We start from the raw sequence: 57,671 nt of genomic DNA, 5'->3' as shown, positions 1-57,671 counted from the left end.
AAAAGACATAATTGATCTTGTTTTTGTCATCCTTAACTTTACTAATGGCTCGAATCCCATAATTGTAAATCCCAAAGGCAGCGAGTGGAATGACAAAGCTCGCCCAGGTATTGGCAGTGTTGAAGTAACCGTAATTGGATTTACTAAGAATCCGCGTTAGATAGGGATTAGTAATCAGGGGAAAAACGATGTTTAAAATATTGACCAGCAAGCTAGCCAAAGCGTTAACTTTTATATTTTTCATGAAACTTTCTTTCTTATATTCTAAAATAGATACTAGTATTATATCACATTCCAACGCCATTCTTTTGATAAAATCTGTGAAATCTTGTATAATAGATAGAACTGAAAGTATGAGGTTACGAACTATGAAAATGAAACAAATCAGTGATACGACATTAAAGATCACCATGTCTTTAGAGGATTTGATGGATCGAGGGATGGAAATCGCAGACTTTCTCGTTCCACAAGAGAAAACAGAAGAATTTTTCTACGCCATTTTGGATGAACTAGAAATGCCAGACAGTTTCTTGGACACAGGCATGCTTAGCTTCCGAGTTACTCCAAAGCCTGACAAGGTGGATGTCTTTGTAACTAAGTCAAAGATTGACCAAAATTTGAACTTTGAAGATTTGGCAGACCTTCCAGATATGGATGAATTAGCCAAAATGTCTCCAGATGAGTTTTTGAAAACCTTGGAGAAAACAATGGCAGAAAAAACCAAAGATGATATTGAAGCTATTCAATCTTTAGAGCAGGTTGAAAAGGAAGAAGAAGCAGCACTTGATGAAGCCCTCGAAGTAGAAGAAGGAAAAAGAGAGCCTTATATCTACTACATCCTACGTTTTGACGATTTATCTAGTTTGGTTTCTTTTGCCAAAACGGTTGACTACCAAATGGAGACTTCAGAACTCTACAAGATGAATGACCAGTACTATCTGACAGTCTTAGTTGATGTAGAAGATCAACCTAGCCTTTATCCAGCTTGGTTGTTGGCACGTATGCGAGAATTTGCGGATGATAGTGATATCAGTCGTTCTGTCCTACAAGAATATGGGCAACTACTCATCAATCATGATGCTGTCCAAGGACTCCAAAAAGTTTAATCTAGAAAAAGAGGTTGGGACAAAAGATCCCGACCTCACTTTTTATTAGCAATCAAACTTTGACGCGGTAGTTGATTGAACTTTCTGTTCGTCTTTTATACTCTTCGAAAATCAAATTCAAACCACGTCAGCGTCGCCTTGCCGTACTCAAGTACAGCCTGCGGCTAGCTTCCTAGTTTGCTCTTTGATTTTCATTGAGTATTAGACTCCAAAAAGCTCCTAATCATCCTCGCGGGGCTGGGACTACGAAATCTAGACTTTGTCTATCGATTTCTGTCCCACCGCCTTTTGTTATCTTCTCTGTAAAATCTATTTTTAAAAAATTGGATACAGTTTGTATTCAAAAAATTGCTATATTATAATTTGATAGTAGAATTAAAATTTTAGCATAATTTCATGAAAGTTTTCTGAATGATCAAAGGTTAGTACAAAGTAGAAAAAAAGTCCAAAAAATAAGGTAAAGTAGTAGCTTAAAAGTAAGAAATGGGGTAGAATGATAGAAGTTGCTTTTCGGTAGTTTATAATCGAATCAATTGACAAATCTTTTAGGTGTAAATGTTGTTAAATCAACTATTTTACTAAACTATTATATTTTTTTTGTTTTCAAGATGACATTTTATGTTGTCTTGGGAAGTGAAAGAGATTAGAATCAGTTTTTGAAAAGAGCCCTCATATAGTTTTTGAATCCTAGCAAATGGTATTCCTATGTCTTCCAATCTTGCTAAAATTGATGAAAAACGATATGATAGAATGAAAAAAGCGAGGTGAAATATGGACCAAAGACGGATTCAAATAGAAACACAGCAGATTCTTGAAGATGTACTAGACAAGGCTTCTTTACAGGAGGGAGCACTATTTGTCTTGGGTTTGTCTTCGAGTGAAGTGCTGGGAGGACACATCGGAAAAGATTCGAGTCAGGAAATCGGTGAACTTATTGTCAAGACTATGTTGGAACTATTGACGGCTAAGGGAATTCATCTGGCTGTTCAAGGTTGTGAACATGTCAATCGGGCTTTAGTTGTTGAACGAGAAGTAGCTATAAAACATCAGTTGGAGATTGTGAGTGTACTCCCGACCTTACATGCAGGAGGTTCTGGTCAATTGGCCGCCTTTCGCTATATGAAGGATCCCGTGGAGGTCGAATTTATCAGGGCAGATGCTGGTCTAGACATTGGTGATACAGCTATCGGTATGCATATCAAACATGTTCAGGTACCCATTCGACCAGTCTTAAGAGAGATTGGTCTGGCTCATGTGACAGCACTTGCTAGTCGACCAAAACTCATTGGAGGGGCGCGTGCTCAATATCCAATAGATCACATTAGAAAGATTTAAAATGAAAAACAGAAAAATGCAGTTTGATAAAGTTATTAAATACTCTATTCGAAAGTTCTCAGTTGGTGTAGGTTCTGCAGTTATCGGGACATTTCTTTTGGGAGCAAACAACTTTTTAGTTGAAACTGTTGCAGCTAACGAAGTGGCAGCACCAAACCAAGTTCATTACCGTTATTTGGCTGAACAAGAATTGACAGAAGCAGAAAAGGCTTTGATCCATCACGAACTCCCTTCAGATTTAAAGCAAGATGATGTTGTCTATCTTGTTTACAGAAAAAAGGAAGTGAATTCTCAACAATTGCCGAACACTGGAAGCAAGGAGTTGGCCCTAGCAACTCTTGGTTTTGCAACAGCGTCTTTGGTTGTCGTTGTGATGTCTAAAAAACACCGCAATAAAATGTTGGGTCTTCTCTTTATTGGAGCGCTAGGAAGTAGTTACTTTATCCCTCAGTCAGCTCAAGCCTTTGAGAATAAAATCTTGGTGTCCTACAACCAAACGATTGCTGGAAGTAGTCAAGAGGACTTAGCCAAAGGTGTCATTCAGATCGAAGGATACGAATACGTAGGTTACTTTAAAGCATCAGATTTCCAAGAACAACCAGAACAAATTGCTACTGCTAAGGGAACGCAAGAATCAGGCCATGAAGGTGAATCTCTGGTTCAACCAGAATTGCCAGCCTACACCGGTGAGATTAGTGCCAAAGGAACGCAAGAATCAGGTCATGAAGGTGAATCTCTGGTTCAACCAGAAGCTCCAGCCTACACAGGTGAGATTAGTGCCAAAGGAACGCAAGAATCAGGCCACGAAGGTGAGTCCTTAGTTCAACCAGAAGCTCCAGCTTACACAGGTGAGATTAGTGCCAAAGGAACGCAAGAATCAGGCCACGAAGGTGAGTCCTTAGTTCAACCAGAAGCTCCAGCCTACACAGGTGAGATTAGCACTAAAGGAACGCAAGAATCAGGCCATGAAGGTGAATCTCTGGTTCAACCAGAATTGCCAGCCTACACAGGTGAGATTAGTGCTAAAGGAACTCAAGAAAAAGGTCACGAAGGTGAGTCTTTAGTTCAGCCAGAAAACCCAGCTTATACAGGTGAGATCAGTGCTAAAGGCACGCAAGAAGAGGGTCACCAAGGCGAAGCTTTAGTTCAACCAGAAGAACCATCCTACACAGGCGAAATTACAGCAAAAGGAACTCAAGAAGCAGGTCACGAAGGTGAGTCCTTAGTTCAGCCAGAGTTGCCAGCCTACACAGGTGAGATTAGCGCTAAAGGAACTCAAGAAGAGGGCCACGAAGGTGAATCTCTAGTTCAGCCAGAAGAACCAGCTTATAAACCTGAAGAAAGTGCTAAAGGCACGCAAGAAGAGGGCCACCAAGGCGAAGCTTTAGTTCAGCCAGAAAACCCCGCCTACACAGGCCAAATCACAGCAAAAGGAACTCAAGAAGCAGGTCACGAAGGTGAGTCCCTAGTTCAGCCAGAATTACCAGAGTATACAGTAGCTGAAGCAACTGTCACAGAAACTGAAACTGTAGAAGTCCCATACACAACAGAGTATGTAACTGACGATACTCGCTACACTGATGAAGAAACAGTGATTCAAAACGGTCAAGCAGGAAGTCAGCTGATTCATCGTGTTTATAAGACAGTCGATGGCCAAAAAGTTGGGGATCCAATCAGCACAAGTACTGAAACTGTTAAGGCGCCAGTAAATGAAAAAATTAGTCGTGGTACCAAGGCTATTGAAGGTCAAGTTGAAGAAGTTTCATTTGAAGAAATTCCTTTCGAGACAAGAACAGAAGTAGACAGCACTCTTCCGAAGGGAACAGAAGTTGTTGCTCAAGCTGGTCAAAACGGTAAGAAAAAGATTACTAAAGTCTATAAGACTCTTAAGGGCGTGAAAACTTCGGATGCTCCAACTATCTCAGAGGAAGTTGCCGAAGTTGCGCAAGATCGTCTCATTAAGAAAGGTGATCAAGTTCTCGCTGCGCCAACGTTGACACTCACTCAAATTGATAAAGAAGAATTAGAGCGTAGTGCCAAGGTTCGTTACCAATTGGTCAAATCAACAGGTGTAACCATTAAATCTCTTGAAGTTGTCTTGAAAGACGGAGACACTAGCCTTCAAACAGTCAATATGTCTGAGGGAGATTTGGCTGCTAATCTTACAGACTTGAAATACTACAAGGACTACAAGATTGCGACCAAGATGGTTTACGACCGAGGAAATGGGAATGAAGAAGTTGTTCTCACGGAAGAACCACTGCGACTTGATCTCAAAAAAGTCGAAGTCAAAAACATTAAGGAAACCAGCCTTATCAGTGTTGATGACCAAGGTGTAGAGACTGATAATAGTCTACTGTCAGCTAAACCATCAGATGTTAAACCTTATTACTTGAAAGTGACAACTCATGATAACAAGGTGACAAAACTTGCTGTTGATAAGATTGAAGAAGTCACAGTTGATGGTAAAGCATTGTTCAAAGTCACTGCTAAAGCACCAGACCTAGTCCAACGTAACGCAGATAATCAGTTTACAGAGGAATATGTCCATTACTTTGCTAAACCAAAAGCCCATGAAGGTGACGTTTACTACGATTTCAATGACCTTGTAAAAGCAATGCAGGACAATCCTACTGGTACCTTTAAGCTTGGTAGCAGTATGAATGCAAGTAACGTGAACCCCGCTGGCAAGTCTTATGTAACCAATGCCTTCAAGGGAACATTGGAAAGTACAGAAGGTAATAAATTTGCCATCCATAACATTACGAGACCATTGTTTGGTAACATTGAAGGTGGTACTGTCAAGAATCTCTTGCTTGAAAATGTCAACATTGACATGCCTGGATTTGATCGAGTAGCACCAATCGCAAATGTCATCAAAAATAATGCGACTGTCGAAAATGTTAAAGTAACAGGTAATGTTGTCGGGGGCAACGATGTAGCTGGTATTATCAATAAAATTGATGGTAGTGGTAAGGTAAGTAATGTTGCCTTCATCGGTAAGATTCACGCTGCTGGAAACAAAGGTTGGTACTTAGCAGGTGTTCTAGGTGAAAACTGGAAAGGTATCGTAGAAAAAGCCTACGTTGATGCTGAAATTACTGGTAACAAGGCAAAAGCTGCAGGATTAGTTTATTCTTCTCAAAATGGTGGAGATAACAATACACTAGGAAGAGAAGGTGTCCTCAGAAATTCAGTTGCTAAAGGTTCGATTGAGCTGAAGGAAGCTGTTCAATCTGGTGGATTACTTGGTACTAACTGGGCCTTGGGTGCTATTGAAGACAACATCACCATGATGAAAGTCAAAACAGGTGAGATGGTCTTTGGTCACTCTGATATTGATGCTGATGATTACTTCACCTATTCAAGAACAAAACGTAACTTTAGTGTTGAGGGTGTAAGTGAGGGTAATAAATCTTATAAGAATTCTCGTAAGATTCCTAGCATCTCACAAGAAGAAGCTGACAAGAAGATTGAAGCAATGGGAATCACTGCTGATAAATTTGAAAGCACCAAACCTGTTGAAGACAAACTCAATAACATTGTCAACAAAGCCGATCAATACAAAACAATCAATGGCTACGACGCTTCTCGTGAACTTGCCTACCGTAATATCGAAAAATTACAACCATTCTACAATAAAGAGTGGATCGTAGACCAAGGAAATAAATTAGCTGCTGATAGTCATCTGATGACCAAGGAAGTCCTATCAGTTACTGCTATGAAGGGAAATGCCTTTGTAACAGAATTGGCTGATGCTGACCACATTTTGGTGCACTATGCTGATAAGACCAAAGACATCTTTACTGTTTCGCTGAAAGAATCTAAGGTCAAACAAGTGAAAGAGTACAGCATTGCTGAACTTGGAGAAGTTGTTTACACACCGAACATGGTTGACAAAGACCGTAGTGATCTTATCAATGCTATCGTTGAAAAATTAAGCCCAGTAGAATTGCAATCAGATCCTATCTACACACACCTAGGTAGAACAGGACCAAATAAAGTTAACGCTATAAAAGATCTTTACCTAGAAGAAAGCTTCAAAGAAGTCAAGGATAATCTGGCTAAATTTGTGAAACAGTTGGTTGAAAATGAGGATCATCAATTAAACACAGATGAGGCTGCTAAACGTGCCTTGATCAAGAAGATTGATGACAACAAGGCTGCTGTTCTTCTTGGTTTGTCTTACCTCAATCGTTATTATGGAGTTAAGTTTGATAACTTTAATATCAAGCAACTTATGTTGTTCAAACCAGACTTCTACGGTAAAAATGTAAGTGTGTTAGACTTCTTGATTCAGATTGGTTCTAAAGAAAGTAACATTAAAGGTGATAGAACTTTAGAAGCTTATCGCGAAGCTATCGGTGGAGTTATCGGTATCAGCGAGTTAAATAGTTTCTTAGACTATAATATGCGTCTATTCACAAATGATACAAACTTGAACGATTGGTTTATCAAAGCTACCAAAGACAATGTTTATATCGTTGAACCAGCAACAACAACTCCTGAGTTTGCCGATAAGAAACACAGAGCCTACGAAGGTTTAAACAACGATGTGCATGGTAAGATGATCTTGCCACTCTTGAACTTGAAAGATGCCCATATGTTCTTGATTTCAACTTACAATACAATGGCTTATAGTTCATTTGAAAAATATGGTAAGTATACTGAAGCAGAACGTAATGCCTTTAAAGCTGAAATCGATAAGGTTGCAAAAGGTCAACAGAATTATTTAGACTTCTGGTCACGTCTATCAATCGATAAAGTTCGTAATCAACTTTTGAAGAGCAACAACATGGTTCCAACACCTGTTTTGGATAACCAAAACTATAAAGATATTAGTACTGATAAATACGGTCACACTAATAGTGGTAAAGATGTGGCGCCTATCCGTGAATTATACGGACCTACAGGACGTTATCATGCGACTGACTGGCGTATGGGAGCTGTGGCTCGCGTTTATCAGAATCCATATAAAGATGATTCTGTCTTCTTCATGGTTACGGATATGATTAGTGACTTTGGGGTTTCTGCCTTTACCCACGAAACAACTCACGTAAATGACCGTATGGTATACTTGGGTGGCTCAAGACACCGTGAAGGTACTGATTTGGAAGCATTTGCACAAGGAATGTTGCAAACTCCATCAGTATCAAATCCAAATGGTGAATACAAAGCCCTAGGTCTCAACATGGCTTATGAACGTCCAAACGATGGCAATCAATGGTATAACACCAATCCAAATGATCTGAAGTCACGTGACGAAATTGATCGTTACATGAAGGGCTACAACGACACTCTTATGCTTCTGGATTATCTTGAAGGAGAGGCTGTCCTCGATAAAGCAAATCAAGATTTAAACAATGCTTGGTTCAAGAAGGTTGATAAGCAATACCGAGGAAATAACACCAAGAACCAATTCGACAAGGTTCGACCTTTAAGTGATGAGGAAAAAGCTATTCCTTTACGCACAGTAGATGACTTAATTACGAACAACTTCATGACTAACCGCGGTCCAGGTAACAGAGTTTATAATCCTACTGACTTTGATTCTGCTTATGTGAATGTTCCAATGATGACTGGTATCTATGGTGGTAATACAAGTGAAGGTGCTCCAGGAGCGATGTCATTTAAACACAATACTTTCAGAATCTGGGGTTACTATGGCTATGAAAAAGGCTTCCTAAACTATGCTTCTAACATGCTAAAAGCTGAATCTAAAAAAGCTGGTAAAGATACTTTAGGTGATGATTTCATCATTAACAAGATTTCTGAAGGAAAATTCAACAATCTTGAAGATTGGAAGAAAGCATACTTCAATGAAGTTGTAACAAGCGCTAAAAAAGGAATTCAATCTATTGAAATTGATGGTAAAACATACAATAGCTATGAAGACTTGAAACGTGCATTTGCTGAAGCAGTTGATAAAGATAAGGCTACTCTAAGTAAGGGATCTGTCAAATTTGACAACACCGTTTCACTTAAAGAAAAACTTTTTAAGAAACTTCTTCAACAAACAGATAGCTTTAAAACTTCTATCTTTAAATAATCCAAAACTCTCATCTGCTTAGCAGGTGGGAGTTTTTTGTAATCAAGAAGCTTAATGATTTTCCAAACAGATTCTAAGTATTTTTAGCAAGGTAGGTATATAATAGAACTATAAAGCAAATATCTATATTCATATGATAACGAGGAAGGTGATGAAGATGAAAACATGGCAAGCAACTGTATTGGTCTGCGCGAGTCTGGTCTGTCTATCGGCTTGTAACAATCAGATGGAGAACCAAGCTGATAAGCAAAATGGAGACAAAAATGCACAAGTTAGCTCTCAAATGGCAAAACAAGGAGAAGAAGTTCCAGACTTTTCACTGACGGGAGTTGATGGTAAAACCTATCGCCTATCAGATTATAAGGGCAAAAAGGTCTATCTCAAATTTTGGGCATCTTGGTGCTCTATTTGTCTAGCTAGTTTACCTGATACCGATGAGCTGGCAAAAGAAGCAAGTGATGACTATGTCATCTTGACAGTGGTTTCTCCTGGTCAAAAAGGAGAGCAAGCAGAAGAAGCCTTTAAAAAATGGTATCAAGGATTGGACTATAAAAATCTCCCTGTCCTTCTAGACCCTTCGGGACAACTCTTAGCAAGTTACGGAGTCCGTTCTTATCCGACCCAGGCCTTTATTGATAAAGAAGGAAAACTAGTTAAGATCCAGCCAGGTTTTATGGATAAGGCAAGTATTGTAGAGAGTTTGAAAAGCATAGATTAGAGGTTACTCATGAATGATAAGTTAAAAACAATTGTATTCATAGGAATCATCATTTGTATTATTATTGGACTTTTATTTTTTTGGGAAAAAAGAAGCACAAGCTACACTGATACTTCTCAAATTGAGAAGGCAGCTGTTAGCCAAGGTCAAGGTGTTAAGAAAAAAACTGTGCCAGATAAAAATGCTGACCTACATGAAATCTATCTAGCGGGAGGCTGTTTCTGGGGAGTTGAAGAGTATTTTTCAAGAGTAGCAGGTGTGACAGATGCTGTTTCTGGCTATGCGAATGGCAGAGGAGAAACAACCCAGTATGAATTGATCGGCCAAACAGGCCATGCTGAGACTGTTCATGTGACCTACGATGCCAATCAAATTTCTCTAAAAGAAATCTTGCTCCATTATTTCCGCATTATCAATCCAACTAGTAAAAATAAGCAGGGCAATGATGTGGGGACTCAGTACAGAACGGGAGTCTACTATAAGGACGAGCAGGACCTAGAAGTCATCAATCAAGTTTTTGAACAAGTTTCTAAGAAATACGAGCAACCTCTCGCGGTTGAAAAGGAAGCCTTATCTAATTTTATCGTGGCTGAGGACTATCACCAAGATTATCTCCAGAAAAATCCAAATGGATATTGCCATATCAATGTCAATCAAGCATCCTATCCTGTTATTGATGCGAGTAAATATCCAAAACCGAGTGACGATGAATTGAAAAAACTCCTCTCTCCTGAGGAATATGCAGTGACTCAAAATAGTCAAACAGAACGGGCCTTTTCAAATCGTTACTGGGATAAATTTGAAGCAGGTATTTATGTGGATGTAGCAACTGGTGAACCACTCTTTTCTTCGAAAGATAAATTTGAATCGGGTTGTGGTTGGCCAAGTTTTACCCAGCCTATCAGTCCAGATGTTGCGACCTACAAGGAAGACAAGTCCTACAATATGGTCAGAACAGAAGTCAGAAGTAGAACTGGTGATTCCCATCTAGGGCATGTCTTTACAGACGGACCTCAGGACAAGGGAGGGCTACGCTATTGTATCAATAGTCTATCCATCCGTTTTATTCCTAAGGATCAAATGGAAGAAAAGGGTTATGGTTATTTGTTAGATTATGTTGAGTGATCTTGAGATTATTAAAAAGTGTTTACTAGAAATATATTTTAATTCATAAGAAGTGTAGAATTTGGATTTTAGAAGCGGTTGGGCAATTTAATCGAACGTGTTGGAATCACTCCTGAAAATTTTTGATTTTGAAAACAAGTAAGGTGAAAGCTATCAGGGTGAATATGGCGCTCTCGGGCTCAACATGGCTTATATGCGACCAAATGATGGGGACCAATGGTACAATCCAGATCCAACCAAGTTGCAAACACGCCAGCAGATTGACCACTACATGAAAGGTTATAATGAGGCCTTGATGCTTCTAGATTATCTGGAAGGGGAACGAGTTCTCGCTAAGAATGATCTGGCTTTGAAGAAGGCTTGGTTCAGCAAGATGACCAAGCAAATGCGCTATCAGGACCAGGATAATAAACTCCTTGCTCCAAACCAGTGGGACTATGTCCGTCCATTGACAGATGAGGAAGCCAAGACTCAGCTAAATTCTGTGGATGATTTAATCAAACATAACATCATCACCAATAGGCATTATCAGGGAACTTACCGACCAGAAGAACTCAAGACAGCTTATGTCAATGTCAAGATGGTGGATGCTATCTATGGTGGAAATACAAGTCAGGGAGCTCCAGGAGCCATCTCCTTCAAGCATAATGCCTTCCGTATGTGGGGTTATTATGGCTACGAAAATGGTTTCCTAGGCTATGCTTCTAATAAATACAAAGATGAAGCCTTAAGCGAGGGACGTGACACCCTTGGGGATGATTTCATTATCCAGAAGGTTTCGAAAGGCAAGTTCCAGAACTTGGAAGAATGGAAGAAGGCTTGGTTTGACGCTATTATTGCTAAGGCAAAACGAGGAATCCATAGTTTTGAAATTGATGGTCAGCAAATTGATTCTTATGAGAAATTGCAAGACTTGTTTGACCAAGCAGTAGAAACGGATTACCGAAACTTTAAGTATGGTGGTTCAGTTGCCAACTATACAGTAGCCCTGAAGAAAAAAGTCTTCCAGAAACTATTGCAGGTTACAGATGCCTTTTCATCTGAACTCTTTCCCAAAGGATAGATAAAAGAGAGTGTGTTTTTAGATTTGCTAAGGAAGTGAAATCTACTTTATCATTCTCAAAGAATAAAATTGCCAGATCTCCTGTTTGGGGTCTGGCTTTTATGGTATACTTAGGATATGCATAGAAAAACAGTGATTGATTTCAGGGCTTTGGGCGAGCGATACACCTTTACCCAGCCTATCAAAGAATTAAAAACCAGAGATTTAGCAGAAGTAACAGACTTGTTAGCTCAAGTGGAAAGCTACCAAGAACAGGACTATTATGTGGTGGGTTATGTTAGTTATGAAGCAGCGCCAGCTTTTGAGGAGAAGTTGGCGGTTCACTCAGGTCCCTTGTTAGGAGAGTATCTCCTCTATTTCACTATTCATGACAGCGTTGAAAAATCTAGCATTCCTCTGACTTATGAGGAGGTGGCTTTGCCATCAAACTGGCAGGAAGTAACATCTGCAGAGGACTATGAAAAGGCGATTGCTCAGATTCACCATCATTTACGACAGGGCGATACTTATCAGGTCAATTATACGGTTCAACTCAAGCAGGAGTTGTCTGCTAATCCTTTTGCTATCTACAATCGTATGGTGGTGGAGCAGGAGGCAGGCTACAATGCCTACGTAGAGCATGATGACATGGCAGTGATTTCCATGAGTCCAGAACTCTTTTTTGAACAAAATGATCGTGAATTGACAACTCGTCCTATGAAGGGGACGACTAAACGTGGTCTGACTGATGCTGAAGATTTGAAAGAAGCAGCTTGGTTGGAGCAGGATCCCAAAAATCGTTCAGAAAATATGATGATAGTTGACCTCTTGCGTAATGACATGAATCGTCTGTCTGAGGTGGGAAGTGAGCATGTGGAACGTTTATGTCAGGTGGAACAGTATTCAACGGTTTGGCAGATGACTTCGACCATCAAGAGTCAGTTACGACCAGATATTGACCTAGTAGAAATCTTCCGTTCACTCTTTCCATGTGGTTCTATCACAGGAGCTCCCAAGATAGCGACTATGGAAATTATCAAGAATTTGGAACCACAAGCTAGAGGAGTTTACTGTGGAACTGTTGGACTCTTACTTCCCAATGGTAGACGGATTTTCAACGTAGCTATTCGAACCATTCAACTGCATCGAGATCGAGCCATCTATGGAGTCGGCGGTGGCATCACTTGGGATAGTACTTGGGAGTCAGAATACCGTGAAGTCCAGCAAAAGGCAGCTGTTCTTTACCGAAAACAGCCTCGTTTTCAATTAATAACGACAGGGAAAATCAGTCAGAAGAAATTACTCTTTGAAAATCAACATCTGGAAAGACTGCAAAAGGCTAGTCGTTATTTTGCCTTTACATTTGATGAAGATAGTTTGAGACAAAAGATAGAGGAAGAGTGTCAAGTTTGTGACCTCCATCAAGACTACCGTTTGCGAATCAGTCTCAATAAGTCTGGAGAAATAGACATTGATCGCCAAGTATTGACACCGATTAGTTCTAGCTTCTGTCAGGCTAAACTTTGTCGGCAAGAAGCTGATTTGCAGCAGGCCTTTACCTACTTTAAGACGACACACCGACCGCATTTGACAGTGGGAGAGAATGAAATTATTTATCATACTGCTGATGGAAAATTGCTTGAAACCTCTATTGGCAATCTGGTTTTGAAAATGGATGGCAAACTCTATACACCGCCAAGTCAACTAGGTATTTTACCAGGGATTTATCGTCAACACTTGCTTGAAAGCGAACAAGTAAAAGAGAAGGTCTTAACCATAGAAGATTTGAAGCGAGCAGAAACTGTATACGGATGCAATGCAGTCAGGGGCTTGTATGAGTTATCATTACAGGAGAACTAAATGAAACTTATATTTTTACATGGCCTAGGTCAGTCAGCAGATAGTTGGAAAGAAGTTCAGGATTTACTGGCAGATTATCCTTCTGAAGCCATAGAGTTATTTCCTACTGGAGTTGGGACTTATCAAGAAGCCAAAGAGCGCATTTATCAGCACTTATCAGAGGAGACAGAACCTTTTGTCTTAATCGGTTTGTCTTTAGGGGCTGCACTTGCATTGGAGCTTTCAAGTTATGATCTACCATATCTTCAGGCCTTGGTTTTGTCAGGATGTCCACTGAAATTAGCAGGTAACATTCCTTTTTACATACAGTTGCTGATATTTAAATTGCTTCCTAAGAGGATATATGAGAAGCAGGGGGCAGATAAGGCTCTTATGGTTGGAGTTTCCGAAGAATTAAAAACACTTGATTTAAGAGAGATTGCACGGAATTGTCCCTATCCAAGCTTGTTAATTTGTGGTAGTCAGGATAAGCCTAATCTCAGTTCAATGAAAGCTATTCAAGAACTGATGCCAGATTCTCAGTTTGAGATCATCCCTGACGGCCCTCATGTCTTGAATAAGGCAAAACCAAAAGAGTTTGCAGAATTAACCAGAAGTTTTCTTGAATTGCTGAAACAAGTTTGATAAAATAATAAAGAAGTGATAAATCATAAAGGAGATAAAAATGAGTCAAAAGATTATTGGGATTGACCTTGGTGGAACTTCTATCAAGTTCGCTATTTTAACACAAGAAGGAGAAATCCAAGAAAAATGGTCTATCAAGACTAACATTTTGGATGAAGGAAGCCATATCGTAGACGACATGATTGAAACTATTCAACATCGTTTGGGCTTGCTTGGATTGTCTGCTGAAGATTTCCGTGGAATTGGTATGGGATCACCTGGTGTGGTTGACCGTGAAAAAGGGACTGTTATCGGTGCCTATAACCTCAACTGGAAAACTCTTCAACCAATCAAAGAAAAAATGGAAAAAGCCTTGGGTATTCCATTCTTCATCGACAATGACGCCAACGTGGCAGCTCTTGGTGAGCGCTGGATGGGTGCTGGTGAAAACCAACCAGACGTTGTCTTTATGACACTTGGTACAGGTGTTGGTGGCGGTATCGTAGCAGAAGGCAAATTACTCCACGGTGTTGCTGGTGCTGCAGGTGAACTTGGACACATAACAGTTGACTTTGATCAACCAATCGCATGTACGTGTGGTAAAAAAGGCTGTCTTGAGACAGTAGCTTCAGCGACAGGTATTGTTAACTTGACTCGTCGTTATGCAGATGAATACGAAGGCGATGCAGCCTTAAAACGCTTGATTGATGACGGAGAAGAAGTAACAGCTAAAACTGTCTTTGATTTGGCAAAAGAAGGAGACGACCTTGCCTTGATCGTTTACCGTAACTTCTCACGTTACTTGGGTATTGCATGTGCCAACATCGGTTCAATTCTAAACCCATCAACAATCGTTATCGGTGGTGGTGTATCAGCTGCAGGAGACTTCCTTCTCCAAGGTGTACAAAAGGTTTATGATGAAAATACCTTCCCACAAGTTCGTACAACTACTAAATTGGCTCTTGCAACTCTAGGAAATGACGCTGGAGTTATCGGAGCTGCGTCACTTGTCTTGCAATAAATATAAACATAAAAAGGAGAAAATTGCTTTCCGTAAGCGAGTGATTTTCCTCCTTTCTTTTTTATGCTATACTAGTTAAGAAATAAAAGTTGAGGTAGGGGTAAATGACAAAAGCAGATATGATTTTTAAAGAAAATATCGAGCGAATCTTGAATGAGGGTGTGTTTTCCGAGCAAGCACGTCCCAAGTATAAGGATGGAACAGTAGCTAACTCCAAGTACATCACAGGTGCTTTTGCGGAGTATGACTTGGCCAAGGGGGAATTTCCCATCACAACCTTGCGACCAATCGCAATCAAATCAGCTATCAAGGAAGTTCTTTGGATTTATCAAGACCAGACCAATAGCTTAGAAGTTCTCAATGACAAGTACAATGTTCACTACTGGAATGATTGGGAAGTGGGAGACACAGGTACTATTGGGGAGCGTTATGGGGCTGTTGTTAAGAAGCACGATATCATCAATAAAATTCTCAAACAGTTAGAAGCTAATCCTTGGAATCGTCGTAATATCATTTCACTTTGGGATTATCAGGCCTTTGAGGAGACAGATGGTCTTCTTCCATGTGCCTTTCAGACTATGTTTGATGTTCGTCGTGTAGACGGGGACATCTATCTAGACGCGACCTTGACGCAGCGTTCTAACGATATGCTGGTAGCTCACCACATCAACGCCATGCAGTATGTGGCACTTCAAATGATGATTGCTAAACATTTTGGTTGGAAAGTTGGGAAATTCTTCTACTTTATCAATAACCTTCACATTTATGACAATCAATTTGAACAAGCTCAGGAATTGCTTCGTCGTGAGCCTTCAAACTGCCAACCACGTTTGGTCTTGAATGTACCAGACAAGACAAATTTCTTTGATATTAAAGCAGAGGATTTTGAGCTGGTTGACTACGATCCAGTGAAACCGCAGTTGAAGTTTGACTTGGCCATTTAATACTCTCTGAAAATCTCTTCAAATCACGCTAGATTCCTAGTTTGCTCTTTGATTTTCATTGAGTATAAAAGAATAGAAAAAAAGAAGTTGAGAAAAATCCCAACTTCTTTTATTTTTTAACGTGATACGCGACGACGCGCTGCTTTCTTACGGTTTTCTTCGATGAAAGCTGCTTTTTGTTCTTCTGGTTCGATCACTTTCTTTTTAACTGCGTATACTGCACCTGCAACTGCAGCGACAGTTCCTGCAATACCTGTTACAAGACCTTTAGCGAATCCTTTAGCCATGAGTATTCCTCCTTTAACTTATAAATCAGCCAGCTACCTCAAGAGGTCGCATTTTTCTGACTGACCTTTTTGTGATATAATAATAGTAACGAAAAAATGGGAATTTTTCAAGGAAAAAAGATGAAAACAAAAATAATTGTGATTGTTGGACCAACTGCAGTTGGAAAGACAGCTCTAGCCATTGAAGTTGCTAAGCATTTTAATGGTGAAGTAGTTAGTGGAGATAGCCAACAAGTCTATCGAGGACTAGATATTGGGACAGCCAAGGCTAGTCCGGAGGAGCAGGCAAGTGTTCCTCATCACTTGATTGATGTTAGAGAGGTAACCGAGTCTTACTCGGCTTTTGATTTTGTTTCAGAGGCCAAGACAGCTATTGAGGATATTCAAAGTCGAGGTAAGCTCGCTATTATAGCTGGTGGGACAGGACTTTATATCCAGAGTCTGCTAGAAGGATATCATTTAGGTGGGGAGACACCTCATGAGGACATTTTAGCTTATCGTGCTAGTTTAGAGCCTTTTTCAGATGAGGAGTTAGCCCAACTCATAGAGCAAGCAGGTCTTGAAGTTCCCCAGTTTAATCGTCGCCGTGCCATGCGAGCCTTAGAAATTGCTCATTTTGGTCAAGACTTGGAAAATCAAGAGACCTTGTATGAACCTCTGATTATTTGCTTGGATGATGAGCGTAGTCAATTGTATGAACGGATTAACCACCGTGTAGATTTGATGTTTGAAGCTGGATTATTGGATGAAGCTAAGTGGTTGTTTGACCATTATCCAGATGTGCAGGCTGCTAAAGGGATTGGCTACAAGGAACTCTTTCCTTATTTCCGTGGAGAGCAGACCTTGGAAGAAGCTAGTGAGAGTCTTAAACAGGCGACCCGTCGTTTTGCTAAGCGTCAGTTGACCTGGTTCCGTAATCGCATGCAGGTGACCTTTTATCAGATTGGAGAGTCTGGTGTAAAAGATCGCATTTTAAGCCAGATAGAGGAGTTTTTAGATGATTGAAACGGAGAAAAAAGAGGAGCGAGTCCTGCTGATTGGTGTGGAATTGCAGGACATGGACAATTTTGACCTCTCCATGGAAGAGTTGGCCAGTCTAGCCAAGACAGCTGGTGCAGTCGTTGTAGATAGCTACAGACAAAAACGTGAAAAGTATGACTCTAAGACCTTCGTCGGCTCTGGTAAGTTAGAAGAAATTGCGCTCATGGTGGATGCAGAAGAAATCACCACTGTCATTGTCAACAACCGCTTGACTCCAAGGCAAAATGTCAATTTAGAAGAAGTTCTAGGGGTCAAGGTCATTGACCGCATGCAGTTGATTTTGGATATCTTTGCCATGCGGGCTCGAAGCCATGAAGGGAAGCTCCAAGTTCATCTAGCTCAGCTCAAATACCTCTTGCCTCGTTTGGTTGGTCAGGGGATTATGCTCAGCCGTCAGGCAGGGGGAATTGGTTCCCGTGGTCCAGGTGAAAGTCAGCTGGAGCTTAATCGTCGTAGTGTTCGCAACCAGATTACAGATATCGAGCGCCAGCTCAAGGTGGTTGAGAAAAATCGGGCGACAGTTCGAGAAAAACGTTTGGAGTCAAGTACTTTTAAGATTGGCTTGATTGGCTATACCAATGCTGGTAAGTCAACTATCATGAACACCTTGACTAGCAAGACCCAGTATGAGGCAGATGAGCTCTTTGCGACTTTGGATGCGACGACTAAAAGCATCCATATTGGTGGGAATCTACAGGTGACTTTAACTGATACTGTTGGGTTTATTCAAGATTTGCCGACAGAGTTGGTGTCTAGTTTCAAGTCGACCTTGGAAGAAAGCAAGCATGTGGATCTTCTGGTTCATGTTATTGATGCCAGCAATCCTTACCATGAGGAACATGAAAAAACGGTCCTGTCTATCATGAAAGACTTGGACATGGAGGATATTCCTCGCCTAACCCTTTATAATAAAGCGGATTTGGTGGAGGATTTCACGCCTACCCAAACGCCGTATGCACTGATTTCTGCCAAATCTGAGGATAGTCGAGAACAGTTGCAGGCTTTATTGCTAGATAAGATCAAGGAAATTTTTGAACCCTTTACTTTGCGCGTGACTTTTTCTAAGTCTTACAAGATTCATGATTTAGAAAGTGTTGCTATCCTAGAAGAACGTGACTACCAAGATGATGGCGAAGTCATCAGAGGCTACATTTCTGAGAAAAATAAATGGAGATTAGAAGAATTTTATGACTGATATCAAATCATTAGCTCTCAAATATGGTGGCTATACAAGTCTAGACAAGGTATATTTGGACCAGCTTCTAGCTGGTAGGTCTGAAGAAGAGCAACTAGCTCTCATCACCCCTCCACCCAGCGTAGTGAATGCCTACTTTGCAGAACTCTACCAGAAAAAGAGTCCTCAAGCTGCGACAGATTATTTTGCAGAAGTCAGCCAGGAACTGAACCTCTACAATGCTGAACCTAGTTTCACTCTAGAAAATAAGCCTTTTATTCGACTTAATCTGTCTGGTAAATCCTTTGGTTTTTGTTATGAGATTGAGGGACTGGGTCGAATTTTCTCTGAGAATGAAGAGAAGATTTCAGATGACTTGCTCTTTGAGATTGCGCAAATTTTTCCACATCAGCTGGTTTTTGAGGAGTCTGGAAAAATTTACATGAATGCTGTCGGAGACGAGGAAGTTGTTAGCGTGGAAAATCTTACAGCTTTGACAGATTTGGAAAGCTTGGCAGATGGTCGCAAGCGTCTCAAAGGCTATAGTCAAGAGGATTTGCTACAAGAAGCTAAATCTTTCTCTGGCAAGTTTTATTATCGCTCGGAAAACCGCACTGCTATGTTATATATTGATTAATTAGAAAGTAACGAATGGATATTCAATTTTTAGGAACGGGGGCTGGTCAGCCCTCCAAAGCCCGCAATGTTTCAAGTCTCGCCCTGAAACTCTTGGATGAGATTAACGAAGTCTGGCTTTTTGACTGTGGCGAAGGAACGCAAAATCGCATTCTGGAAACCACGATTCGACCACGAAAAATCAGCAAAATCTTTATCACCCACTTACACGGAGACCATATCTTTGGCTTGCCAGGTTTCCTCTCCAGTCGTGCTTTTCAAGCAAATGAAGAGCAGACAGATTTGGAAATCTATGGACCTCAAGGTATCAAGTCTTTTGTTTTGACTAGTTTGCGTGTCTCTGGTTCTCGTCTACCCTATAAGATTCATTTCCATGAATTTGACCAAGATTCTCTTGGGAAAATCCTTGAAACAGATAAATTCATGGTGTATGCAGAAGAGTTGGATCACACTATTTTCTGTGTCGGCTATCGTATCATGCAAAAGGATTTAGAAGGGACCTTGGATGCTGAAAAACTCAAGGCTGCTGGTGTTCCATTCGGCCCTCTTTTTGGAAAAATTAAAAACGGTCAGGATGTCGTCTTAGAAGACGGCACCGAGATCAAGGCAGCAGATTATATTTCAGCACCGCGACCTGGTAAGATTATTACCATTTTGGGAGATACTCGAAAAACAGATGCCAGTGTGCGTCTTGGTGTCAATGCAGATGTTCTTGTCCATGAGTCGACTTATGGCAAGGGAGACGAAAAGATTGCCCGCAACCACGGTCACTCAACTAATATGCAAGCTGCTCAGGTGGCGGCAGAAGCAGGAGCCAAACGACTTTTGCTCAACCATATCAGTGCACGCTTCCTTTCAAAAGACATTAGCCAGCTCAAGAAAGATGCGGCAACAATTTTTGAAAATGTCCATGTGGTTAAAGACCTAGAAGAAGTGGAAATCTAGAAGATTGAGAAAGGATAAGTATGTTTACTATTCTCATTACGGGTGCTAGTGGTGGTCTAGCCCAAGAAATGGTCAAACTCTTACCCGATGATCAATTGATTTTGCTGGGTAGAAATAGAGAAAAATTAGCTCAACTATACGGAAATCATCCACAGGCTGAATTGGTCGAGATTGATATTACCGATGAGCAAGCCTTAGAAGGATTGGTAGCTGACCTCTATCTCCGTTATGGCAAGATTGATGTTTTGATTAACAACGCTGGCTACGGGATTTTTGAGGATTTTGACAAGATTTCTAATCAAGATATTCATCAAATGTTTGAGGTTAACACCTTTGCTTTAATGAATCTGTCTCGGTTGGTTGCAGCTCGTATGAAGGAGATCCGAAAAGGCCATATCATCAATATCGTCAGCATGGCAGGTTTGATAGCTACTGGCAAGTCCAGTCTTTACTCAGCAACCAAGTTTGCGGCTATTGGTTTTTCAAATGCTTTGCGTCTTGAACTCATGCCCTATGGTGTCTATGTGACAACGGTCAATCCAGGACCAATCCGTACAGGATTTTTTGACCAAGCTGACCCAGATGGGACCTATCTTAAGTCGGTTGACCGTTTCCTACTCGAGCCAGATGTAGTAGCTAGAAAGATTGTCAAAACCATAGGAAAAAACAAGCGGGAACTCAATCTTCCAGTATTGCTCCATTTAGCTCATAAATTTTATACTCTTTTCCCTAAGCTAGCAGATAAGTTGGCTGTAGAAACCTTTAATTATAAGTGATAAAGCTGTTCCCTTGTGGAATGGCTTTTTACTTTAATTAGGAGGAGTTGTTCATCAAAAATAATCCCTGAAAATACTGGTAGTTTATCTCTATTTGATTGTTTTGGAGTATAATTGAGATAAAAAAGCAGATTAAAGAGAGAATAAACTCCGAGTCTAACATAACTAAAAGTATATCTATAGCCGAAGCTTATGAAGTCAAGATAAAATAGGATTAAAAGAACTTGACCTTTGTCAGATTGACTAGGCTGTAAATCGGAGTTAGGAATATTCTTAGAATAGATGAAGAAAATAAAAAAGCCTAATAATGTTAAAATATCTTGACATTTCATCGATTTAGAGTATAATAAAAAATGTAAAGAGCTCTTGACATTGTTTTGACGGATTGGAGGAACAGGACTATGAGAAAAATGGATGAAATGGACAGAGCGATTCAGCTACGTTCTGAGGAATGGGGTTATAAAACGGCTCTATTTGGTTTATGTGGATGGACAGTATTTAATATCTATCAATCTATTACAAAAGGCATTAAACTTGAAATGTTACCATGTCTGATTTTATGTTTATCTATTTCTGTTCAAGGATTTACACAACTTGCCATAAAACAGAAAATGATTGACGGTGATGAAGAGTTTAAAGAACCAAATAAACTTGTTCAAGGAGTAATTTTGATGGTTGTTATCCTTATCGTAGTTTTGGCGTTTGGCATTTATTGTTTTCAGAAAGACTAATGCTGTATGAAAAATAATATCAAACAGTTAAGAAAGTCTGAAGGACTACGTCAGGAAGATATGGCAAAAATATTAGGCGTTAGTCGACAAACCATAATTGCTATCGAGAATGACAAGTACAATCCTACACTTGAACTAGCAATGAAAATTGCAAGGTTGCTACAACTACATGTTGAAGAAATTTTCATTTTAGAGGATTAAAGATATCAGATAGCATTTATTCTAATCATCTGATTCGTAATGATGGAGAGTTTTCCGGTTCATGGAAACTCTCTTTTTAAAGCTCATAAAGAGTCTACTCAATTTTACCCTTGTCCGTCTATATATAGTTGGTTGAATCTAGAATAGTACACTATGGATTCTAAAAAAACTTCTAGAAATTTAGTTGGCTTTCCCAATCTCTTTGTTCACACCTTAATTCAATCTATTATATCTATCGTAAAACTGGTATAAAAATTGCAAATCGAATCTTTAAATAGTATACTAGAACTAGCAATTATGAAAACGTTTGCGTTTTTGTTAATTATAGGAGACAAGACATGGAATTAACAGCCATTTATCATAGACCAGAATCAGAGTATGCTTATCTATACAAAGAAGGTCAGCTACATATCCGAATTAGAAGCAAGAAGGATGATGTCCAGAAGGTCATTTTACACTATGGTGATCCCTTTATTTTTATTGAGGATAAGTATGAAGCCAAGAAAGAAATGACCAAAGTAACCTCAGATGCCCTATTTGACTATTGGCAGGTTACGGTCTCTGTTGATTTTGCACGGATTCAGTATCTTTTTGAACTCCTTGATAAGGAAGGTCAGGGTGTCTACTATGGCGATAAGGGTTGTGTAGAACATACTCAAGAAAACTTGGATGCTGAAGGTAATGGTTTCAAGCTTCCTTATATTCACGAAATTGACGGTTGCCAAGTTCCTAACTGGGTTTCAAATACCGTTTGGTATCAGATTTTTCCAGAACGCTTTGCTAATGGAAATCCTAATTTGACTCCTGATGGAGCTCGAGAGTGGGATGCTGCCATTGCACCTAATAGTGATGATTTTTTTGGTGGAGATTTGCAAGGGATTATCGACCATCTGGACTATCTCAAAGGCCTAGGAATCACTGGGCTCTATCTCTGTCCGATTTTTGAAGCTACAACCAATCACAAATATGATACCACGGATTATTTTGAAATTGACCGTCACTTTGGAGACAAGGAAGTCTTTCGTAATCTAGTAGAGGAAGCCCATAGACGGGGCATCAAAATCATGTTAGATGCAGTGTTTAACCATATCGGAGATCAGTCAGCCCAATGGCAGGATGTTCTAAGGAATGGAGAAAATTCCCCTTATAAAGATTGGTTCCATATTCAAGAATTTCCAGTTACTGAGGATAAACTTAAGAATCCAAGAGAATTGCCATACCATACCTTTGCTTTTGCCAGCTATATGCCTAAGTTAAATACAGCTAACCCTGAAGTCAAAGACTATCTTTTGAGGGTTGCAACCTACTGGATTGAAAATTTTGATATCGATGCTTGGCGTTTGGACGTTGCAAATGAAATTGACCACCAGTTCTGGAGAGATTTCAGAAAGGCAGTTCTTGCTAAAAAGCCTGATTTGTACATCTTAGGTGAAATCTGGCATACCTCACAACCTTGGCTACAAGGAGACGAGTTCCATGCTGTTATGAACTATCCACTCTCTGAAAGTATCAAGGATTATTTCTTGCGTCAGCATAAAAAGACAGAGCAGTTTATTTCAGAAATCAATAGCCAGTCTATGTACTACAAGCAACAAATCTCAGAAGTGATGTTTAACCTTCTGGATTCTCACGATACGGAGCGTATCCTCACAACTGCTAATGGAAATATCCAACATGACAAGGCAGCCCTAACTTTCCTCTGTCTTCAAAAAGGGACCCCTTGTATCTATTACGGAACAGAGCTGGCACTTAAAGGGGGACCAGACCCTGACTGCCGTCGTGTCATGCCTTGGGACCGTGTTTCTGAGGACAATGATATGCTGAATTTCATGAAGAAATTAATTAAGGTCCGTAAGGAAGTGGCAAGCATGATCCAGCATGGCTCATATAACTTGCAAGAAGTGAAACCAGATGTTCTTGCTCTGAAATGGAACTATGAAGGGAAAGAAGTTCAAGCCATCTTTAACCAGTCTTCTGAGAGTTTTGTTTTAGATAGAGATTTAGTTGATTTAGCTAGTCATTGCCAGCTTGAAGATGGACATCAAGTCATCTTACCTGATGGATTTGTAGTTACTGTTTCTGAGTAAAAAGGATTAAAATAATGGCACTCAAGGAAGTTTATGATTATTTTCGTCACTATGATAAGGAAACTTATCAGGTTGTCGCCTGCATGGGCAATGAACCATCGGAAGAAGAAGTTCAGGATTTTGAAAATCAATACGGCATTCGTCTGCCAGAAGATTTCAGGGAATTCACCATGTCATCTCTTGGAGGTCTCTTTATGGAAGTCAGGGAAGAGCTATGGCCAATAGCCAAGGCTTACGATGTAGCACCATTTTGGACCTTCTGTCGAGGTATTAAGGTCTTGGGAATTGCAAATGGCATCCCAGACTTTCTAGACATTCGTCTTCAAACAAAGGAATTACACGCTCTGGGCTTTGTGGATTATATTCCATTTCTGTCTATCATCGGTGATGGAGATGTCATGTTTTGCTTTGATAAAGACAATCATATAGTAGCTCTAGATTGGTATAATAGTGGCGAAACTGAAGAGCTTGAATGTGATTTTTCAGAGCTTTTGCTTCAGCAAATTGCCGAGCTTGAAGAACGAAAAAATGAGATGGTCAAGCTATTGGAAAAGGGGAAATCTAGTCAATAATCTAATAGGAAATATCAGTTTGATAGTCCGTAAAAGAGGTTGGGACAAAAGATCCCGACCTCACTTTTTATTAGCAATCAAACTTTGACGCGGTAGCTGATTGAACTTTCTGTTCGTCTTTTATACTCTTCGAAAATCTCTTCAAACCACGTCAGCGTCGCCTAGTCGTAGGTATGTTACTGACTTCGTCAGTTCTATCAACAACCTCAAAACAGTGTTTTGAGCTGACTTCGTCAGTTCTATCTACAACCTCAAAGCAGTGCTTTGAGCAGCCTGCGGCTAGCTTCCTAGTTTGCTCTTTGATTTTCATTGAGTATTAGACTCCAAAAAGATCCTAATCATCCTCGCGAGGCTGGGACTACGAAATCGAGACTTTGTCTATCGATTTCTGTCTCACCACCTTTTTTAGTAAAATCATTCACTAAATGTACATTCAGATTTTCAAAGTTTTCTACTAATTATAGAAAAAAGAATCAAAAGTATGATTTTTATGCTGCCAGTATTGAAATTTCTTATATTATTTTATAAAATAGAAGCAAAATACTACTGAAAAAGTAGAGCGCTTACATAAAATTGGAAGCGGTTACGAATATAAGGAGGATCTTATGAGAAAAGATCATTGGAATCGAAAAAGAGTGTATAGTATCCGAAAATTTACCGTTGGAACTTGCTCTGTAGTCATCGGTACTTGCTCAGTCTTATTTGGAGCAAGTGTAGCTGGTGCAAACCCAGTTTCAGCTGATGAAACTCCAATTGCAGTTGCTACAGAAAAAGTAGAGGACGAATCTAAAAAAGAGAACCTTGTTGAAACGGCCAATTCAGTTGCTGATGAAGCAGTTGCTCCAAGCCATGAAGCTGAAAAAGCACAGGACGATCAAACTCTACAATCAGACTCTGACAAAAAAGAGGATTCCATGCTAGATAAGAAACCTCAAGTAATTACTCAAGACCAATCTTCTCAAACGGAAAAACCGGACCTAAAACCGGCTACCAGCGAGGAGGTAAATCAATTGGTTGAGGACCGTAAAGTAGAATTTAACCAAAACTGGCATTTTAAACTCAATGCTAATGCCAAAGACGCCATCAGACCAGATGCCGATGTATCAAGCTGGAAGAAATTAGACCTTCCTCATGACTGGAGTATCTATAACGACTTCGACCATCAGTCTCCTGCCCAAAATGAGGGTGGACAACTGAATGGTGGGGATGCTTGGTATCGCAAGACCTTTAAACTTGATGAAAAAGACCTTAATAAGAATGTTCGTCTGGTCTTTGATGGAGTTTATATGGATTCGCAAGTCTACGTAAACGGTCAGCTAGTTGGTCACTATCCAAATGGTTACAACCAATTCTCATATGACATCACTGACTATCTCAATAAAGACGGTCGTGAGAATGTCGTAGCTGTACATGCGGTCAATAAACAACCAAGTAGCCGTTGGTATTCAGGAAGTGGTATTTACCGCGATGTTACCCTTCAAGTCACAGATAAGGTTCATGCTGAGAAAAATGGAACAACTATCTTAACACCAGACCTTGAAAAACAACAAAATGGTAAGGTTGATACTCATGTAACAAGTAAGATTGTCAATACAGATGACAAAGATCATGAAATTGTTGCTGAATACCAAATTATTGAAAGAAATGGTCAGGCTGTAACGGACGTGGTTCGTACAGATAGCCAAGTCTTGAAAGCTCATCAATCAACTAGCCTAAATGCTATTTTGCAAGTTGAGAAGCCAAAACTCTGGACAGTCCTTAATGATAAACCAGCTCTTTATGAATTAGTGACTCGTGTTTATCGTGATGGTCAATTGGTCGATGCTAAGAAGGACTTGTTTGGTTACCGTTACTATAACTGGACACCAAATGAAGGATTCTCTTTGAATGGTGAACGCATCAAATTCCATGGGGTTTCTCTTCACCACGACCACGGAGCTCTAGGGGCTGAAGAAAACTATAAGGCAGAATACCGTCGTCTGAAACAGATGAAGGATATGGGTGTGAACTCTATCCGTACAACCCACAACCCAGCTAGTGAGCAGACCTTGCAGATCGCTGCAGAACTAGGTTTGTTGGTGCAAGAAGAAGCCTTCGATACTTGGTACGGTGGGAAGAAACAGTATGACTACGGACGTTTCTTTGACAAAGACGCCACTCACCCAGATGCTAAAAAAGGTGAAAAATGGTCTGATTTTGACCTACGTACAATGGTCGAGAGAGGCAAGAATAACCCTGCTATCGTCATGTGGTCTATCGGTAATGAAATCGGTGAAGCAGACGGTAAGGCTCGTTCTCTAGCGACTGTTAAACGCTTGGTCCAAGTTATTAAAGCAGTTGATAAGACACGCTATGTTACTATGGGAGCAGATAAGTTCCGCTTTGGTGATGGTAGTGGTGATCATGAAAAGATTGCCAACGAACTTGATGCGGTTGGATTTAACTACTCAGAGGACAACTACAAGAAGCTTCGTGCGAAACATCCGAATTGGTTGATTTACGGTTCAGAAACTTCTTCTGCAACTCGTACTCGTGGTAGCTATTTCCGTCCAGAAAGTGAGCTAGTTCATAGCAACCAAGCTTACCGTCATTATGAGCAATCAGACTATGGTAATGACCGTGTTGGTTGGGGTAAAACAGCCACTGCATCGTGGACTTTTGACCGTGACAATGCTGGTTATGCTGGTCAGTTTATCTGGACAGGTACCGACTATATCGGTGAGCCTACTCCATGGCACAACCAAAACAACACACCAGTTAAGAGTTCTTACTTTGGTATCGTAGATACAGCTGGCATTCCTAAGAATGACTACTACTTGTACCAAAGCCAATGGGTTTCTGCTCAGAAGAAACCAATGGTTCACCTCCTTCCTCATTGGAACTGGGAAGATCCTACTCTGAAAGCAAATGTAGCTGACGCAGATGGTAAGATTCCTGTTCGTGCATTTTCAAATGCTGCCAGTGTGGAACTATTCTTGAATGGTGAGTCCCTAGGTAAGAAAACCTTTAACAAGAAACAAACAAGCGATGGCCGTACTTACCAAGAAGGTGCCAATGCAAAGGAACTTTACCTTGAGTGGAAGGTTGCTTATCAACCTGGAACCTTGGAAGCAGTAGCTCGCGATGAGGCTGGTAATGAAATTGCTCGTGATAAGGTTACGACTGCTGGTGAACCTGCAGGTGTTCGCCTAGTCAAAGAAGAAAATGCTATCGCAGCAGACGGAAAAGATCTTACTTATATCTACTACGAAATCGTTGATAGCGCTGGTAATGTAGTTCCAACTGCCAATAACCTTGTTCGCTTCCAGTTGCACGGCCAAGGTCAGATTGTCGGTGTGGATAACGGTGAACAAGCAAGCCGTGAACGTTACAAAGAGCAAGCTGACGGTTCATGGGTTCGTAAAGCTTTCAATGGTAAGGGTGTTGTCATTGTCAAATCAACTGAGCAAGCTGGTAAATTTACCTTGACTGCTCATTCTGATCTCTTGAAATCTGATCAAACTACTATCTTCACAGGTAAGAAAGACCAAGCTGAAAAAACAGTTTTGGGTACAGAAGTTGCTAAAGTCCGTACTGTTATCGGTCAAGCACCGAAAATGCCTAAGAAGGTTGCATTTATCTACAGTGATGGTAGCCGTACAAAACTTCCAGTAGAATGGTCAGCAGTTGATGTCAATGAACCAGGAATTGTGACTGTTAAAGGTGTAGCAGATGGACGAAACGTCGAAGCGCGTGTTGAAGTCTTGGCTCTCGAAGCAGAATTACCTGTAGTCAAGAGAATCGCTCCAAATACAGACCTAAGTTCAGTTGACAAATCTGTTTCCTACGTATTGTCAGATGGTACTGTAGCAAGCTATGATGTTAATAAGTGGGAAATTGCAGCTGAAGACCAAGCTAAACTAGCAATCCCAGGCTCTCGCATCCCAGCAAAAGGTATTTTAGAAGATGAAGAAATCGCTGCGACCTTGGTAGTTGCAGAAGGGGAAGCTGCTAATCCAGTAGTTCCAAGTGTAACTGTAGCAGATCAAGCGGTTGAAGGTCTTTCAACAGACCAACCTGTAAAATATTACAAGCTTGCTTATGGAGCAGCCTTGCCAGAGGTCAAAGCTACAGCTGAAAATGCTCAAGTGACAGTTATTCAAGCTAATGAAGCAAATGGTATGCGTGCAAGCATCCATGTTCAACCAAACGATGGTGGCCCACTACAAACCTATGCTATCCAATTCCTACAAGAAGCTCCACAAATTGAACGTTTGAGCCTAGAAGTTGAAAATGCAGCTACTTTGAAAGAAGACCAAACTGTCGGTATCAAGGTCTTGGCTCACTATCAAGACGGTACACAAGCAGTCTTGAAAGCTGATAAGGTTACCTTCTCCACTGCAGGTGAAGGAGATGTAGCTGTTCGTAAAGGTATGCTTGAATTGCATAAACCTGGTCAAGTAACTCTGAAAGCTCAATTTGAAGGAGCAGAAGGTCAGATTGACTTGAACATTCAAGCAAATACTGAAAGCAAAGTTGTCCAAGCCATCCGTCCAGTTAGTGTCGTGACAGGTTTGAACCAAGAACCAAGTCTACCTGCTACTGTAACTGTAGAGTATGACAAAGGATTTCCGAAGGTTCACAAGGTGACTTGGCAAGCAGTTGCTAAGGAAGATCTTGCTAAATACCATAGTTTTGAAGTCCTAGGTAAAGTTGAAGGAATTGAGAAAGAAGCACATGCTAAGGTATCTGTAGAAGGTATTATTGCTGTCGAAGAAGTGAGCGTAACAACTCCAGTTGCAGAAGCTCCTCAACTACCAGAGAGCGTTCGTACTTACCACTCAAATGGCCAAGTCTCTTCAGCTAAAGTAACTTGGGACGCAATTGAACCAAGCCAATACGCACAAGAAGGCAAGTTTACTGTGACAGGACATGTCGAAGGTACTCAACTACCAACTAAACTTCATGTTCGTGTGTCTGCTCAGACAGAAACTGGTGCAAATATTTCTGACCAGTGGACTGGTTCAGAATTGCCACTTGCCTTTGCATCAGACTCAAATCCAAGTGACCCAGTAGCCAATGTCAATGACAAACTAATTTCATATAACAACCAACCAGCAAACCGCTGGACAAACTGGAACCGTACAAGTGAAGCATCCGTAGGGATTCTCTTTGGTGACTCTGGTATCATGTCTAAACGTTCAGTGGATAACCTCAATGTCGCCTTCCACGAAGACCACGGTGTTGGTGCACCTAAATCCTATGTCATCGAATACTATGTTGGTTCAGCAACTCCAACAGTTCCTAAGAATCCAAGCTTCGTAGCACGTGAAGACCATGTCTTTAATGACGATAAAAACTGGAAAGAAGTAACAAATCTCAAGGCTCCTGATCAAGTAAGAGCTGGAGAAATGACCCACTTTAGCTTTGATAAAGTCAACACTTACGCAGTTCGTATACGCATGGTTCGACCAGATGGTAAATGGGGTACTTCTATTACAGAAATGCAAATCTTCTCTAAACAAGTAGCTGCAGCTAAGAATGCTCAAGCAAAAATCCAAGTAGATGGAAAAGATTTGCCAAACTTTAACCCAGGCTTGACTGACTACTATCTAGAAGCAAGCCAAGGAAAAGCTCCAGCTGTTACAGCAAGTGTCACTGAAAATGGTATTGCAACAGTTGTACCAAGCGTAGGTGAAGGAGATCCAGTTCGTGTTGTTGTCAAGGCTGAAAACGGAGATATCCTAGGTGAATACCGCCTACACTTCACAAATGATAAAGATTTGCTCGCAAGTAAACCTGTTGCTGTTGCCAAATCCTCTCGCTTGGTTGCTAAAGGACAAGCCTTAGAATTACCAGCCAAAGTTCCTGTTTACTTTACAGGAAAAGATGGCTATGAAGTCAAGGACTTGGCTGTTGACTGGGAAGCAGTTCCAGCAGAAAATCTAACAAAAGCAGGTGAATTTACAGTTCATGGTCGCGTTTTGGGTACTGATTTAACTGCTGAAGTAGCTGTTCGTGTAACAGACAAACTCGGAGAAAATCTTTCAGACAACCCAGACTTCGATGACGATAGCAACCGTTCATTTGCCTCAGCAACTAACGATATTGATCCAAACTCTCATGACCGTGTAGATTATGTTAACGATGGTTCAGATGATGAAAGCCGTCGTTGGACCAACTGGTCTCCAACTCCATCTTCTAATCCAGAAGTTTCAGTAGGGGTTATCTTTAGAGAAGCTGGTAAGATTGTTGAGCGTTCAGTAGCAGAAGGAAAAATTCGATTCTTTGCAGATGGTGGAACAGACGCCCCTTCTAAACTAGTATTAGAACGCTATGTTGGACCAGAATTTGATTCACCAGAATATTACTCTAACTACCAACCATACGATCCTGATCACCCATTCAACACTCCTTCTAACTGGGAGAAAGTTGAATACCGTGCGGATCAAGAGATTCAAGCAGGAACTGACATCCATGTAACCTTTGCACCAGTCAAAGCTAAAGCTATGAGATGGCGCATGGACAGAAAAGCAGACAAGAAGGGTGTGGCTATCACTGAAATGGCCTTTATCGCACCAAGTGAAGCACCTAAGGACAATACAGCTTCTAAACTTCTTGTGGATGGTAGAGAGCTTGCTGACTTCTCTGAAGCTCGTGTGGATTACCAAGTAACCTATAGTGGAAACCGTCCTAAAGTGACCGTTGAAGCTGGTGAAAACGTAGCGGCAACAGTTGTCGATAGTGGTGACGATAAACTTCCAGTCTTGGTACGTCTCGTTTCAGAAAGTGGTAAACACGTCAAGGAATACCGTATCCAATTGACCAAAGAAAAGGTTGAAACTGGAAAAGTTGCCCCAGCTGTTCAGGAAGAGCTTCCTAGCCTAGAAGTGGTAGAAGAAGCTCTCAGCTTCAAGACAGTGAAGAAAGAAGATCCAACTCTAGCAGAAGGTGAAACTCGTGTAACTCAAGCAGGTCGTGAAGGTAAAGAACGTATCCTGACTGAAGTAGCACTAGATGGAAGCCGTACTGAAAAACTTCGTGAAACTATTGAAGCACCGCAAGATGAGATTGTCTTAGTCGGAACTAAGAAAGAAGTATCTGGTAAAACAGATCCAGCTATCCATGAGGTTCCAGAATTTACTGGTGGAGTAAATGGTGTCGAAGCAGCTGTTCATGAAGTTCCAGAATACACAGGAGCTATTGGCACAGTAGGTGATGAAGCAGCACCAGTAGTAGAAGTCCCAGAATTCAAGGGTGGCGTTAACGCAGTCGAAGCAGCTGTTCATGAAGCTCCAGAATACACTGAAGCTATTGGCACAGCAGGCGATGAAGCAGCACCAGTAGTGGAAATCCCAGAATACACAGGCAGTGTGAATGGAGCAGAAGCAGCTGTTCATGAAGTTCCAGAATACACTGAAGCTATTGGTACAGCAGGTGATGAAGCAGCACCAGTAGTAGAAGTCCCAGAATTCAAGGGTGGCGTTAACGCAGTCGAAGCAGCTGTTCATGAAATCCCAGAATACACAGGAGCTATTGGTACAGCAGGTGAAGAAGTAGCTGTTCAGGAAGTAAGCCCAGAATTCACAGGCAGTGTCAATGGAGCAGAAGCAGCTATCCATGAAGTCCCAGAATTTACTGGTGGTGTGAATGGTGAAGCAGCAGCTGTTCAAGAAGTAGGTCCAGAATTCACAGGTGGTGTCAATGGATCAGAAGGAGCTATCCATGAACTTCCAGAATTCAAAGATGAGCAGTCACAAATAGCTCTTGCTATGTCACAAGATAAGACCTACCAAGCACCTGCAAGTCATCAATACAAACTCCCAGAGACAGGCACTAAAGAAAATGCTGGCCTTGCAGCCGTAGGTGTTGTAGGAGCACTTCTTGGTATGTTTGCAATGGGCAAGAAAAGAGACGACGAATAAGATGATGTAAAAGCATCCAAGTCATAGAGATTGGATCAAGAGACTAATCTCGACAATAAAAAGCGGACAAAACTAGTTTTCTGATAAACAGAAGCTGGTCTTGTTCGCTTTTTTATCTAAACAATTAATTGCAAAAGAAGACCAGAGATGATATTCGACAAAAAACTAAAATAACAAACTAGAGGAATTGCCTCAGAAACATGGTGAGTAAGGCATGGCTATACTGACTTGAATTCAGCTCATCTGAGGACTTTGAAAATCTCTCTAAAGTCTACAGGGATAAGCTTTCTTTCTCTCCTCAAAAGAGTTATAATAAAGATGAAAATAGGAGAAGAGGAGGAGATAGGATGGCTTATATTGAAATGAAAAACAGCTATAAGAGGTATCATACTGGTGATACAGAAATCGTAGCCAATCGAGATGTCAACTTCGAGATTGAAAAGGGAGAACTAGTCATTGTCCTTGGGTCATCTGGTGCAGGGAAGTCAACCGTTTTAAATATTCTAGGTGGTATGGATACAAACGATGAAGGGCAAGTCTGGATTGATGGAACTAATATCTCGAATTTCACTTCTCATCAGAGAACTAACTATCGTAGAGATGACGTTGGCTTTGTCTTTCAATTTTACAACTTGGTTTCTAACTTGACTGCCAAGGAAAATGTTGAGCTTGCTTCAGAAATTGTTGCCGATGCCTTGGATCCTGAGCAGGTTCTCAAGGATGTAGGTTTAGGACACCGTCTAAATAACTTTCCAGCTCAGCTGTCAGGCGGTGAGCAACAACGAGTATCCATTGCTCGAGCGGTGGCAAAAAATCCTAAAATTCTCCTTTGTGATGAACCAACGGGAGCTTTGGACTACCAGACGGGTAAGCAGGTTCTAAAGATTCTTCAAGATATGTCACGTAAGAAGGGGGCTACCGTTATCATTGTGACCCATAATGCCTCCCTAGCTCCAATAGCTGATCGGGTGATTCAGATGCATGATGCCAGTGTCAAGAGTGTTGTCCTCAATCCTCAACCACAGGATATTGATGATTTGGAGTACTAAGATGAAAAGAAAGACATATTGGAAAGACCTGCTCCAGTCTTTCACAGGTTCAAAGGGACGGTTTTTATCCATCCTAACTCTGATGATGTTAGGTTCTTTAGCCGTGGTTGGTCTCAAGGTTGCTAGTCCTAATATGGAGCGAACAGCTTGGGCTTATCTGAAAGAAACTAATGCGGCAGATGTGACCGTCATAGCAGATTATGGTCTAGATCAGGCAGACCAGGAAGAATTGCAAACTCTATCAGGAGCAGATGTCGAATTTGGTTATATGACAGATTTGACTCTGGCAAACAGTGAAGATGCCATACGGATCTTTTCAAATACTGAAAAGATTTCAAAATTTCAAGTAACGGAAGGTCGTTTGCCTGAAAAAGAAGATGAATTGGCTTTGGCGGACTTTTGGAAAGATCGTTATCAGATTGGTCAAGTCATTCAGTTGAGTCAAAAGAAGGGCAGTAATTCTCAGTTGAAGCGGGATAGTTATACCATTACAGGCTTCGTCCACTCTCCAGATATTTTCTCAAAAACGGATATGGGGAGTTCAGCCAGTGGTAATGGGAATCTAGCAGCCTATGGTGTCGTAACTGAAGCAAATTTTAAGAGCTCTGTTTACACGATTGCCCGTCTGCGTTTTGCTAGTTTAACAGATGTCAATCCTTTCTCCAGTGATTACGAAAAGAAGCTAGAGGAAGAAGAAGCAACTCTAAAGAACTTAGTTGCTGATAATGGTCAAGCGCGGCTAGAAAAAATGAAAAAGGACGCTCAAGAGTCCCTTGATGAGGGCAAGAAACAGCTAGACGAGGCTGAAAGCAACTTGACAGCGGGCAAGAAACGCCTGCAGGAAGTCGAAACGCGTTTACAAGCTCAAGAAAATCAAGTGAGCCAACTACCAGAACCACAAAAAAGTCAAGCATCTAGTCAGTTAGAAGAAGCAAAAGAACAACTAAAGCAAGAAAAGGAAAAGCTGAGTCAAGCCGAAACAGATCTGGCGAGTGAAAAGGCTAAGTGGCAGACCAGTCAGGATGAGGTCAATGCTCTGACAGCGCCAACCTATCATGTCTACAATCGCAAGAGTTCTCCTACTGGCCAAGGTTACCTTATGTATAGTAACTCGGCTATGAGTATTCGTGCCGTAGGGAATATCTTTCCAGTTGTTCTCTATGCCGTTGCAGCCATGGTTACCTTTACCACCATGACACGATTTGTAGACGAGGAAAGGACCAATGCTGGTATCTTTAAGGCTTTAGGCTACCATAGCAAGGATATCATTGCTAAGTTTGTGATTTACGGTCTGGTTGCTGGAACTCTTGGAACCCTTCTAGGAATTTTGCTTGGTCACTACATCCTAGCACCTACTATTTCGCATATCATTACTGAGCGAATGATTGTTGGTGAGAGTCAGCAGTATTTCTACTGGACCTATAGTTGTTTAGCTCTGGCTCTAAGCTTAGTGGCTAGTGTCCTACCTGCCTACCTTGTATCTCGCAGAGAATTGCATGAAGAAGCAGCGCAATTATTACTACCTAAGCCACCAGTCAAGGGTTCTAAAATTCTCTTGGAGCGGATAACCTTTATCTGGTCACGCTTGAGTTTTACTCAGAAAGTGACAGCCCGCAACATTTTCCGTTATAAGCAGCGTATGCTGATGACCATTTTTGGAGTTGCTGGTTCAGTAGCCCTCCTCTTTGCAGGGCTTGGGATTCAATCCTCTGTGGTTGGCGTGGCAGACAGGCAGTTTAAGGATCTGCAACAATACCAGATGGTTCTCTCTGTCAATTCTCGAGCTTCTGATTCTGACAAGGCCAAGCTAGAGGAAAAACTGAAAAGTGATGAAGTTGAAAACTATCGTTTAATTTCTTCCAAACAGATTGAAGAAAAGTATGCTGGCAAGGCAGGTGTTCAAACCGTGACCATGATGGTAACGGATCAAGATGACCTGGCTCCCTTTGTCCTCTTGGAAAAAAATGGGGAAAAACTGAGCTTATCTAACGGAGTTGTCTTGACAGAAAAATTGGCCCAGTTGGCAGGAGTTTCTGTTGGTGACAACTTTACAATAGATGGAAAAACCTTTAAGGTTGGAGCCATTACCGAACACTACGTAGGCCATTTTGTTTATATAAGTCAAGCGACCTATGAGGAGATATACGGTCAAGCACCCAAGATGAATACTTATTTGGTCCAACTCAAGGATAAAAGTGAAGTCAATACCGAAAGAGTCGCAGGAGAATTTATGGACCAGGCGGCTGTCAGTGGCCTCGTTCAAAACGCCTCCACCATTCAGCTCTTTGAAAGTTTTGCCAATTCTTTGAATCATACCATGGCGATTTTGGTGCTGGTATCGGTGCTACTAGCCATTGTGATTCTCTATAATTTGACCAATATCAATGTTGCTGAACGGATTCGGGAACTCTCAACCATCAAGGTTCTTGGTTTTCATAACAAAGAAGTGACCCTTTACATCTATCGGGAGACCATCATATTGTCACTAATTGGAATGATTGTAGGATTGGTATCAGGCTTTTATCTCCATCAATTTCTCATTCAGATGATTGCACCTGGAACCTTCCGTTTTCAACCCAAGGTCGGCTGGGAAGTGTATCTCATCCCAATTCTAGCTGTTAGTGTCATCTTGACTATCCTAGGCTTTTTTGTCAATCATTATCTCCGAAAGGTAGATATGCTTGAAGCCCTCAAGTCTGTAGAATAGTTGATCGAGGACAAAAACAAATAAGAAAGCCCTTTGTGGCTTTTTTATTTTCATAAAAATGGTAAAATAGTAAGAGTAGAAATGGAGTTCTAGATATGAAACGAATTGATCAATTTGAAAATAAGAAAGTATTAGTCCTAGGTTTGGCCAAATCTGGTGAATCTGCAGCTCGTCTTTTGGACAAGCTAGGTGCCATTGTGACAGTGAATGATGGCAAGCCTTTTGAGGAAAATCCAGCTGCGCAAAGTCTCTTGGAAGAGGGTATCAAGGTTGTCACTGGTGGACATCCTTTGGAATTGTTGGATGAAGATTTTGCCCTCATGGTAAAGAATCCAGGGATTCCTTATAGCAATCCTATGATTGAAAAAGCTCTAGAAAAAGGCATTCCGGTTTTGACTGAGGTTGAGTTGGCCTACTTGATCTCAGAAGCACCAATCGTAGGTATTACAGGTTCAAATGGTAAGACAACGACCACCACTATGATTGGAGAAGTTCTGACTGCTGCAGGGCAAAATGGACTTTTATCAGGGAACATCGGTTATCCTGCTAGTCAAGTGGCTCAAACTGCGACAGATAAGGATACTCTTGTCATGGAGCTATCCTCTTTCCAACTAATGGGAATCCAGGAATTCCATCCTGAAATTGCTGTTATCACCAACCTGATGCCAACCCATATCGACTATCACGGTTCTTTTGAAGCCTACGTCGAAGCTAAGTGGAATATTCAGAAGAATATGACGGCCTCAGACTATCTAGTTTTGAACTTTAATCAAGAATTAGCCAAAGAACTGGCGACAAAGACAAATGCAACTGTAGTACCATTCTCAACACTTGAAAAGGTTGATGGAGCTTATCTTGAAGATGGTCAACTCTACTTCCGTGGTGAAAAAGTCATGGCAGCTGATGAAATCGGTGTTCCAGGTAGCCACAATGTGGAAAATGCTCTTGCAACCATTGCTGTTGCTAAACTTCGTGGTGTTGACAATGAAACCATCAAGGAAACCTTGTCAGCCTTTGGTGGTGTCAAGCACCGTCTCCAATTTGTAGACCAAATCAATGGGGTTAAATTTTATAACGATAGTAAATCAACCAATATCTTAGCAACTCAAAAAGCCTTGTCTGGATTTGACAATAGCAAGGTTATCTTGATTGCTGGTGGTTTAGACCGTGGTAATGAGTTTGACGAATTGGTACCAGATATTACTGGACTTAAGAAAATGGTCATTCTCGGTCAGTCTGCAGAACGTGTCAAACGTGCAGCCGATAAGGCAGGTGTGGCTTATGTGGATGCAACAGATATTGCAGATGCAACCCGCAAGGCTTATGAACTTGCAGAAGAAGGAGATGTGGTTCTCCTCAGTCCTGCTAATGCTAGCTGGGATATGTATGCTAACTTTGAAGTACGTGGAGATCTTTTCATCGACACTGTAGCGGAGTTAAAGGGATAATATGAAAAAAATAGTATTTACAGGTGGGGGAACGGTTGGACACGTTACCCTCAACCTTTTGTTAATGCCTAAGTTCATCGAAGATGGCTGGGAAGTCCACTATATTGGTGACAAAAACGGAATTGAGCATCATGAAATCCTCAAGTCAGGTTTAGATGTCACTTTCCATTCTATTGCAACTGGGAAATTGCGCCGATATTTCTCATGGCAAAATATGGTTGACGTCTTTAAGGTTACATTTGGAATCCTTCAATCGCTCTTTATCATGCTTCGACTTCGTCCACAGGCCCTCTTTTCTAAGGGTGGATTTGTATCTGTGCCGCCTGTTATTGCAGCGCGAGTATGCAGAGTACCAGTCTTTATCCACGAGTCTGACCTCTCCATGGGCTTGGCCAATAAAATCGCCTATAAGTTTGCGACTAAGATGTACTCTACTTTCGAGCAAGCGTCTAGTCTCACTAAGGTAGAGCACGTTGGAGCTGTGACCAAGGTTTCTGGTCCAGTTATGGAAGAACCTGAAGAAATGGTGGACATCAGAACTTATTTTGATAGCAAACTACCAACTCTTCTCTTTGTTGGAGGTTCTGCTGGGGCGCGTGTCTTTAACCAATTAGTTACAGACCACAAGGAAGAGCTGACTAGTCGCTACAATATCATCAACCTAACAGGTGATGCTAGTTTAAATGAACTAAGTTCAAACCTCTATCGTGTTGACTATGTGACTGACCTCTATCAACCGCTCATGAATCTGGCTGATGTGGTCATTACTCGTGGTGGTGCCAATACCATCTTTGAACTCCTTGCTATGGCTAAATTGCATGTCATTGTGCCACTGGGGCGTGAAGCTAGTCGTGGAGACCAGATTGAAAATGCAGCTTATTTCGTGAAAAAAGGCTATGCAGAGGAGTTGCAAGAGAGTGACTTAACCTTGTCTACTTTAGAAGAAAAAGTAAGCAAGCTTTTGACTCACAAAGAAGACTACCAGAGCACGATGAAGAATTCTCATGAATTAAAATCTGTGGCGGATTTTTATGCGCTACTAAAAAAAGATCTATCATAAGGAAAATCGATGTCAAAGGATAAGAAACAAGAGCCAACTCAAGGCAAGGAATTGTCAGAGTGGCAAAAACGAAATCAAGAATATCTTCAAAAAAAGGCTGAAGAAGAGGCTCAACTAGCCAAAGAAAAGGCCCAAGCAGATGCCAATAAAAAAGAAGTTTCAAAAGCTCTGGAAGAAGAAACCACTTTATCAGAGTGGCAGAAGCAGAACCGTGAATATCTGCGCAAAAAGGCTGAAGAAGAGACTAAGGAAGAACAAGAGTCAGACTTATCTGAAGATACTGAGACAGAAGAGGATTCAGATTCTAATCCTGAAGAGCAGAAGGAGAGTGCAGAAGACCAGTCCTCTCCTGAGAATGAGGAGGAAACTACTGAACCAGAACTAGTAGAAGAGGATGAAAAATCTCAAGAAAAATCTGAAGAAACAAAAGTAGAAGAAAAGAGATCTAAGTCTAAGAAAAAGATTGCTAAGCCTTCTATTCCAAGTGTTCATATCTGGCGTGCTGTTACGATTCTAATCCCAAGTTTGCTTGTCTTGTTCTTTTCCATCTATCTTTTGACGCCATACTCAACTCTGAAAAACATAGAGGTTACTGGTACGGTAGAGACCAATGCAGACCAAATCAAAGAGGCTTCAGGGATTCGTGATAGTGACTATACCTTTGGTCTACTCCTCAATAAAGACAAACATGCTGAGATGATTAAGTCCAATCACTGGATTGAATCTGCTAGCATTCACTATCAATTCCCGACCAATTTTACCATCCAGGTCAAGGAATACGGGATTGTAGCCTATTATGTTTCTGGAGAGGATCATTATCCGATTCTTTCTAGTGGGACGGTGGAAACCAGTCCAGTTAGTCTAGTCAGTCTTCCTGAAACCTATATGTCTGTACTATTTAACGATGAGCAGCAAGTCAAAACCTTGATTGAACAACTGGCTGAAGTCAGCCCAGAGATTAAGCAAGCTATCAAAACGATTGAATTGGCTCCAAGCAGTGTAACCAGTGATCTGCTCAAAATTACCATGTATGATACGGATGAGGTTTTGGTTCCTTTATCAGAACTTGGGAAAAAATTGCCTTACTATAGTAAAATTAAGCCACAGTTAACAGTTCCTAGTGGGATTGATATGGAAGTCGGTATTTATAGCTATAGTTTGGCAGATAAAGCTCTAGAAGAAGAAAGAATCAAAGCCAAAGAAGAGGAAAAGAAGAAAAAAGAAGAAGAGGAAAAGAAGAAGCAGGAAGAAGAGAAGCAAAAACAAACTGAGCAAGGAAATCAAGGTCAAACAACACAAACGACTCAAACCACTCAAACAACACAGAGTCGATAAACATCAAAGGGTATTACTTAATTTGATGATTGGACCTATTTTAAACTAGTTCAGTTACTTGTTTTTACTTGACAACTACCGCTTTAAATAATAGAATAGTAAAAAACCTTTAAAGCAGTCCAGAGAGGCAGCTAAGGTTAGACGGTGAAAGGGTGGACTCTACCCATTTTTCGTGGAACCTTGCTGTAGGCAGGTTCCTTTTTTCATGCTCTCTAACTTATAAAGGTAAAAGGAGAAAAGTATGCGCGAATCTCGTCCAGTTATTGCTCTTGATTTTCCAAGTTTTGAGGCAGTCAAGAAATTTTTAGCTCTTTTTCCAGCTGAAGAGAGCCTCTATCTAAAGGTAGGTATGGAGCTCTATTACGCTACAGGTCCAGAGATTGTTTCTTATTTGAAAGGCTTAGGTCATAGTGTCTTTCTGGATCTCAAACTTCATGATATTCCCAATACGGTTAAGTCAGCCATGAAGGTTTTGTCTCATCTGGGTGTTGACATGACCAATGTTCATGCCGCAGGTGGTGTAGAAATGATGAAAGCTGCGCGTGAAGGTCTTGGAAAAGAAGCCAAATTGATTGCTGTCACTCAGTTGACTTCAACTTCTGAGGAGCAAATGAGAGACTTCCAAAATATCCAAACCAGTCTTCAAGAATCGGTCATTCATTATGCCAAGAAAACTGCTGAAGCTGGATTAGATGGTGTGGTTTGTTCAGCTCAAGAAGTCAAGCTTATCAAAGAAGCGACAAGCAAAGATTTTATCTGCCTGACACCAGGTATTCGACCAGCAGGGGCTGCAGTTGGAGACCAAAAACGAGTCATGACACCAGCAGATGCGTATCAAATTGGTAGTGACTACATCGTTGTCGGTCGCCCAATCACTCAAGCCACTGATCCAGTTGCAGCTTATCATGCTATCAAGGATGAGTGGAACCAAGACTGAAATTGAAGAAATAGATTATAAAAACAAAAGGAGAAAACCATGACACTTGCTAAAGATATTGCTAGCCATCTATTGAAAATTCAAGCCGTTTACCTCAAGCCAGAAGAGCCTTTTACATGGGCTTCTGGGATCAAGTCACCGATTTATACGGACAACCGTGTGACGCTTGCTTATCCAGAAACTCGCACCTTGATTGAAAATGGTTTTGTAGAAGCTATTAAGGCAGAATTCCCTGAGGTAGAAGTCATTGCAGGAACAGCGACGGCAGGTATTCCGCATGGTGCCATCATCGCTGACAAGATGAATCTGCCATTTGCTTATATTCGTAGCAAACGAAAAGATCACGGAGCAGGCAACCAAATTGAAGGCCATGTAGCCCAAGGGAAAAAAATGGTCGTTGTTGAAGATTTGATTTCAACTGGTGGCTCAGTTCTTGAGGCCGTGGCTGCTGCCAAGCGTGAAGGAGCAGATGTTCTGGGTGTTGTAGCTATCTTCAGCTATCAACTAGCAAAAGCAGATAAGAACTTTGCGGATGCTGGTGTCAAACTGGTGACCCTTTCAAACTATAGTGAGCTCATCCACCTAGCCCAAGAAGAGGGCTATATCACACCAGAAGGACTTGACCTTTTAAAACGATTTAAAGAAGACCAGGAAAATTGGCAAAAAGCTTAAGGTATATAAAAATCAAAATCAGGTAATCACTAGGATTACCTGATTTCTTTTTGTTATGTTTATTAGATGTTATACTCAATGAAAATCAAAGAGCAAACTAGGAAGCTAGCCGCAGGCTGTACTTGAGTACGGCAAGGTGAAGCTGACGTGGTTTGAATTTGATTTTCGAAGAGTATTAGTCAACTTTTCCGCCTTCAACAACCAGGTCATCTGCTTTAGCAGCATCACCGTAAGTTGGGTGAAGTGTTTTTTCATAATCCTTGTGGAAGAAGTTTTCCTTACCTAATTTCTCGATTTCTTGATTGATGTAGTCAAGAAGTTCTTGGTTACCTTTTTGAACTGCTGGTGCAATGGTATCTGGGTTACCTAGAGAAGTAATTCCTACTTCAAATCCTTTATTTTCAAGCGCCCAAGCTAGGACTTCAGTATTGTCAGTAGAAAAGGCATCTCCACGTCCATCAAGAAGGGCTTGATAGGCATCGCTATATTGGTCATATTTTTGAAGTTTTACTTCTGGGTGATTTTTCTCAAAGTAAGTTTCAGCAGTAGTTCCTTTTGTAACGATCAAGGTTTTGCCTTCAAGTTCTTTAACGTCTTTGATGACTTTATCTTTTGGTGACACAACACCGAGAGAAACTTTCATGTAAGGAAGGGCAAAGTCAACTTGTTTTTTACGTTCGTCAGTAACTGTGAAGTTGGCAAGTGTGATATCAACCTTGTTTGAAATCAAGTATTCAGCACGGTTAGCTGCATCCACTGATACATATTTCGGTTTGACACCAAGGTCTTGTGCTAATTGGTTACCAAGTTCGATATCGTAACCTTGGTAAGAACCATCGTTGTCAACATAACCAAATGGTTTTTTATCTCCAAATACCGCGATTCGAAGTTCGCCACTTTTCTTAATTTCATCAATGGTACGAGCTTTGGCAGTTGCCTTAGTAGATGAAGCATCAGAGCTTCCGCCTGAACTACAAGCTGTGACGAAGATAAGCGCAAATGCTAGGGCAAAAACAGTTAAAATTGGTTTAAGTAGTTTCATAATAATCTCCTTTATTGATTATAGATATGAGCCAAACTGGCTAAAGTCAAAGACGTTTAAAAATTCTTGTGCTCGTTTAGTTTTTGGATTTGTGAAGAATTCTTGAGCAGTTCCTTCTTCAGCAATCTTCCCTTGGTCAAGGAAGATAATGCGGTCCGCAATGGCTTGGGCAAACTGCATTTCATGGGTTACCAGAATCATGGTACGCCCTTCTTGGGCCAAGTCATTGATGAGTTCCAAAACCTCACGTACCATTTCTGGATCCAGTGAAGCCGTTACCTCGTCAAAAAGAATGATTTCTGGATGCATGAGAAGGGCACGAACGATAGCAACCCGTTGCTTTTGTCCACCAGATAATTGACGCGCAAAGCTATGTTGTTTATCCAACAATCCTACACGTTCTAGTAACTGTAAGGCTTCTTGTGTTACTTCTTTCTTGTCGCGTCCTTGAGCCTTGATAGGTCCTAGGATGAGGTTTTGAAGGACATCCAAGTGAGGAAAGAGTTCATAACTTTGAAAGACCATGCCGATTTTTTGGCGAACTAGGTGAAAATCTTTTTTATTTTCAACGATGGATTGGCCATCCAGCAGGATATCTCCTCCTTGAATACTTTCTAAACCATTGAGGCAACGAAGAAGGGTGCTTTTCCCACAACCAGATGGTCCTAGGATGACAACCACTTCCCCCTTTTTAATATCTAAAGAAAGTCCTTGGAGGATAGGATTGTCTCCGAAGGATTTTTTTAGTTCCTTGATTTCTAAAATAGTTTCAGACATTTAATTCCTCCAATGTTTTTCTAAGTGAGTAGATAGTTTGGAAATAGGGAAACAAACCGCGAAATACAAGACTAAGATTGTTCCATAAATCCAAAAGGATGCTGTTGGAATCGTTAGACGATTACTATCAATGATTTGTTGTCCAACCTTGGTAACTTCAACAACCCCAATCAAAACAACCAAGGAAGTCGTTTTAATCATCCGAGTGACAAGGTTGATGGCTTGTGGGAGCAATCTTCTTAAGACCTGAGGGATGATGATGTAGTAGTAGAGTTGAAATTTAGTTAAGCCAAGTGCTTGTCCACTCTCAAATTGATGTTTCGGTAGGGAAGTGATAGCTCCACGAACTAAGTCACCCATCTCAGCTGTTCCCCAGAGGGTGAAAACGATAATAGCAGAAGTCTCACCAGAAATATTGATATTAAAGTTTCGAGCTAAACCAAAGTAAACGATGAAAAGGAGCACCAGCTGGGGCATGATCCGGATAAATTCTAGATAAAAACGAGTCAAGAAACGAATCACTCTAGAATGAGAAGTCATGATAATTCCCATCACCGTTCCGAAAATCATGGATAAGAAGACAGACAGGATTGAAATCCCAATCGTGACGCCCAATCCCTGTAAAATTCTCAGGAGATTATTTCCCTGAAAGAGTACTTGCATTCCCGAATCCTGCATGACGGAGCCTCCTTTCTATCCAACTAAAGACTAGTGAAATAGGTAGAAGCATGATAAGGTAAGCAACCACCAACATGGCTAGTGCGATATCTGTCTCATAGTAGAGTCCTATCAAATCCTTAGCAACATACATAAGGTCAGCAAGGGCGACTGCCGAAAAGACAGATGTTTCCTTGATGAGGAAAATAACATTGGCACTAAAGGATGGTAGAGCAACCGCTGTCGCTTGTGGAAGAACCACGTAGCGAAAAACCTGAAATGGAGTAAGCCCAATGGCTAAACCAATTTCATGCTGGGTTTGACTGACTGCTTCTAGCCCGCTTCGGAAGGATTCTGCCATGTAGGAACCACCTAAGAAGATGAGCCCGACTGTTGCACAGACTTCTGAAGAAAGAACAATCCCTATTCGAGGTAGGCCGAAGTAGAGAAAGAAAAGTTGTATCAAAAGGGGTGTATTTCGTGAAAGTTCGATATAGGCTGTTGCCAACTGGGAGAAAACAGGAAGGCGGTAATGCCGGATGACACTGACGATGAGCCCCAGCAAAAAAGAACCTAGAATTCCCCAAACTGCAATATGCAAGGTCAGAAAGAATGCCTTTTGATAGAGTGGTAGATATTGTTCAACAATGGACCAATCCAAAAGTAGAACCTCCCATCTAGGAAAATGATACAGTTATTGTAGCATTAAAAGAGAGCTTTGGATAATATGTATTTTTTATTGTGGTGATAAAAAATATTTATAACGGCGATAAATTTTAAAAATGTGATTTTGGGTTGACAAATGTAGATTTTGAGAGTATACTGATAATTGTAATTGACAAATGTAGATTTTGGAGGTGTGCTGATGCAGATTTCGGATGCAGAATGGCAGGTCATGAAGATTATCTGGATGCAGGGAGAACAGACTAGTACTGATCTCATAAAAGTATTAGAGAAAAGGTTTAGCTGGTCTAAATCCACGATCCAGACACTCTTAGCCCGTCTGGTAGAGAAAGAATGTTTGACTCGGGAAAAACAGGGCAAGTCCTTTGTCTATTCGTCCCTTTTAACGCTAGATGATAGTAAGGGCTTAATGGTTCAGGATATCAAAGACAAGCTTTGTTCTCGAAGAATAAAGCTCTTGCTAGCTGATTTGATTGAAGAATGTGACTTTACCCTAGCTGACTTGGAAGGCTTGGAAGAAGTAATTTCAAAGAAAAAAGCAAGTGCTGTAACAGAAGTAAGATGTAATTGTATGTAAAGGAGACGCTATGTTAAATCTATTTGTATCTATTATTGTTCTAGGATTGATTGCTTTTATCCTCTTTTGGTTTTTCAAAAAACCTCAAGAAGACGGTAAGAGAGCTCAACAAAAGAATGGCTATCAAGAAATTCGAGTGGAAGTCATGGGGGGATATACTCCAGGAACTATTATTCTAAAAAAATCGCAACCTGCTCGCATTATTTTCGATCGAAAAGATCCTTCACCTTGCTTGGACCAAATCGTTTTTCCAGACTTTGGAGTGCATGCAAATCTGCCTATGGGAGACCAATATGTGGTTGAAATCACTCCTGAAGAAGCAGGTGAGTATGGTTTCTCTTGTGGCATGAATATGATGCACGGTAAGATGATTGTAGAATAGGAGAATGATATGACTGAAATTGTAAAAGCAAGTCTTGAAAATGGTGTTCAAAAAATCCGTATCACGGCAGACAAAGGCTACCATCCAGCCCACATTCAACTGCAAAAAGGGATTCCTGCTGAGATTACCTTTCACCGTGTGACACCATCAAACTGCTATAAGGAGATTCTCTTCGAAGAAGAAGGAATCCTAGAACCAATCGCTCAAGACGAGGAAAAAGTCATTCGCTTTACGCCTCAAGACTTGGGCGAGCATGAATTTTCATGCGGCATGAAGATGCAAAAGGGGACCTACACCGTTGTTGAAAAAACTAAAAAGTCTCTCAGTCTTTTACAGCGTTTTTGGATTACTAGTATCTTTACTGTGCCTCTTGTGATTCTCATGATTGGGATGTCTACAGGAGGAATTAGTCACCAAGTCATGCGTTGGGGCACCTTTTTAGCCACAACACCCATTATGCTGGTAGCTGGAGTTCCATATATCAGAAGCGCCTGGGCTAGTTTTAAAAAGCACAATTCCAACATGGATACCTTGGTTGCTCTGGGAACCCTAGTGGCCTATTTCTATAGCTTAGTTGCCCTCTTCACTGGTCTGCCCGTTTACTTTGAAAGTGCTGCATTTATCCTCTTCTTCATTCTTTTGGGAGCAGTTTTTGAGGAAAAAATGCGAAAAAATACTTCACAGGCAGTCGAAAAATTATTAGACCTACAAGCAAAAACAGCAGAGGTTTTGCGTGATGATGTTTATGTTCAAATCCCTCTAGAACAAGTCAAAGTTGGGGATCTCATTCGCGTTCGACCAGGTGAAAAAATTGCCGTTGATGGGACCGTGTTAGAAGGTGAAACGAGTATTGATGAATCAATGGTGACTGGGGAAAGTATTCCAGTCGATAAATCAGTTGGAGATGCTGTTATTGGGTCAACTATCAATAATAGTGGTACGATCATTTTTAAAGCTGAAAAAGTTGGTTCTGAGACTATGCTGGCTCAGATTGTGGACTTTGTGAAGAAAGCGCAAACGAGTCGTGCTCCTATTCAAGATTTGACAGACAAGATTTCTGGGATTTTTGTACCAGCAGTTGTCATTTTAGGACTTCTTACTTTTTGGATCTGGTTTGTTTTCCTAGGAGAAAGCTTTGTGACGTCACTTCTCTACGGAGTTGCTGTTTTGATAATTGCCTGTCCTTGTGCACTAGGACTCGCGACACCGACAGCACTCATGGTTGGAACAGGACGAAGTGCCAAGATGGGGATTCTTCTCAAAAATGGTACAGTTTTACAGGAAATCCAAAAAGTCCAAACCATTGTTTTTGACAAGACAGGAACCTTGACCGAAGGGAAGCCAGTAGTGACAGATGTTATTGGTGATGAAAGAGAAGTGCTAAGTTTGGCTGCTTCACTGGAAGATGTATCTCAACACCCGCTAGCTCAAGCTATTGTTAATCGTGCATCTGAACTAGGAATTAGCCTTTACCCAGTGGAAAACTTCCAAGCCTTGCATGGAAAAGGTGTGACTGGGATTATTAATAGTAAACAAGTCTTGCTTGGGAATGCCAAACTCTTAGATGATCTTGCTATTCCACATGATTATCAAGAACGATTTGATTTGCTTGAGAAAGAAGCGAAAACAGTTGTCTTCTTATCAGTAGATGGTGAACTAAAAGGCTTAATTGCCTTGCAGGATGTCCCTAAGGAAAATGCCAAAGAAGCTATTGCTAAATTGAAAAAACGCGGCCTTAGAACGGTCATGCTTACCGGAGATAATGCTGGAGTAGCGCATGCGATTGCAGAGCAAATTGGAATCGAAGAAGTGATTGCAAATGTCTTGCCAGAGGAAAAGGCACATGAAATTCACAAGCTTCAAAAGAATGGCAAATTGGCCTTTGTTGGAGATGGTATCAATGATGCGCCGGCCCTCAGTGTAGCGGATGTCGGAATTGCCATGGGCTCTGGGACAGATATTGCCATTGAATCAGCAGATCTTGTCCTTACAACCAACAATTTACTAGGATTGGCACGTGCTTTTGATATGAGTAAGAAGACCTTTAATCGTATTCTACTCAATCTTTTCTGGGCTTCTATCTATAACCTCATTGGTATTCCGATTGCAGCAGGAGTCTTTTCAAGTCTTGGTTTGGTACTCAATCCAGAACTTGCAGGATTGGCCATGGCCTTTAGTTCAGTCTCTGTTCTAATCAGCTCTCTGATGCTTAATTTTACTAAAGTCGATTAATACTCTTCGAAAATCAAATTCAAACCACGTCAGCTTCACCTTGCCGTACTCAAGTACAGCCTGCGGCTAGCTTCCTAGTTTGCTCTTTGATTTTCATTGAGTATAAAAAGGCGGTTTTAACCGCTTTTTTGCTATTCTAAAACAGATTTTCAAAACGTTTTCAATCTGTACTGTAATAGAGAATGAAAGTTTCTGAGCACATTCTTATGAAACTATAAGTAAATGTGATAAATTAGGAGTGTAAATTTACTGAATCGTTTTCAAAAAACATATAAAAGCGCTTTTATTATTCATCAAATTAACTTTTAAGGAGAGTTATCATTATGACTCAAGGGAAAATTACTGCATCTGCAGCAATGCTTAACGTATTGAAAACATGGGGCGTAGACACTATCTACGGTATCCCATCAGGAACACTCAGCTCACTTATGGACGCTTTGGCTGAAGACAAAGATATCCGTTTCTTGCAAGTTCGTCACGAAGAAACAGGTGCTCTTGCAGCGGTTATGCAAGCTAAATTTGGCGGATCTATCGGTGTTGCAGTTGGTTCAGGTGGACCTGGTGCAACTCACTTGATCAACGGTGTTTACGATGCAGCTATGGATAACACTCCATTCCTTGCTATCCTTGGATCACGTCCAGTTAACGAATTGAACATGGATGCCTTCCAAGAATTGAACCAAAACCCAATGTACAACGGTATCGCTGTTTACAACAAACGTGTAGCTTACGCAGAGCAATTACCAAAAGTTATTGACGAAGCTTGCCGTGCTGCCGTTTCTAAAAAAGGTCCAGCTGTCGTTGAAATTCCAGTAAACTTTGGTTTCCAAGAAATCGACGAAAACTCATACTACGGTTCAGGTTCATACGAGCGTTCATTCATCGCTCCTGCTTTGAACGAAGTTGAAATTGATAAAGCTGTTGAAATTTTGAACAACGCTGAACGCCCAGTGATCTACGCTGGTTACGGTGGTGTTAAAGCTGGTGAAGTGATCACTGAATTGTCACGTAAAATCAAAGCACCAATCATCACAACTGGTAAAAACTTTGAAGCTTTCGAATGGAACTACGAAGGTTTGACAGGTTCTGCTTACCGTGTTGGTTGGAAGCCAGCCAACGAAGTGGTCTTTGAAGCAGACACAGTTCTTTTCCTTGGTTCAAACTTCCCATTTGCTGAAGTTTACGAAGCATTCAAAAACACTGAAAAATTCATCCAAGTGGATATCGACCCTTACAAACTTGGTAAACGTCACGCTCTTGACGCTTCTATCCTTGGTGATGCAGGTCAAGCAGCTAAAGCTATCCTTGATAAAGTAAACCCAGTTGAGTCTACTCCATGGTGGCGTGCAAACGTGAAGAACAACCAAAACTGGCGTGATTACATGAACAAACTCGAAGGTAAAACTGAGGGTGAATTGCAATTGTACCAAGTCTACAATGCAATCAACAAACATGCTGATCAAGACGCTATCTACTCAATCGACGTAGGTGACACTACTCAAACATCTACTCGTCACCTTCACATGACACCTAAGAACATGTGGCGCACATCTCCACTCTTTGCGACAATGGGTATTGCCCTTCCTGGTGGTATCGCTGCTAAGAAAGACAATCCAGATCGCCAAGTATGGAACATCATGGGTGACGGTGCATTCAACATGTGCTACCCAGACGTTATCACAAACGTTCAATACGACCTTCCAGTTATCAACGTTGTCTTCTCAAATGGTAAATATGCCTTCATCAAGGACAAATACGAGGACACAAACAAACACTTGTTTGGTTGTGACTTCCCTAATGCTGACTATGCGAAAATCGCTGAAGCGCAAGGTGCTGTAGGATTCACTGTGAACCGTATCGAAGACATCGATGCAGTTGTTGCAGAAGCTGTTAAACTCAACAAAGAAGGTAAGACAGTTGTGATCGATGCTCACATCACTCCACATCGTCCACTTCCAGTAGAAGTACTTGAGTTGGATCCAAAACAACACTCAGAAGAAGCAATCAAAGCCTTCAAGGAAAAATACGAAGCAGAAGAACTCGTACCATTCCGCCTCTTCTTGGAAGAAGAAGGATTGCAATCACGCGCAATTAAATAATTTCTCTCGTCGAAAATCAAATTTTAAATTTGTAGAATTTATTCTTTGATTTTCATAGAGTGAAACTTAAAAAGATCGGAGTCATCCGGTCTTTTTATGGAGAATAGTAAATGAATTTAAATCAATTAGATATTATCGTTTCAGATGTTCCCCAAGTCTGTGCGGAACTGGAGCATATCTTGGATAAAAAGGCCGATTATGTTGATGATAGTTTTGCTCAGTTCACGATTGGCAGTCACTGTCTCATGTTCTCTCAAAATCATTTGATTCCTTTGGAAAACTTTCAGTCAGGAATCATTCTTCACATCGAGGTTGAGGACGTAGAACAGAATTACCAACGATTAAAAGAGATTGGTGTCGAGATTTTACATGGGCCTTGTGAAACGGATTGGGGAACAGAGTCTTTATTAGTTAAAGGCCCTGCTGGTCTAGTGATTGATTTTTATCGTATGAAATAGGGTGCTTAGTCATTTGAAGATAACCTTAACTATTCTTAAAACAGAATGTGAGAATATGAACTATTGAAAGATCGGAGCAATCCGGTTTTTTTTCTGTTATGCGATTTTCAGTCCGTCTCGTTCCATTAGGTGCGAGACAAAAAACCACCCGCTGACGGGTGGTTATGATTTCTACACTTATTGTTTGGCTTCCTGTTTTAATTGTTGCACCTGTTCCTTGTACTGGAGAAGCTCCTTGTCTTTTTTATGGATAGTCGTTTCTGCTTCAGCAATGCGGCTTTTCAGCTCTTGAGTCTTGCCATGGTGATAGCTAAAACCAATAGCACTACCAACAATGATCCCGATTACTAGACAAGTAAAAATCACCAAAATCAAGGGAGCAGATAGTTGTGTAAAGACAAGACTGACAGTTACTGTTTGACGATTGAGCAGACCAAAGGAGATCACAATGACTAATAAGATCAAACCGCCAATTAGATAAGCCTTATCTTTCAGTGACAATTCATTAAATTTTTTTAGCATAAGTTCCTTTTCTCCTGACTATGTTGATAGAAAATTACACACCATTTAGGTATTAACAAAATTCATTTTACTAGAAAATTTCGATACTGTCAATAATTTCTAACAGCTTATTTACCATCAATCGATTCATTGAAAAGGAGTATTCATTTTCTAATATTTGATTGACTAAACAGATCGGAGCAATCCAGTCTTTTTTCTGTTCCCTCTTTCTTCTCACAAGATTGTGATAGTTTACATCTTTATAACAAAAGCTTCAAAGTCTTGATTGTTTTGAAAGAAGATTATAAAATAAGATTCAGTAAAAATGAAATAGGTTTTGAAAATAACTGAAAAACAAATGAAAATGTTAGGTTGGGTAGCGACCTTTATGTCTGTTATGATGTATATGTCTTACTTCCCACAAATCATGGACAATCTGGCTGGTCAAAAAGGAAATTTCATTGAGCCCTTGGTTGCAGCGATCAACTGTAGTCTATGGGTCTACTACGGTCTTTTCAAAAAAGAAAGAGATATCCCCCTTGCAGCAGCGAATGCACCAGGTATTATTTTTGGCCTAGTAACCGCTATCACAGCTTTGATTTAAAAGGAACAGAGGAGACTAGTTTTCAGTCTTCTTTTTTTGTTTCCGGGGAGGCTATTTGCTTTTTCGAGAGGATAATTTTTTAAAAAACAATCTGATCAACTTAAATAGTAGAATAGTATCAGTATGTCACAGTATTTTATAAGAAAAGGTTTCAGAATGAGCTATAATATAAGTAAATGAACAAGCAAATAAGAAAGTTGAGTAGACTTATGACCGAAAAACTGACTTTTCCGGATGGTTTCGGCTGGAACAGGCGAAATGAACAAGCGCTATGGCTTTATCTATGTGGATCGAGATAACGCAGGAAATGGGACTCTCAAACGTAGCAAGAAGAAATCCTTCTACTGGTACAAGGATGTCATTGCCAGCAATGGTGCAAGCATTGAGTAGAGCACATTTGTTCACTATTTTTATAAAATCTTCTCCCTAATTTATAAGATGTGAAAAAGAGTTCAATTCGAACTCTTTTTTTGCTATAATGAGGGGAGAAAAATCAGACAGGAGATTGACATGTCAGAACCATTATTTTTACAATCAGTTATGCAAGAAAAAATTTGGGGAGGTACCAAGCTACGTGATGAGTTTGGTTACGACATCCCAAGTGAAAAAATCGGAGAATACTGGGCCATCTCAGCTCATCCAAATGGCGTTTCAAAGGTTGCAAATGGACGCTACGAGGGAACAGACCTAGCTACTTTGTATGCGGAACACCGTGAATTGTTTGGCAACCGTCCAGAACCTGTATTTCCACTTTTGACCAAAATACTCGATGCTAACGACTGGCTTAGCGTCCAAGTTCACCCAGACGATGCTTATGGACTAGAGCATGAAGGCGAACTTGGAAAAACAGAATGTTGGTACATCATCTCTGCGGATGAAGGTTCAGAGATTATCTACGGGCATAATGCCAAGTCAAAAGAAGAACTCCGTCAGCAAATCGAAGATAAGAACTGGGATGACCTGTTGACAAAAGTACCAGTTAAGGCTGGAGATTTCTTCTATGTACCAAGTGGCACCATGCATGCTATTGGTGCAGGCATCTTGATTCTTGAAACCCAACAGTCTAGTGATACCACCTATCGCGTCTACGACTTTGACCGCAAGGACGATAATGGAAACTTGCGTGAACTACACCTTGAAAAATCTATCGATGTCTTGAATATTGGTGAGCCTGCAAATAGCCGTCCTGTGACTGTCAAAGCTGATGATTTACGCTCAACTTTACTTGTCTCTAATGATTTCTTCGCAGTCTACAAGTGGGAAATCACAGGAAAAGTTGAATTTGAGAAGACGGCTGATTACAGCTTGTTGAGTGTCTTGGCTGGTCAAGGGAAACTGACTGTAGACGGAAAAGATTATCCAATCCAAAAAGGTAGTCACTTTATCTTGCCGAGTGATGTTGAAGCTTGGACTCTGGAAGGGCAAGATTTGGAATTAATTGTTAGCCATCCATAAAAAAGAAAGGGCCTGAGTTCACTACTCAAGTCCTTTTTGATTACATAAATTGGGCGATAAAGACCACGATGATGATGATTGGAATGACGAAACGAAGAAGGAAGAGCCAGACTTGGAAAAGTCCTTGTTTCCATGCTGTTTCATCAAGATGCAATTCCTCCATAGCGAGTGCTTTTTTAAAGATAAAGCCTGTAAAAAGGGACAAGCAGAGAGCACCGAAAGGCATAAGGAGGTTGGAAACCAAGAAATCCATAGCATCAAAGAAAGTTTTTCCAAAGATTTGGACGTCTGCCATGACACCGTAGGATAGGGCTGAAGGGATACCAAATACAAAAGTCAAAACCCCTAAAATCATACTCCACTTAGCACGTTTGCGATTGTCTTGGTTGGTGATGTTGCCTACATTGATTTCCAGCATCACGACAGAAGAAGTGACCGTCGCAAAGAGGAAGAGCAAGAGAAAGAGAATATAGAAAATACTTCCAAAAGGCATCTTGTCAAAGAGTTGTGGCAAGACGATAAAGAGAAGACTTGGACCACCCTCAGACTGGATGTTAAAGGCTGACATAGCTGGGAAAATGGCTAATCCTGCCATGATGGATACAGAGATGTTCATGGCAACGATGGACATACCTGATTGGACCAGATTGGTTTTCTTATCTAAGTAAGAAGCATAGGTCAACATAGCAGTAACACCGAGCGATAATGCAAAGAAAGATTGCCCCAGAGCATAGAGGAGTCCGGCGCTTGTCAGTTTTGAAAAGTCAGGTTTGAGGAAGTAAACCACACCTTCCATGGCATTAGGCAAGCTGAGAGAGCGCCCGATGATAATGACAAAGATGATAAAGAGCAGGGGCATCATAACTTTCGATGCTCTTTCAATTCCTTTTTGAACTCCCTTAGATACGATAAAGATGTTGAGGAAGATAAAGAGGGCTTGGGAACCAAGGGCAATCCATGGATTTGAAATAATGTCTGTGAAGAGCTGGGCATAATCACTGCTAATCCCAACTTGGAAGGCTTTAGCAATAGCGATACCTAGATAGACTAAAACCCATCCCCCAATAACACTGTAAAAGGATAAGAGGATGAAAAGGGCAAAGGCACCGATCCAACCGATAAAATTGTAGTTCTTGTTATTGCCCAATTTTCCAAAGGTTTTGATTGCTGACACGCCAGCGCTCCGACCAAGGGCGAATTCAGCAAGCAAAAGTGGGAAACCAATCAATAGTGTCGAGATGAGAAAGACCAGTAAAAATCCTCCTCCACCATTAGCAGCGGTCATATAAGGGAATTTCCAAACGGCCCCAAGACCAATAGCAGAACCAGCAGATGCAAGGATAAAGCCCAGTTTTGAGCCCCATTGCGATTTTTCAGACATCGTTAAACTCCGATCTATTGTTTAAAATAAGAAAAGGCTACTTGAGTTGTCAAATAGCCTTCTCTCAATGGCTCTTTATGAGCTTTTTATTTGATTGATAGACTTGATTATCCTATCATGATTTTTCAAGTCTGTCAAGAAAGCGATTTTCATGTTTTTATAAAAAATATGATAAAATACTTGACTCTCCTCAAAGGGGAGGGTATATACTATTTATGTGAGGAGGAAATCATGTACCATATCAAAGAAGCTGCGCAGCTTTCAGGCGTCTCTATCAAGACCCTTTACCATTATGATAAGATAGGACTCTTGGTTCCGTTAAAGTCAGAAAATGGCTATCGAACCTACAGTCAAGAAGATTTAGAACGACTTCAGGTTATCCTTTATTACAAGTATCTAGGCTTTTCTTTAGAAAAAATAGCAGAGCTATTGAAGGAAGAAAAGACGGACTTGTTACCACATTTGACTAGGCAGTTGGACTATCTAACTCGAGAAAGGCAACATCTGGATACCTTGATTTCCACCTTGCAAAAAACCATTCAAGAACAAAAAGGAGAAAGAAAAATGACTATTGAGGAAAAATTCACTGGATTTAGCTATCAAGACCATCAAAAATACCAGCAAGAGGCGGTAGATAAGTATGGTCAAGAAGTCATGGACCAGGCTCTCGAGCGCCAAAAAGGTCACGAAGACGAAGCTACGGCTGCCTTCAACCAAGTCTTTCAAGCCTTGGCACAAAATCTTCAAGCTGATCTACCTGCAACAGCATCTGAAAATCAAGAGGAAGCAGGCAAACTCTTGCAAGCCATCCGTACTTATGGATTTGACTGCTCTATCGAGGTCTTTGGTCATATCGGAAAAGGCTATGTCTATAATCCAGAGTTTAAGGAAAACATTGATAAGTTTGGACAGGGAACAGCCCAGTACACATCAGATGTCATTGCTCACTATGTAAGCAAACAAACTCGATAAAACTCAAAGACCAAGCTAAGGCTGACAAAACCAGTAACAGATTTTAGCAGGAAGACACAGACTTAGATAAGATAAAAATCGGCGGAGTGTTCTCTGCCGATTTACTGTTATTTGAGTTGGTAAGACCAGTCTTCTCCATCCTTATAGTAAAAGAATTCACTGAGGTCCTCTTCGAGAAAAACACGAAGCATGTCAGACATATCCTCAGTAGCTAATTTTAGATGAGATAGATTTTCAAAATCCTCCCACCAGACATTTCCTTCGTCTGAAGATTGGAGCTCACCAGTAAAGTGTTCTGTTTTGTAAAAGTGGACAACATAACGATAGTCCTCGTCATCATACCAATCTTTGATACCACAGAGTTGAGGCTTAGAAATGGTCAGACCAGTTTCTTCCTTCACTTCGCGAATGACAGCATCGACAAAGGATTCGCCACGTTCAACATGACCACCAGGAAAAGTAATGCCAGGCCAGTCAGGGCTAATTCGGTCTTGAACTAGGACCTTGCCCCCATTTTTAATCATACACATGTTGACAAATTCGACTGATTCTCTTCTGCTCATATTATTTTTCCTATTTTGTTAGTAATTTTTCTACCACGTTTAACTTTCGCATGGTCAGATCAACGCCGAACAGTTTTTCAAGATAGTTGGTATTAAGCTTTTTTCGTTTTGCAGTTCTAGGGAGATAGAGGTAAAGACAATGGTTGCCGATACAAATTTCTTCTTCACCATAGTCACTATCCAATTTTTCAAATGGTAGACTTTGGATAGCATTCTGGAAAAGAATTATATGTATACGGTCATAAAGATAATGTTCTCCAAACGGATTTTCTTGGACAATTTTTGTAAAATCACTCTTATTTTTAATAACCATTTTCAAGTCGGCTCCGATTTTTTCTTTTATTAGAGTATGGACTTGTTCTCGTATTTCTTCTATGGCTAAGTCGCTTTCAAGAATAATATTTCCACTTTGAATATAAGTTCGAACGTGTTGAAAACCAGCCTCTGTTAAGATATCTACCAGATAAGACATTTTAGGGATAGCATTTTGTCCATTCGGTGTAACACCTCTCAGTAAAATAATATGTTCCAAAATAGCTCCTTTCTTATCCAATATCTTTAGATACTATATCATTTATAGTTCTAGTTTGAGCCTGCCACCCAGCCGGTGCAGAGGGCGGAAGTGATGTTAAATCCCCCCGTATGGGCATTGATATCTAGTACCTCACCAGCAAAGTGGAGTCCAGGGACTAGCTTACTTTCCAGCGTTTTAGGATTGATTTCCTTGAGACTAACGCCACCTTTAGTTACAAAGGATTTAGCTAATGACATTTTGCCAGTTACAGGGATTTTAAGAGCCTTGATGGACTGGACAAGTTGGTCGCGTTCTTTTTCTGTTAGTTGTTTGACTTTTTCAGGATATCCTTGCACGAAAAATTCTGCCAAGCGTTCAGGGAGCAAGGTTTTTAAGGCATTTTTCAAGGATTTTTCACGGTTATCTTCTAGAAATGATAACAATTCGCTTTCAGAAAATTGTGGCAAGACATCTAGGGAGAGAATTTCCCCACCCTTGACAAAGCTAGACATGCGTAGTGCAGAAGGACCTGACAAACCAAAGTGGGTAAAGAGCAAATCATGAGTGATGACGTGCTTGCCATAGCTTAGGGTTACATCGTCTAGGGAAATTCCCTGCAAGGCCTTGTGTGGGAAATCAGTCAACAATGGACTTTCAGCAGCTTCGAGTTCGGTAATAGTGTGTTTGAAATGTCGGGCGATTTCATGACCAAAACCAGTAGAGCCAGTAGAAGGATAGGATTTTCCACCTGTTGTGACAATGAGTTTATCACAAGTAAAGGTTTGGTCTGCTGACTTGAGGACAAACTGGTCGTCTATCTTTTTAACAGAAACAATCTCTGTTTGAGTGGCAATTTGCCCACCTAGCTCCATGATTTTCTTTTCCAGTGCTTCGATAATGGTTCGAGATTTGTCGCTGGCTGGAAAGACGCGACCATGGTCTTCGACCTTGAGTTTTACGCCATTTTCAGTAAAAAAGTTGATGATATCATGGTTATCAAACTGGGAAAAGACACTGTATAGAAAGCGGCCATTCCCAGGGATGCCAGCTAATAGGTCATCTAGAGTTCCATTGTTGGTCACGTTGCAGCGACCACCACCAGTACCAGCTAATTTTTTTCCAAGTTTTCGATTTTTTTCGATGAGAAGGGTTTTCTGCCCATAAAAGCTACTTGAAATCGTAGCCATCATACCAGCAGGGCCTCCCCCAATTACAATAGTGTCAAAATGTTTCATAAAAGTATTGTACCATAAAAAAACAAGAGATGATAAGTCATCTCTTGTCAGAACGAAGACAAACGTCATTTTTGGTGTTTGTCTTTTTCTGTTTTCAAAAATATTTTGTCTCATCATCTGATATTCCATTCAAAAATCGAATTTAGAACAAAATAAAAAGGGATATTCTCTAT

44 protein-coding genes and 4 pseudogenes (1 of these 48 running past the window's edge) are annotated in these 57,671 nt (G+C 40.8%); 37 read left to right on the top strand and 11 right to left on the bottom strand.

Annotated elements, in window-relative coordinates; all coding sequences use genetic code 11:
* On the bottom strand, nt 1–244 hold the beginning of the coding sequence (locus GEZ89_RS05890; RefSeq protein ID WP_153225324.1) for an oligosaccharide flippase family protein. It extends 1,235 nt beyond the left edge of the window; only the first 244 of its 1,479 coding nucleotides appear in the window; the start codon lies at nt 242–244; its stop codon lies off the left edge, out of view.
* A 124-nt stretch (nt 245–368) separates the two neighbouring features.
* Here GEZ89_RS05890 and mecA point away from each other — a divergent pair, with 124 nt between their 5' ends.
* From mecA to GEZ89_RS05840, 10 genes and pseudogenes are all read left to right on the top strand, one after another.
* Nucleotides 369–1,106: an adaptor protein MecA gene (gene mecA / locus GEZ89_RS05885; protein WP_153225323.1), complete on the top strand. Its 738-nt coding sequence runs from the start codon at nt 369–371 to the stop codon at nt 1,104–1,106.
* A gap of 771 nt (nt 1,107–1,877) precedes the next feature.
* Nucleotides 1,878–2,441 (top strand): TIGR01440 family protein, encoded by a 564-nt coding sequence (locus GEZ89_RS05880; protein ID WP_153225322.1) that lies wholly within the window; start codon nt 1,878–1,880, stop codon nt 2,439–2,441.
* A gap of 1 nt (nt 2,442) precedes the next feature.
* Nucleotides 2,443–8,490 (top strand): ZmpA/ZmpB/ZmpC family metallo-endopeptidase, encoded by a 6,048-nt coding sequence (locus GEZ89_RS05875; protein WP_153225321.1) that lies wholly within the window; start codon nt 2,443–2,445, stop codon nt 8,488–8,490.
* A gap of 157 nt (nt 8,491–8,647) precedes the next feature.
* On the top strand, nt 8,648–9,208 hold the full coding sequence (locus tag GEZ89_RS05870) for a redoxin family protein (protein WP_075232420.1): 561 nt from the start codon (nt 8,648–8,650) through the stop codon (nt 9,206–9,208).
* Between the two features lie 9 nt (nt 9,209–9,217).
* Nucleotides 9,218–10,333 carry a peptide-methionine (R)-S-oxide reductase MsrB gene (gene msrB / locus GEZ89_RS05865; RefSeq protein ID WP_153225320.1) on the top strand — a complete coding sequence of 372 codons (1,116 nt, stop codon included), beginning with the start codon at nt 9,218–9,220 and terminating at the stop codon, nt 10,331–10,333.
* Nucleotides 10,334–10,493: 160 nt separating this feature from the next.
* Nucleotides 10,494–11,396: pseudogene (locus GEZ89_RS05860) on the top strand (ZmpA/ZmpB/ZmpC family metallo-endopeptidase); the annotation flags it as partial.
* A gap of 117 nt (nt 11,397–11,513) precedes the next feature.
* Entirely contained in the window at nt 11,514–13,235 is a 1,722-nt protein-coding gene (gene pabB, locus GEZ89_RS05855; protein ID WP_153225319.1) for an aminodeoxychorismate synthase component I, read from the top strand.
* Nucleotides 13,236–13,859 carry an alpha/beta fold hydrolase gene (locus tag GEZ89_RS05850; protein WP_153225318.1) on the top strand — a complete coding sequence of 208 codons (624 nt, stop codon included), beginning with the start codon at nt 13,236–13,238 and terminating at the stop codon, nt 13,857–13,859.
* A gap of 40 nt (nt 13,860–13,899) precedes the next feature.
* Nucleotides 13,900–14,859, top strand: coding sequence for an ROK family glucokinase (locus tag GEZ89_RS05845; RefSeq protein ID WP_075232415.1), 960 nt, complete (start codon nt 13,900–13,902; stop codon nt 14,857–14,859).
* Between the two features lie 104 nt (nt 14,860–14,963).
* The gene (locus GEZ89_RS05840) at nt 14,964–15,803 is read left to right on the top strand and encodes a thymidylate synthase (RefSeq protein WP_153225317.1); all 840 of its coding nucleotides are present in this window, start codon (nt 14,964–14,966) and stop codon (nt 15,801–15,803) included.
* Nucleotides 15,804–15,919: 116 nt separating this feature from the next.
* Here the strand turns inward: GEZ89_RS05840 and GEZ89_RS05835 are convergent, their stop codons facing one another.
* On the bottom strand, nt 15,920–16,090 hold the full coding sequence (locus tag GEZ89_RS05835; RefSeq protein ID WP_049526232.1) for a DUF3042 family protein: 171 nt from the start codon (nt 16,088–16,090) through the stop codon (nt 15,920–15,922).
* 120 nt (nt 16,091–16,210) lie between these two features.
* On the opposite strand from GEZ89_RS05835, the gene miaA reads away from it, so the two are divergent.
* The 18 genes and pseudogenes from miaA (at nt 16,211) to pyrE (ending at nt 41,365) form a co-directional block, all read left to right on the top strand.
* The gene (gene miaA, locus GEZ89_RS05830) at nt 16,211–17,095 is read left to right on the top strand and encodes a tRNA (adenosine(37)-N6)-dimethylallyltransferase MiaA (RefSeq protein ID WP_153225316.1); all 885 of its coding nucleotides are present in this window, start codon (nt 16,211–16,213) and stop codon (nt 17,093–17,095) included.
* Nucleotides 17,088–18,326: a GTPase HflX gene (gene hflX, locus GEZ89_RS05825; RefSeq protein WP_153225315.1), complete on the top strand. Its 1,239-nt coding sequence runs from the start codon at nt 17,088–17,090 to the stop codon at nt 18,324–18,326. The genes miaA and hflX overlap by 8 nt, the downstream gene beginning before the upstream one ends.
* Entirely contained in the window at nt 18,319–18,942 is a 624-nt protein-coding gene (locus GEZ89_RS05820; protein WP_153225314.1) for a cystathionine beta-lyase, read from the top strand. Before hflX ends, GEZ89_RS05820 begins: the two co-directional genes overlap by 8 nt.
* Nucleotides 18,943–18,956: 14 nt before the next feature.
* Nucleotides 18,957–19,886, top strand: a complete 930-nt coding sequence (gene rnz / locus GEZ89_RS05815; RefSeq protein ID WP_153225313.1) for a ribonuclease Z — start codon at nt 18,957–18,959, stop codon at nt 19,884–19,886.
* A 20-nt stretch (nt 19,887–19,906) separates the two neighbouring features.
* Nucleotides 19,907–20,662, top strand: coding sequence for an SDR family NAD(P)-dependent oxidoreductase (locus tag GEZ89_RS05810; protein ID WP_153225312.1), 756 nt, complete (start codon nt 19,907–19,909; stop codon nt 20,660–20,662).
* A 401-nt stretch (nt 20,663–21,063) separates the two neighbouring features.
* Complete coding sequence (locus GEZ89_RS05805; RefSeq protein ID WP_153225311.1) at nt 21,064–21,393, top strand: hypothetical protein; 330 nt, start codon at nt 21,064–21,066, stop codon at nt 21,391–21,393.
* A 6-nt stretch (nt 21,394–21,399) separates the two neighbouring features.
* Nucleotides 21,400–21,594 (top strand): helix-turn-helix transcriptional regulator, encoded by a 195-nt coding sequence (locus GEZ89_RS05800; RefSeq protein ID WP_033584559.1) that lies wholly within the window; start codon nt 21,400–21,402, stop codon nt 21,592–21,594.
* 338 nt (nt 21,595–21,932) lie between these two features.
* Nucleotides 21,933–23,681, top strand: coding sequence for a glycoside hydrolase family 13 protein (locus GEZ89_RS05795; protein WP_153225310.1), 1,749 nt, complete (start codon nt 21,933–21,935; stop codon nt 23,679–23,681).
* 14 nt (nt 23,682–23,695) lie between these two features.
* A complete protein-coding gene (locus tag GEZ89_RS05790) occupies nt 23,696–24,253 on the top strand; it encodes an SMI1/KNR4 family protein (protein WP_153225309.1) in 558 nt (185 codons plus the stop codon).
* Between the two features lie 605 nt (nt 24,254–24,858).
* A pseudogene (locus tag GEZ89_RS09850) lies at nt 24,859–25,009 on the top strand (YSIRK-type signal peptide-containing protein); the annotation flags it as partial.
* Between the two features lie 200 nt (nt 25,010–25,209).
* Nucleotides 25,210–32,157 (top strand): annotated as a pseudogene (locus GEZ89_RS05785) (SIALI-17 repeat-containing surface protein); the annotation flags it as partial.
* A 347-nt stretch (nt 32,158–32,504) separates the two neighbouring features.
* Nucleotides 32,505–33,206, top strand: a complete 702-nt coding sequence (locus tag GEZ89_RS05780) for an ABC transporter ATP-binding protein (RefSeq protein WP_153225307.1) — start codon at nt 32,505–32,507, stop codon at nt 33,204–33,206.
* Nucleotide 33,207: 1 nt separating this feature from the next.
* The gene (locus GEZ89_RS05775) at nt 33,208–35,913 is read left to right on the top strand and encodes an ABC transporter permease (protein ID WP_153225306.1); all 2,706 of its coding nucleotides are present in this window, start codon (nt 33,208–33,210) and stop codon (nt 35,911–35,913) included.
* 95 nt (nt 35,914–36,008) lie between these two features.
* Nucleotides 36,009–37,361, top strand: a complete 1,353-nt coding sequence (murD, locus tag GEZ89_RS05770; RefSeq protein ID WP_153225305.1) for a UDP-N-acetylmuramoyl-L-alanine--D-glutamate ligase — start codon at nt 36,009–36,011, stop codon at nt 37,359–37,361.
* A gap of 1 nt (nt 37,362) precedes the next feature.
* Nucleotides 37,363–38,421: a UDP-N-acetylglucosamine--N-acetylmuramyl-(pentapeptide) pyrophosphoryl-undecaprenol N-acetylglucosamine transferase gene (locus GEZ89_RS05765; RefSeq protein ID WP_153225304.1), complete on the top strand. Its 1,059-nt coding sequence runs from the start codon at nt 37,363–37,365 to the stop codon at nt 38,419–38,421.
* A 9-nt stretch (nt 38,422–38,430) separates the two neighbouring features.
* Nucleotides 38,431–39,756: a cell division protein FtsQ/DivIB gene (locus tag GEZ89_RS05760; protein ID WP_153225303.1), complete on the top strand. Its 1,326-nt coding sequence runs from the start codon at nt 38,431–38,433 to the stop codon at nt 39,754–39,756.
* 241 nt (nt 39,757–39,997) lie between these two features.
* Complete coding sequence (gene pyrF, locus GEZ89_RS05755; RefSeq protein ID WP_153225302.1) at nt 39,998–40,693, top strand: orotidine-5'-phosphate decarboxylase; 696 nt, start codon at nt 39,998–40,000, stop codon at nt 40,691–40,693.
* A gap of 39 nt (nt 40,694–40,732) precedes the next feature.
* Nucleotides 40,733–41,365: an orotate phosphoribosyltransferase gene (gene pyrE / locus GEZ89_RS05750; protein ID WP_153225301.1), complete on the top strand. Its 633-nt coding sequence runs from the start codon at nt 40,733–40,735 to the stop codon at nt 41,363–41,365.
* 175 nt (nt 41,366–41,540) lie between these two features.
* Here pyrE and GEZ89_RS05745 read toward each other — a convergent pair whose 3' ends face one another.
* Genes GEZ89_RS05745 through GEZ89_RS05730 form a run of 4 tightly spaced genes read right to left on the bottom strand, consistent with a single transcriptional unit; the run spans nt 41,541 to nt 44,502 of the window.
* Complete coding sequence (locus tag GEZ89_RS05745) at nt 41,541–42,407, bottom strand: cysteine ABC transporter substrate-binding protein (protein WP_153225300.1); 867 nt, start codon at nt 42,405–42,407, stop codon at nt 41,541–41,543.
* 18 nt (nt 42,408–42,425) lie between these two features.
* A complete protein-coding gene (locus GEZ89_RS05740; RefSeq protein WP_153225299.1) occupies nt 42,426–43,184 on the bottom strand; it encodes an amino acid ABC transporter ATP-binding protein in 759 nt (252 codons plus the stop codon).
* A complete protein-coding gene (locus GEZ89_RS05735) occupies nt 43,185–43,862 on the bottom strand; it encodes an amino acid ABC transporter permease (protein WP_153225298.1) in 678 nt (225 codons plus the stop codon).
* The gene (locus GEZ89_RS05730) at nt 43,822–44,502 is read right to left on the bottom strand and encodes an amino acid ABC transporter permease (RefSeq protein ID WP_000384100.1); all 681 of its coding nucleotides are present in this window, start codon (nt 44,500–44,502) and stop codon (nt 43,822–43,824) included. The genes GEZ89_RS05735 and GEZ89_RS05730 overlap by 41 nt, the downstream gene beginning before the upstream one ends.
* Nucleotides 44,503–44,706: 204 nt before the next feature.
* On the opposite strand from GEZ89_RS05730, the gene GEZ89_RS05725 reads away from it, so the two are divergent.
* The 5 genes from GEZ89_RS05725 (at nt 44,707) to GEZ89_RS05705 (ending at nt 50,273) form a co-directional block, all read left to right on the top strand.
* On the top strand, nt 44,707–45,102 hold the full coding sequence (locus GEZ89_RS05725) for a CopY/TcrY family copper transport repressor (RefSeq protein ID WP_075232217.1): 396 nt from the start codon (nt 44,707–44,709) through the stop codon (nt 45,100–45,102).
* A 10-nt stretch (nt 45,103–45,112) separates the two neighbouring features.
* Nucleotides 45,113–45,484, top strand: coding sequence for a cupredoxin domain-containing protein (locus tag GEZ89_RS05720; RefSeq protein WP_075232216.1), 372 nt, complete (start codon nt 45,113–45,115; stop codon nt 45,482–45,484).
* A 9-nt stretch (nt 45,485–45,493) separates the two neighbouring features.
* A complete protein-coding gene (locus GEZ89_RS05715) occupies nt 45,494–47,716 on the top strand; it encodes a heavy metal translocating P-type ATPase (RefSeq protein ID WP_153225297.1) in 2,223 nt (740 codons plus the stop codon).
* 323 nt (nt 47,717–48,039) lie between these two features.
* The gene (gene spxB / locus GEZ89_RS05710) at nt 48,040–49,815 is read left to right on the top strand and encodes a pyruvate oxidase (RefSeq protein ID WP_049503130.1); all 1,776 of its coding nucleotides are present in this window, start codon (nt 48,040–48,042) and stop codon (nt 49,813–49,815) included.
* Nucleotides 49,816–49,925: 110 nt separating this feature from the next.
* Entirely contained in the window at nt 49,926–50,273 is a 348-nt protein-coding gene (locus GEZ89_RS05705; protein ID WP_153225296.1) for a VOC family protein, read from the top strand.
* Nucleotides 50,274–50,450: 177 nt separating this feature from the next.
* On the opposite strand, the gene GEZ89_RS05700 is transcribed toward GEZ89_RS05705, so the two are convergent.
* Nucleotides 50,451–50,795 (bottom strand): LapA family protein, encoded by a 345-nt coding sequence (locus GEZ89_RS05700; RefSeq protein WP_049503129.1) that lies wholly within the window; start codon nt 50,793–50,795, stop codon nt 50,451–50,453.
* Nucleotides 50,796–51,117: 322 nt separating this feature from the next.
* Here GEZ89_RS05700 and GEZ89_RS05695 point away from each other — a divergent pair, with 322 nt between their 5' ends.
* The 3 genes and pseudogenes from GEZ89_RS05695 (at nt 51,118) to manA (ending at nt 52,833) form a co-directional block, all read left to right on the top strand.
* The gene (locus GEZ89_RS05695) at nt 51,118–51,378 is read left to right on the top strand and encodes a SemiSWEET family transporter (protein ID WP_025170330.1); all 261 of its coding nucleotides are present in this window, start codon (nt 51,118–51,120) and stop codon (nt 51,376–51,378) included.
* A 234-nt stretch (nt 51,379–51,612) separates the two neighbouring features.
* A pseudogene (locus GEZ89_RS05690) lies at nt 51,613–51,768 on the top strand (family 1 glycosylhydrolase); the annotation flags it as partial.
* Between the two features lie 120 nt (nt 51,769–51,888).
* Nucleotides 51,889–52,833, top strand: coding sequence for a mannose-6-phosphate isomerase, class I (gene manA / locus GEZ89_RS05685; protein WP_153225294.1), 945 nt, complete (start codon nt 51,889–51,891; stop codon nt 52,831–52,833).
* Nucleotides 52,834–52,873: 40 nt separating this feature from the next.
* On the opposite strand, the gene GEZ89_RS05680 is transcribed toward manA, so the two are convergent.
* Nucleotides 52,874–54,214: a sodium-dependent transporter gene (locus GEZ89_RS05680; protein WP_153225325.1), complete on the bottom strand. Its 1,341-nt coding sequence runs from the start codon at nt 54,212–54,214 to the stop codon at nt 52,874–52,876.
* Between the two features lie 231 nt (nt 54,215–54,445).
* Here GEZ89_RS05680 and GEZ89_RS05675 point away from each other — a divergent pair, with 231 nt between their 5' ends.
* The gene (locus GEZ89_RS05675) at nt 54,446–55,186 is read left to right on the top strand and encodes a MerR family transcriptional regulator (RefSeq protein WP_153225293.1); all 741 of its coding nucleotides are present in this window, start codon (nt 54,446–54,448) and stop codon (nt 55,184–55,186) included.
* A 107-nt stretch (nt 55,187–55,293) separates the two neighbouring features.
* Here the strand turns inward: GEZ89_RS05675 and GEZ89_RS05670 are convergent, their stop codons facing one another.
* From GEZ89_RS05670 to GEZ89_RS05660, 3 genes are read right to left on the bottom strand one after another with little or no spacing between them, the layout of a single operon-like run.
* A complete protein-coding gene (locus GEZ89_RS05670) occupies nt 55,294–55,749 on the bottom strand; it encodes an 8-oxo-dGTP diphosphatase (RefSeq protein ID WP_153225292.1) in 456 nt (151 codons plus the stop codon).
* A gap of 10 nt (nt 55,750–55,759) precedes the next feature.
* Entirely contained in the window at nt 55,760–56,281 is a 522-nt protein-coding gene (locus GEZ89_RS05665) for a DUF1697 domain-containing protein (RefSeq protein ID WP_061862833.1), read from the bottom strand.
* Nucleotides 56,282–56,331: 50 nt separating this feature from the next.
* Complete coding sequence (locus tag GEZ89_RS05660) at nt 56,332–57,498, bottom strand: NAD(P)/FAD-dependent oxidoreductase (protein WP_153225291.1); 1,167 nt, start codon at nt 57,496–57,498, stop codon at nt 56,332–56,334.
* Between the last annotated feature and the right edge of the window lie 173 nt (nt 57,499–57,671).

This window comes from Streptococcus mitis (assembly GCF_009496285.1).
In the GTDB taxonomy this organism is placed as follows: Bacteria; Bacillota; Bacilli; order Lactobacillales; family Streptococcaceae; genus Streptococcus; species Streptococcus mitis_BP.
This window is presented reverse-complemented; position numbering and strand designations above follow the sequence as displayed.

What these genes read in the sequence shown, in the direction of transcription:
- GEZ89_RS05765 (WP_153225304.1), top strand. Translation starts at nt 37,363, where the DNA reads ATGAAAAAAATAGTATTTACAGGTGGGGGAACGGTTGGACACGTTACC.
- murD (WP_153225305.1), top strand. Translation starts at nt 36,009, where the DNA reads ATGAAACGAATTGATCAATTTGAAAATAAGAAAGTATTAGTCCTAGGT.
- GEZ89_RS05660 (WP_153225291.1), bottom strand. Translation starts at nt 57,498, where the DNA reads ATGAAACATTTTGACACTATTGTAATTGGGGGAGGCCCTGCTGGTATG.
- pyrE (WP_153225301.1), top strand. Translation starts at nt 40,733, where the DNA reads ATGACACTTGCTAAAGATATTGCTAGCCATCTATTGAAAATTCAAGCC.
- GEZ89_RS05735 (WP_153225298.1), bottom strand. Translation starts at nt 43,862, where the DNA reads ATGCAGGATTCGGGAATGCAAGTACTCTTTCAGGGAAATAATCTCCTG.
- GEZ89_RS05820 (WP_153225314.1), top strand. Translation starts at nt 18,319, where the DNA reads ATGACTGATATCAAATCATTAGCTCTCAAATATGGTGGCTATACAAGT.
- GEZ89_RS05725 (WP_075232217.1), top strand. Translation starts at nt 44,707, where the DNA reads ATGCAGATTTCGGATGCAGAATGGCAGGTCATGAAGATTATCTGGATG.
- rnz (WP_153225313.1), top strand. Translation starts at nt 18,957, where the DNA reads ATGGATATTCAATTTTTAGGAACGGGGGCTGGTCAGCCCTCCAAAGCC.
- GEZ89_RS05670 (WP_153225292.1), bottom strand. Translation starts at nt 55,749, where the DNA reads ATGAGCAGAAGAGAATCAGTCGAATTTGTCAACATGTGTATGATTAAA.
- mecA (WP_153225323.1), top strand. Translation starts at nt 369, where the DNA reads ATGAAAATGAAACAAATCAGTGATACGACATTAAAGATCACCATGTCT.
- GEZ89_RS05845 (WP_075232415.1), top strand. Translation starts at nt 13,900, where the DNA reads ATGAGTCAAAAGATTATTGGGATTGACCTTGGTGGAACTTCTATCAAG.
- GEZ89_RS05880 (WP_153225322.1), top strand. Translation starts at nt 1,878, where the DNA reads ATGGACCAAAGACGGATTCAAATAGAAACACAGCAGATTCTTGAAGAT.
- GEZ89_RS05780 (WP_153225307.1), top strand. Translation starts at nt 32,505, where the DNA reads ATGGCTTATATTGAAATGAAAAACAGCTATAAGAGGTATCATACTGGT.
- GEZ89_RS05700 (WP_049503129.1), bottom strand. Translation starts at nt 50,795, where the DNA reads ATGCTAAAAAAATTTAATGAATTGTCACTGAAAGATAAGGCTTATCTA.
- GEZ89_RS05850 (WP_153225318.1), top strand. Translation starts at nt 13,236, where the DNA reads ATGAAACTTATATTTTTACATGGCCTAGGTCAGTCAGCAGATAGTTGG.
- GEZ89_RS05840 (WP_153225317.1), top strand. Translation starts at nt 14,964, where the DNA reads ATGACAAAAGCAGATATGATTTTTAAAGAAAATATCGAGCGAATCTTG.
- GEZ89_RS05805 (WP_153225311.1), top strand. Translation starts at nt 21,064, where the DNA reads ATGAGAAAAATGGATGAAATGGACAGAGCGATTCAGCTACGTTCTGAG.
- hflX (WP_153225315.1), top strand. Translation starts at nt 17,088, where the DNA reads ATGATTGAAACGGAGAAAAAAGAGGAGCGAGTCCTGCTGATTGGTGTG.
- GEZ89_RS05800 (WP_033584559.1), top strand. Translation starts at nt 21,400, where the DNA reads ATGAAAAATAATATCAAACAGTTAAGAAAGTCTGAAGGACTACGTCAG.
- GEZ89_RS05835 (WP_049526232.1), bottom strand. Translation starts at nt 16,090, where the DNA reads ATGGCTAAAGGATTCGCTAAAGGTCTTGTAACAGGTATTGCAGGAACT.
- GEZ89_RS05875 (WP_153225321.1), top strand. Translation starts at nt 2,443, where the DNA reads ATGAAAAACAGAAAAATGCAGTTTGATAAAGTTATTAAATACTCTATT.
- GEZ89_RS05775 (WP_153225306.1), top strand. Translation starts at nt 33,208, where the DNA reads ATGAAAAGAAAGACATATTGGAAAGACCTGCTCCAGTCTTTCACAGGT.
- GEZ89_RS05680 (WP_153225325.1), bottom strand. Translation starts at nt 54,214, where the DNA reads ATGTCTGAAAAATCGCAATGGGGCTCAAAACTGGGCTTTATCCTTGCA.
- GEZ89_RS05740 (WP_153225299.1), bottom strand. Translation starts at nt 43,184, where the DNA reads ATGTCTGAAACTATTTTAGAAATCAAGGAACTAAAAAAATCCTTCGGA.
- GEZ89_RS05760 (WP_153225303.1), top strand. Translation starts at nt 38,431, where the DNA reads ATGTCAAAGGATAAGAAACAAGAGCCAACTCAAGGCAAGGAATTGTCA.
- GEZ89_RS05870 (WP_075232420.1), top strand. Translation starts at nt 8,648, where the DNA reads ATGAAAACATGGCAAGCAACTGTATTGGTCTGCGCGAGTCTGGTCTGT.
- pabB (WP_153225319.1), top strand. Translation starts at nt 11,514, where the DNA reads ATGCATAGAAAAACAGTGATTGATTTCAGGGCTTTGGGCGAGCGATAC.
- GEZ89_RS05810 (WP_153225312.1), top strand. Translation starts at nt 19,907, where the DNA reads ATGTTTACTATTCTCATTACGGGTGCTAGTGGTGGTCTAGCCCAAGAA.
- miaA (WP_153225316.1), top strand. Translation starts at nt 16,211, where the DNA reads ATGAAAACAAAAATAATTGTGATTGTTGGACCAACTGCAGTTGGAAAG.
- manA (WP_153225294.1), top strand. Translation starts at nt 51,889, where the DNA reads ATGTCAGAACCATTATTTTTACAATCAGTTATGCAAGAAAAAATTTGG.
- GEZ89_RS05715 (WP_153225297.1), top strand. Translation starts at nt 45,494, where the DNA reads ATGACTGAAATTGTAAAAGCAAGTCTTGAAAATGGTGTTCAAAAAATC.
- GEZ89_RS05745 (WP_153225300.1), bottom strand. Translation starts at nt 42,407, where the DNA reads ATGAAACTACTTAAACCAATTTTAACTGTTTTTGCCCTAGCATTTGCG.
- GEZ89_RS05790 (WP_153225309.1), top strand. Translation starts at nt 23,696, where the DNA reads ATGGCACTCAAGGAAGTTTATGATTATTTTCGTCACTATGATAAGGAA.
- GEZ89_RS05675 (WP_153225293.1), top strand. Translation starts at nt 54,446, where the DNA reads ATGTACCATATCAAAGAAGCTGCGCAGCTTTCAGGCGTCTCTATCAAG.
- GEZ89_RS05705 (WP_153225296.1), top strand. Translation starts at nt 49,926, where the DNA reads ATGAATTTAAATCAATTAGATATTATCGTTTCAGATGTTCCCCAAGTC.
- msrB (WP_153225320.1), top strand. Translation starts at nt 9,218, where the DNA reads ATGAATGATAAGTTAAAAACAATTGTATTCATAGGAATCATCATTTGT.
- pyrF (WP_153225302.1), top strand. Translation starts at nt 39,998, where the DNA reads ATGCGCGAATCTCGTCCAGTTATTGCTCTTGATTTTCCAAGTTTTGAG.
- GEZ89_RS05795 (WP_153225310.1), top strand. Translation starts at nt 21,933, where the DNA reads ATGGAATTAACAGCCATTTATCATAGACCAGAATCAGAGTATGCTTAT.
- GEZ89_RS05720 (WP_075232216.1), top strand. Translation starts at nt 45,113, where the DNA reads ATGTTAAATCTATTTGTATCTATTATTGTTCTAGGATTGATTGCTTTT.
- spxB (WP_049503130.1), top strand. Translation starts at nt 48,040, where the DNA reads ATGACTCAAGGGAAAATTACTGCATCTGCAGCAATGCTTAACGTATTG.